The 44,949-nt window shown below is 43.2% G+C and carries 37 protein-coding genes and 1 other annotated feature; of the genes, 4 read left to right on the top strand and 33 right to left on the bottom strand.

The features are described 5' to 3' along the window. Window positions 1-195: 195 nt before the first annotated feature. The 17 genes from EO124_RS08605 to EO124_RS08525 all read right to left on the bottom strand — a co-directional run bounded on the left by EO124_RS08605 (window position 196) and on the right by EO124_RS08525 (window position 20,441). Window positions 196-1,470 carry an O-antigen ligase family protein gene (locus EO124_RS08605; protein ID WP_127059194.1) on the bottom strand — a complete coding sequence of 425 codons (1,275 nt, stop codon included), beginning with the start codon at window positions 1,468-1,470 and terminating at the stop codon, window positions 196-198. Window positions 1,471-1,481: 11 nt separating this feature from the next. Further along, window positions 1,482-2,765 (bottom strand): bifunctional folylpolyglutamate synthase/dihydrofolate synthase, encoded by a 1,284-nt coding sequence (locus EO124_RS08600; protein WP_127059193.1) that lies wholly within the window; start codon window positions 2,763-2,765, stop codon window positions 1,482-1,484. A 9-nt stretch (window positions 2,766-2,774) separates the two neighbouring features. Continuing rightward, entirely contained in the window at window positions 2,775-5,432 is a 2,658-nt protein-coding gene (locus EO124_RS08595; protein ID WP_127059192.1) for a valine--tRNA ligase, read from the bottom strand. 41 nt (window positions 5,433-5,473) lie between these two features. Beyond that, window positions 5,474-5,697, bottom strand: a binding site (T-box leader). Window positions 5,698-5,820: 123 nt separating this feature from the next. Further along, complete coding sequence (gene tatC, locus EO124_RS08590; RefSeq protein WP_127059191.1) at window positions 5,821-6,744, bottom strand: twin-arginine translocase subunit TatC; 924 nt, start codon at window positions 6,742-6,744, stop codon at window positions 5,821-5,823. A gap of 3 nt (window positions 6,745-6,747) precedes the next feature. Beyond that, a complete protein-coding gene (locus EO124_RS08585; protein ID WP_127059190.1) occupies window positions 6,748-7,719 on the bottom strand; it encodes a polyprenyl synthetase family protein in 972 nt (323 codons plus the stop codon). Further along, window positions 7,716-8,411: a ribosome biogenesis GTP-binding protein YihA/YsxC gene (yihA, locus tag EO124_RS08580; protein ID WP_127059189.1), complete on the bottom strand. Its 696-nt coding sequence runs from the start codon at window positions 8,409-8,411 to the stop codon at window positions 7,716-7,718. Before yihA ends, EO124_RS08585 begins: the two co-directional genes overlap by 4 nt. Next, window positions 8,408-10,720 (bottom strand): endopeptidase La, encoded by a 2,313-nt coding sequence (gene lon, locus EO124_RS08575; RefSeq protein ID WP_021841713.1) that lies wholly within the window; start codon window positions 10,718-10,720, stop codon window positions 8,408-8,410. Before lon ends, yihA begins: the two co-directional genes overlap by 4 nt. Before the next feature lie 73 nt (window positions 10,721-10,793). Then, window positions 10,794-12,044, bottom strand: coding sequence for an ATP-dependent Clp protease ATP-binding subunit ClpX (gene clpX, locus EO124_RS08570; protein WP_021841714.1), 1,251 nt, complete (start codon window positions 12,042-12,044; stop codon window positions 10,794-10,796). Between the two features lie 15 nt (window positions 12,045-12,059). Continuing rightward, entirely contained in the window at window positions 12,060-12,653 is a 594-nt protein-coding gene (gene clpP / locus EO124_RS08565; RefSeq protein ID WP_127059188.1) for an ATP-dependent Clp endopeptidase proteolytic subunit ClpP, read from the bottom strand. 44 nt (window positions 12,654-12,697) lie between these two features. Then, window positions 12,698-14,005 (bottom strand): trigger factor, encoded by a 1,308-nt coding sequence (gene tig, locus EO124_RS08560; RefSeq protein ID WP_127059187.1) that lies wholly within the window; start codon window positions 14,003-14,005, stop codon window positions 12,698-12,700. A 121-nt stretch (window positions 14,006-14,126) separates the two neighbouring features. Then, entirely contained in the window at window positions 14,127-14,582 is a 456-nt protein-coding gene (locus EO124_RS08555; RefSeq protein ID WP_021841717.1) for a CBS domain-containing protein, read from the bottom strand. A 214-nt stretch (window positions 14,583-14,796) separates the two neighbouring features. Further along, window positions 14,797-15,726 (bottom strand): hypothetical protein, encoded by a 930-nt coding sequence (locus EO124_RS08550; RefSeq protein WP_127059186.1) that lies wholly within the window; start codon window positions 15,724-15,726, stop codon window positions 14,797-14,799. Between the two features lie 22 nt (window positions 15,727-15,748). Continuing rightward, window positions 15,749-16,225, bottom strand: a complete 477-nt coding sequence (rlmH, locus tag EO124_RS08545; RefSeq protein WP_021841719.1) for a 23S rRNA (pseudouridine(1915)-N(3))-methyltransferase RlmH — start codon at window positions 16,223-16,225, stop codon at window positions 15,749-15,751. Window positions 16,226-16,258: 33 nt separating this feature from the next. Next, a complete protein-coding gene (locus EO124_RS08540; protein ID WP_127059185.1) occupies window positions 16,259-17,380 on the bottom strand; it encodes a S1C family serine protease in 1,122 nt (373 codons plus the stop codon). 26 nt (window positions 17,381-17,406) lie between these two features. Next, window positions 17,407-18,276 carry an MBL fold metallo-hydrolase gene (locus tag EO124_RS08535; protein WP_127059184.1) on the bottom strand — a complete coding sequence of 290 codons (870 nt, stop codon included), beginning with the start codon at window positions 18,274-18,276 and terminating at the stop codon, window positions 17,407-17,409. Window positions 18,277-18,381: 105 nt separating this feature from the next. Beyond that, entirely contained in the window at window positions 18,382-19,215 is an 834-nt protein-coding gene (gene larE / locus EO124_RS08530; RefSeq protein ID WP_127059183.1) for an ATP-dependent sacrificial sulfur transferase LarE, read from the bottom strand. 98 nt (window positions 19,216-19,313) lie between these two features. Beyond that, a complete protein-coding gene (locus EO124_RS08525; protein ID WP_127059196.1) occupies window positions 19,314-20,441 on the bottom strand; it encodes a RuBisCO large subunit C-terminal-like domain-containing protein in 1,128 nt (375 codons plus the stop codon). 245 nt (window positions 20,442-20,686) lie between these two features. Between EO124_RS08525 and EO124_RS08520 the strand changes: the two genes are divergently transcribed. Further along, window positions 20,687-21,853: a pyridoxal phosphate-dependent aminotransferase gene (locus EO124_RS08520; RefSeq protein ID WP_127059182.1), complete on the top strand. Its 1,167-nt coding sequence runs from the start codon at window positions 20,687-20,689 to the stop codon at window positions 21,851-21,853. Window positions 21,854-21,999: 146 nt separating this feature from the next. On the opposite strand, the gene EO124_RS08515 is transcribed toward EO124_RS08520, so the two are convergent. The 8 genes from EO124_RS08515 to EO124_RS08480 all read right to left on the bottom strand — a co-directional run bounded on the left by EO124_RS08515 (window position 22,000) and on the right by EO124_RS08480 (window position 29,081). Then, window positions 22,000-22,419 (bottom strand): flavodoxin, encoded by a 420-nt coding sequence (locus tag EO124_RS08515; protein ID WP_127059181.1) that lies wholly within the window; start codon window positions 22,417-22,419, stop codon window positions 22,000-22,002. A gap of 14 nt (window positions 22,420-22,433) precedes the next feature. After that, entirely contained in the window at window positions 22,434-23,003 is a 570-nt protein-coding gene (locus EO124_RS08510) for a DUF3793 family protein (RefSeq protein WP_127059180.1), read from the bottom strand. Between the two features lie 500 nt (window positions 23,004-23,503). Further along, complete coding sequence (locus EO124_RS08505) at window positions 23,504-23,881, bottom strand: thioesterase family protein (RefSeq protein WP_127059179.1); 378 nt, start codon at window positions 23,879-23,881, stop codon at window positions 23,504-23,506. A gap of 340 nt (window positions 23,882-24,221) precedes the next feature. Continuing rightward, on the bottom strand, window positions 24,222-24,839 hold the full coding sequence (gene ttdB / locus EO124_RS08500; RefSeq protein ID WP_021841728.1) for a L(+)-tartrate dehydratase subunit beta: 618 nt from the start codon (window positions 24,837-24,839) through the stop codon (window positions 24,222-24,224). Beyond that, the gene (gene ttdA / locus EO124_RS08495; protein ID WP_127059178.1) at window positions 24,839-25,738 is read right to left on the bottom strand and encodes a L(+)-tartrate dehydratase subunit alpha; all 900 of its coding nucleotides are present in this window, start codon (window positions 25,736-25,738) and stop codon (window positions 24,839-24,841) included. The genes ttdB and ttdA overlap by 1 nt, the downstream gene beginning before the upstream one ends. A gap of 104 nt (window positions 25,739-25,842) precedes the next feature. Further along, on the bottom strand, window positions 25,843-27,111 hold the full coding sequence (locus EO124_RS08490; protein ID WP_127059177.1) for an SLC13 family permease: 1,269 nt from the start codon (window positions 27,109-27,111) through the stop codon (window positions 25,843-25,845). 294 nt (window positions 27,112-27,405) lie between these two features. After that, window positions 27,406-28,500, bottom strand: coding sequence for an AraC family transcriptional regulator (locus tag EO124_RS08485; protein WP_127059176.1), 1,095 nt, complete (start codon window positions 28,498-28,500; stop codon window positions 27,406-27,408). Window positions 28,501-28,508: 8 nt separating this feature from the next. Next, a complete protein-coding gene (locus EO124_RS08480; RefSeq protein ID WP_127059175.1) occupies window positions 28,509-29,081 on the bottom strand; it encodes a DNA-3-methyladenine glycosylase I in 573 nt (190 codons plus the stop codon). A gap of 211 nt (window positions 29,082-29,292) precedes the next feature. Here EO124_RS08480 and dcuC point away from each other — a divergent pair, with 211 nt between their 5' ends. From dcuC to EO124_RS08465, 3 genes are all read left to right on the top strand, one after another. Continuing rightward, window positions 29,293-30,576 (top strand): C4-dicarboxylate transporter DcuC, encoded by a 1,284-nt coding sequence (dcuC, locus tag EO124_RS08475; protein WP_241230694.1) that lies wholly within the window; start codon window positions 29,293-29,295, stop codon window positions 30,574-30,576. Window positions 30,577-30,700: 124 nt separating this feature from the next. Beyond that, window positions 30,701-31,822 carry a M20/M25/M40 family metallo-hydrolase gene (locus tag EO124_RS08470; RefSeq protein WP_127059174.1) on the top strand — a complete coding sequence of 374 codons (1,122 nt, stop codon included), beginning with the start codon at window positions 30,701-30,703 and terminating at the stop codon, window positions 31,820-31,822. A gap of 302 nt (window positions 31,823-32,124) precedes the next feature. Next, the gene (locus EO124_RS08465; RefSeq protein WP_127059173.1) at window positions 32,125-33,489 is read left to right on the top strand and encodes an MATE family efflux transporter; all 1,365 of its coding nucleotides are present in this window, start codon (window positions 32,125-32,127) and stop codon (window positions 33,487-33,489) included. A 147-nt stretch (window positions 33,490-33,636) separates the two neighbouring features. Here EO124_RS08465 and EO124_RS08460 read toward each other — a convergent pair whose 3' ends face one another. From EO124_RS08460 to EO124_RS08425, 8 genes are all read right to left on the bottom strand, one after another. After that, window positions 33,637-34,950, bottom strand: coding sequence for an amidohydrolase (locus EO124_RS08460; protein WP_127059172.1), 1,314 nt, complete (start codon window positions 34,948-34,950; stop codon window positions 33,637-33,639). 261 nt (window positions 34,951-35,211) lie between these two features. Continuing rightward, window positions 35,212-36,231 (bottom strand): cytochrome d ubiquinol oxidase subunit II, encoded by a 1,020-nt coding sequence (gene cydB / locus EO124_RS08455; RefSeq protein ID WP_127059171.1) that lies wholly within the window; start codon window positions 36,229-36,231, stop codon window positions 35,212-35,214. Further along, entirely contained in the window at window positions 36,222-37,604 is a 1,383-nt protein-coding gene (locus EO124_RS08450; protein ID WP_127059170.1) for a cytochrome ubiquinol oxidase subunit I, read from the bottom strand. Before EO124_RS08450 ends, cydB begins: the two co-directional genes overlap by 10 nt. A 17-nt stretch (window positions 37,605-37,621) precedes the next feature. Then, the gene (locus tag EO124_RS08445; protein WP_127059169.1) at window positions 37,622-38,086 is read right to left on the bottom strand and encodes an RrF2 family transcriptional regulator; all 465 of its coding nucleotides are present in this window, start codon (window positions 38,084-38,086) and stop codon (window positions 37,622-37,624) included. A 207-nt stretch (window positions 38,087-38,293) separates the two neighbouring features. Next, entirely contained in the window at window positions 38,294-39,295 is a 1,002-nt protein-coding gene (locus EO124_RS08440; protein WP_021841740.1) for an inorganic phosphate transporter, read from the bottom strand. Continuing rightward, window positions 39,288-39,917, bottom strand: a complete 630-nt coding sequence (locus EO124_RS08435) for a DUF47 domain-containing protein (protein WP_127059168.1) — start codon at window positions 39,915-39,917, stop codon at window positions 39,288-39,290. Before EO124_RS08435 ends, EO124_RS08440 begins: the two co-directional genes overlap by 8 nt. A gap of 33 nt (window positions 39,918-39,950) precedes the next feature. Then, window positions 39,951-40,448 carry a MogA/MoaB family molybdenum cofactor biosynthesis protein gene (locus EO124_RS08430; RefSeq protein ID WP_021841742.1) on the bottom strand — a complete coding sequence of 166 codons (498 nt, stop codon included), beginning with the start codon at window positions 40,446-40,448 and terminating at the stop codon, window positions 39,951-39,953. 276 nt (window positions 40,449-40,724) lie between these two features. Then, entirely contained in the window at window positions 40,725-44,597 is a 3,873-nt protein-coding gene (locus tag EO124_RS08425) for an ESPR-type extended signal peptide-containing protein (RefSeq protein WP_127059167.1), read from the bottom strand. Window positions 44,598-44,949 lie beyond the last annotated feature (352 nt).

The raw sequence follows: 44,949 nt of genomic DNA, 5'->3' as shown, positions 1-44,949 counted from the left end.
TAATTAATCTCATCATACCTATACTTTTTCAGGTTTATTGTTAACCGAATATCTAAATTTTTCGGTTATCAATAAATTAGATTATCAAATTTTTTAATCATTTACATCAGAATATTTCAATCCAATATATCAATATTTGTCTATTAATTATAGTGACTTTAGTAAGTACAAGTATTACTTTACAAATCGAATATATTAATTTTTTATATCTGTTATCGGTTCATTCTCAAGGGGTTTATTCCCCCGTTTTTTATAAGTATATAAAACGGATGAAGCCCAACCTAAGAGTTGCCAAAAAATTACCGATACCTGATGACTGAACAAATCATGGTCAAACAAGCCGCTAACCGTTATGCCTACTACAACGGCACCGATACCATACTTCACGATGTTACTTATAGTTGCTTTCGGCAAACGTAAAGCATACACAGCATGGCCATATATTGCGACAAAATAGAAGAGTGCGCCGGGAATTCCTATTTCTGCTAACATATTTAGAAACATGTTATGGGCATGATAAATTATCACATCAGGGGCCTGAATATAGTAATTATAATGTGGATATTCAAACCAGAAGGCGTCCCATCCGATTCCCAGAATCGGATAATCCGCAATCATATAGGTTGTACTGTCCCATAAAGCCCAGCGCAACACAGCGGATGTATCGTTGCCGTCGAACAGTGACCAAAGCCTTGACGCCACTTCCCCATGGTAGCAAAAAAGTACAATAGGGATTATTAGTAACGACAAAAGCAAGCGTCGATCGATAGTCAGTCCCCAATACACAACAACGCAGGCAAAGCTAAGCCATATGCCTCGCGAATAGGTTAGGGTCATACAAACCAGGAAAAACAATGCCATCGGCACCATCCAGGCCAATAAGCGCCAGCGCTTTTCTTTAAGCCCTTGAAAAATCCCCGTTCCTACCATGGACAATACAATTAATAAATATTCACCGAATAAATTCGGGTTTTGCAATGTAGCAAACATGCGCCGCTTCAAGAGCGGAAAATGCGCCGCATCCACCCACTGTTTTAATAATTCCATAGACGTCGTCATATATTGATAGACACCAACCAAACAAACAATGAATGCCGACCACATGAAAATACGCAAGAAAACACGCCATTGCTCGGGCTCACGCAAATAGCGATAGGTGAGGAAATAAATACCGCCGTACATGCCTACATTATAAAGCCAGCTGGCCGTTGTCCACATCGGCCGAGCTGATCCGAGAGCCGACAATAAACTCCACCCCATAAAGCCCAACACGCACCACTGAAGCCACGATGCAGGTTTTGACAACGGTCTGTAACGCAAGGTATCCCAAACGCTGAGTAAAAGGGCAATAATGACCAGTGCATCACCAAGCCACGGATGTAAGGGCATAACCAACACCACGGCATACAGGAGTCGTGTAATATAATGTTGCAACGGACGGCCCCCGTCAATAAATACTGCACCTGTCATTACTTCATCCTTTACTGAGCTTTTAACCACTCTTCTGCTTCACCTAAAATATACAAGGAACCGGCTACTACAATGATATCGCCGGCCTGGGTAGCAGCCATGGCTTTTTGCATGCCTTCACTGACAGTTTGAGCCGTCTGAGCTACTCCCGGCACAAATTCAGCCAATTCTTCCGGTGTGGATGTGCGCGGCGTCGGAGCCGGCACCGTAATTACAGTATCGTAAGGGTTTACCAAATCCTCTACAACTGTTTTAACTTCTTTATCTTTTAAGACGGACAACACTACCGTTTTCTGTCTGTCTTTAAATACTTCTTCATACGTTAAGCGGAATGCTTCGGCGCCGCCCGCATTATGGGCGCCGTCAAAAATAAAGGTACGGTCGAGTTTTTTGATGATTTCAAAACGGCCGGCCCAGTGAGCCCGAGCCAAACCTTCGCGCAACGTTTCCTCGCTGATTACTTCATCGCGTTCCATTAAAACACGAACGGCACGGAAGGCACAGGCCATATTAACAGCTTGATGAACCCCTACCATTTTGGTAAACAGCATGTCTTTATGACCACTCTTATCTTCCAAGGTAATCATCTGACCATCTTCAGTGACAGTACGACTGCTGATCGAAAAGTCTTCATTAAACACATACGCTTTAGAATTCAACTCTTTGGCTTTATCCTTGATAACAGCCAATGCTTCCCCTTGCGCCGCCGTTACTACCGGAATGCCCGGTTTAATAATGCCCGCTTTATGAGTAGCAATTTCACGGAGGGTGTTACCGCAATACGCCTGATGGTCCATAGATACATTGGTAATTACGGATACTTCAGGGAAAATCACATTCGTTGAATCCAATAAACCGCCGAGGCCTACTTCGATGACTGCATAGTTAACCTGCTGTTCCATGAAGAACAGGAAGGCAGCTGCCGTCAATACTTCAAATTGAGTCGGTGATTCCGATCCTTTCGCTTCAATTTTAGCTACAGCGTCTTTTACTTTTGCAATCAATTCACCAAACGCTTCTTCGGTAATATTGCGACCATTTACCGCAATGCGTTCCGTATAACTGATTAAATGGGGTGAGGTGAAACGGCCGGAACGATGTCCGCTGGTGGTGAGTACCGAATCGATATACACCGTAACGGAGCCTTTACCGTTGGTCCCCGTCACATGGACGGTTTTATAAGACCGTTCAGGATGCCCCAATTCGTCCAATAACGCATGAATGCGTTCCAAACCGGGTTTGATGCCAAAGGATGCACAACTGTCTAAATAGGCCACTGCCTCTGCGTACGTCATGATTACCTCCTATAAGGTTTTAAGAAACTCTTCACGTTCAATAACAGCTTGTTGTTTTTGCTGATATTCAGCCAATTTGGCTTGTTCTTTTGCAACTACATCTGCCGGAGCCTTGGCCACGAAGCCCGGATTACCTAATTTACCTTCTAAACGAGCAATTTCTTTCTTAAGTGTTTCTTTTTCTTTCGTCAAACGTTCCCGTTCTTTGGTTACGTCGATTAAGTCTTTGAGTAAGAGATATACTTCAAGACCGTTAACTACCGTTACGGTAGCATTTTCAGGTTTCGCATCATCGGCACCCAAAATAGTTACCGATTCAGCCCAGCCCAAAGTCTTAAAGTAATCCTGATGTTCGCTTACCATAGTGCGTAGCGATTCATCAGTGACAGCTAAAATAACGGCACTGCGTTTACCCATCGGTACATTCATTTCGGCGCGCATATTACGAATCCCTTTAATGGCATCCATCATGATGTTCATTTGCGCAGCAGCGGTGCTCTGATCACCGAACGGTAAAGCCGTTGGCCATGGAGCCACTACAATGCTTTCCCCTTCATGAGGGAGATGCTGCCAGATATGTTCTGTAACAAATGGCATAAACGGATGCAATAATTCGAGCATATGACGCAAAATAGTTACCAATAAGTATTGAACTACCGCACGGTCACGACCGCCTTCTTTATTATAAAGACGCGGCTTAGCCAATTCGATAAACCAATCGCAATAGCTGTTCCAAATAAAATCATAAACACCGGCAGCTGCTTCACCTAACTCAAATTTATCGAGATTATTGGTGATGGTGGCCACAGCATTATTGTAGGTATCAATAATCCAGCGATCTGCCAACGTAAAGTCTTCTTCACTAGGAACAAACTCAGGATCGTAATTATCTAAGTTCATTATAACAAATTTTGCGGCATTCCAAATCTTATTTGCAAAATTTCGATTAGCTTCTACGCGTTCCATGTAAAAACGCATATCATTACCCGGTGTATTGCCGGTTACCAATGTAAAGCGAAGTGCATCGGCACCGTATTCGTTGATAACATCAAGCGGATTGATACCGTTGCCTAAAGATTTACTCATTTTACGGCCTTGGCTGTCGCGTACGAGACCATGAATGAATACATGTTTGAATGGAATTTCTTTTTCAAATTCGAGACCCATGAAAATCATGCGGGCAACCCAGAAGAAAATAATGTCATAACCGGTTACCATTACACTGGTCGGATACCAATGAGCCAATTCCTTAGTCTGTTCCGGCCAGCCCATAGTCGCAAACGGCCATAAAGCGGAGCTGAACCAAGTATCGAGTACGTCTTCTTCCTGATGAACATGACCGCCACATTTAGGACATTCCGTAACATCGTCCTTAGATACAATCACTTCATCACAATCATCACAGTACCAGGCTGGAATGCGATGGCCCCACCATAACTGACGGGAAATACACCAGTCACGGATGTTTTCCAACCAATTGGTGTACGTTTTGGTAAAACGTTCCGGTACGAATTCGATATCTTTATCTTTAACAACTTTCAAAGCCGGTTCGGCAAGGGGTGCCATTTTTACAAACCACTGTTTCGATACGAGCGGTTCTACGATGGTATTACAACGGGAGCAATGACCTACACTGTGTTCATGGTCTTCTATTTTGGCAAGGAGACCCTGTTCTTTAAGTTCGGCTACTACTTGTTTACGAGCGGCTTCACGGGTCATACCTTCAAAATGGCCGGCTTCGCTGTTCATAGTCGCATCAAGATTCATAACTACGATAGATTCGAGGTTATGACGTTGACCCATTTCAAAGTCGTTAGGGTCATGAGCCGGCGTAATTTTTACACAGCCCGTACCAAAGCTTGGATCTACATAATCATCGGCAATAACCGGAATTTCACGATTTACGAATGGTAATAACAATGTTTTACCGATAATATCTTTATAACGATCATCTTCAGGGTTAACAGCTACGGCCACGTCACCGAACATAGTTTCCGGACGGGTTGTAGCAACCGTTACGAAGCGACCTTCTTCACCGACTACCGGATATTTGATGAACCATAAATGGCCTGCTTCATCACTGTGCTCAACTTCAATATCACTGAGAACGGTATGACAGCTTGGGCACCAGTTGGCAATGCGTTCACCGCGATAAATAAGACCTTTTTCATATAAGCTTACGAATACTTCGCGAACAGCTTTGTAGTAGCCTTCGTCCAAAGTAAAGCGTTCACGGCTCCAGTCACAGGAAGCGCCTAAGCTGCGAATCTGTTTAACAATGGTGCTACCATATTCTTCTTTCCATTGCCAAACACGTTTAACGAACTCTTCACGACCAAGATCATAACGTGTCTTGCCTTCTGTTTTCTTAAGGTTCTGTTCTACTTTTACCTGCGTAGCAATACCGGCATGGTCGGTACCCGGCATCCAAAGCACATTGTAACCTTGCATACGTTTGAAACGAATCAAAATATCCTGCAATGTATTGTCGAGCGCATGACCCATATGAAGTTGCCCCGTTACATTAGGCGGTGGCAATACGATACTGAACGGCTTTTTACTTTCATCTACTTCTTCGTGGAAGTATCCCTGTTTTTCCCAAAATTCATACCAATTCTGCTCAATTTCCCCCGGATTATAGGTTGTTAAATTCTTGAACTCACTCATCTCAAGTTCCTCCTCTATGATATAAAAAAAGCCCTCTCGTCCATTAGGACGAAAGGGCTTAACTTCCGCGGTACCACCTAGATTATTGCCGTTGCAATCACTCATTACCTCTAACGGGGTTAACCGGACAAAACTACACACAATTCAAAGATTGCTTCATCAAGTCAGCTCAAAGGCTACCCTCTTCCTTTCACGTACGTTGCTCGCACCTTACCAACGCTCTCTGCCACGCTATGAGAAGATTTTTCCTTATCTCAGCTTTGTTATACAAATATCAATTAATACGGCTGTAATCATACGGTAATCAGGCCCTACCTGATATACGAGAATTTAAACAACTGTATCTCTACTCATAATATCTAAAAATGTCCAACCTGTCAATTTTTACTTACCGTTTCATCACCTTGGCTACCATCCAGAGACTTAGTTCATAAAGAATAATCATCGGCATGGCAATCATAGTCTGCGAAAACATATCCGGTGTCGGCGATATAAATCCCCCGATAACAAAGGACAGGAAGATAAAGATTTTTCGTTTGGAGCGCAAAAAATCCGACGTAATCAGATTCAGTTTGGCCAAAATAATCATAACAATGGGCAATTCGAATATGAATCCGAAAGGTAGCACAAAAGCTATGACAAAATCTAAGTATTGCCCGATAGAAAATAGAGGCTGCAATTCATCGGTGGCAAAACCAATGAAAAATTTAATGGCCACCGGTAATACCAAAGCATAAGAAAACACGATGCCAATAGCAAACAGCATAATCGCAAACGGTAAGAACCAATTGGTTAATTTTTTCTCTTGTTGTGTTAGTGCCGGAATAACAAAGACCCATATTTCATAGAGCCACACCGGTGATGCTGCAATAACGCCGGCCACAAAAGCTACTTTCATATAGGTAAAAAAAGCTTCCGTCGGGCGCATATAGTACAGCTTACCGGCCGGCGCCACAATCATGGCCAATATATCATCTACATAATAATAGGCGACACAAAAGCCCACCAAAATAGCGAGGACCGAAATAATTATCCGCTTACGCAGTTCACCCAGGTGACCTACTAAGGACATGGCTTTATTTTCAGCCATAATCTGTTCTTCCAGCGGTGTATACTGCGACTCAGTCGCAGCGAGATCAACAGTCGCTACATCACCGGATACAGCCTTCAACTCCTCAGCCGACGCTTCGTCATTTACTTCACCGCGGCGAATTCGTTCGGCTGCCTTTAGGCGTTCTTTTTGCGCCAAAACACTATTCAAGGAAGGCTTTCGTTTCGGGTCATTAAAATCACGTACCTGAAACGATTCCATATATTACACCTTTCTATCAGCCAATGAATCCAATACTTCATAAAGGACAGCTTTACCGGCAAAATCAGGCAAAGCCTCTAATGCTTCGTGGGCATCACGACGATAATCAGCTTCCAATGCTTCTGCATTGGCCACCCCGCCTTGAGCCGCCACATAAGCAATCAGTTCATCCGGCGCCTGACCGTCGGCAATAGCTTGCACGGCTTTAGTGACTTCCGCTTTATTGGCCTCGTTAATGACAGATAATAACGGATAGGTAATGAGACCTTCACGTAAGTCTTTGCCCACCGGTTTGCCCGTTGTTTCAGCAGTAGCAGCATAGTCCATGATATCATCAGTAATCTGGAATGCCATGCCCAAGCCATGCCCGTATTGTTTTAATAAACGAATTTCGGATTCCGACCATTTACCGAGAATACCGCCCAATTCCAAACAAGCTTCTATAAAATCAGCCGTTTTCTTTTGGGTCTTCGTCAAATAACGTTCAATGCCCTGATCAAGACGATATACATCTTCCATCTGCATGAATTCCCCTTCCACCAAGGCGGAAATAATAAACGAGAAAACATGTAAACACGCTACCGAACCAATTTGTGCCACCACATCAAACGCTTTGGCAAATAAGTAGTCACCGCTTAAAATGGCTACCTTATTGCCCTTACTGCAATGAATGGCTTTGGCTCCACGGCGCACTGCTGCCTGATCGAGCACATCATCATGAATCAATGTGGCTAAATGCAGCATTTCTACAGCTGCGGCAATACGGACACGATCCGCTTCCGATGCTTCACCGGCACCGGCTATAAGCAGACATAACCGAGCCCTTAAGCGTTTACCGCCGGCCGCCGAAATGGGGCGAATTAAGCGGTTAAAATCTTCAGAACCGGTTTGCAAGGACTCCGCCAAATAGGCTTCCACTTTTACGAGGTCTGCTTTTACTTGTTCAATTAATGCCAGTTCTTTTTCCAAACTCATTCGTCGACCCCCACAATCACTTGATTAATACGCTTCAACAACAATTCACGGCCTGTATGCTTAAGCGAGCTGTACGGAATAGCCGGTGCTTCACAAGGGAAATTCTCCTTAATAAAGCGCATGTTTTGTTGTCGTTCCTTACTGTTTAATTTATCAACCTTCGTCACCACAATTTGTAACGGTACCCCGGCCTCACGAAGCCAATTGAAAGCTTCTTGATCGATTGGTAATTCCGGATGACGACCGTCTACCAACAAACAGAGCAACATCAGTCGTTCTGATTGTAAAATATAATCGGCAATAAAGGAAGACCATATATTTCGATTACTCTTATCAGTTTTTGCGTACCCATAACCCGGCAAATCCACCAAGAACCACTCATAACGGCGTTCTTCGGTTTCACTGATATCCTCTTTAGACGTAATTGTGAAAAAGTTTATCGTCTTCGTTTTGCCGGGCTGGCCGCTCACCAAGGCAAGGCCTCGGTGATTGCACAGCGAGTTAATCAAAGAAGATTTGCCCACATTGGAGCGGCCCAAGAAGGCCACTTCCACCGTATCTCCTTCCGGATATTGGTCGGGGCGTACGGCAGAAGCCACATATTTGGACGCAATAATACGAGGCCCTTGCGGCTCTTTACGGGTATATACAGGTTTTGGTTGTCTTGGTGTGTTTTTCTTCTGCTTCATCATTTTACAAATGCTCTTGCTAACACTTCATCCATTGTTTTTACCGGCGTAATTTTAAGGCCTTCAATAACAGATGTCGGCATCTCTTCAAGGTCCTTAATATTGCCTTGCGGAATCAATACTTCTTTAATACCGTAGCGTAAAGCTGCCAATAATTTTTCTTTCAAACCGCCAATCGGCAAGACGCGACCGCGCAAAGTAATTTCGCCGGTCATAGCTAAATCGGAACGAACTTTACGGTTTGTTAAAGCCGATACAATAGCCAATGTCATGGTAATACCGGCCGACGGACCGTCTTTAGGGGTGGCCCCTTCCGGTAAATGTACATGTAAATCCATTGTTTTATGGAAGTCTGCCGGAATATCTAACTCCTTCGCATTATGGCGGATGTAGGATAAAGCGGCTTGACCGGATTCCTGCATGACTTTACCGAGGCTGCCGGTTAAGGACAACTTACCGCTACCGGGCATAGTGGTCGCTTCACAAGGAAGTACTACACCGCCCACGGAAGTCCAAGCAAGGCCGCAAACGAGGCCGACTTGCGCGTTCTTCTCCCGTTCCTGTTCCAAATAGATTGGCGCTCCCAAATAGTTGGACAAGTTTTTAACGGTTACACGCGGTGTTGCTTCCGAACCATTGATAATTTCAAAAGCCAATTTACGGAAAATCTTGGCAATCGTTTTTTCCAAAGTACGCACACCGGCTTCGCGAGTATATTCGGAAATTACTTTGCGAAGTACCGCATCGGATAATTTCACATTATGACCGCTTAAACCGTTTTTCTTAATTTGTTTCGGCACTAAATAACGTTTAGCGATTTCCAATTTTTCATCTTCCATGTAACTGGATAATTCAATCACTTCCATGCGGTCCATCAAAGGAGCCGGAATATTGCCCGGTACATTAGCCGTGGTAATCCAGAATACATCGGAGAAGTCAAATGGGATTTCAATAAAATGATCGCTGAACGTCTTGTTCTGCTCAGGATCGAGCACTTCCAATAATGCGGACGAAGGATCACCTTTATAATCGGAAGCCAATTTATCAATTTCATCCAACAAGAATACCGGGTTACGGGTTCCCGCATTCTTAAGGCCCTGAATCATACGGCCCGGCAAAGCACCGATATAGGTACGACGATGACCGCGGATTTCTGCTTCATCACGAACGCCACCTAAGGAAGCGCGGATAAATTTACGATTCATGGCTTTAGCAATAGACGTAGCCAAGGATGTTTTACCAACCCCCGGAGGTCCTACCAAGCAAAGAATAGAGCCGCTCAAGGAATCGGATAATTTACGAACCGCCAAGAATTCCAAGATACGTTCCTTAACCTTTTTAAGGCCATAGTGATCATGGTCTAAAATCTTAGCCGCTTCGCCGATATCAAGACGATCTTCGCTTACTTTATCCCAAGGTAGGGACAATACCCAATCGAGGTAATTGCGCAAAATATTTGCTTCCGGCATCATGGACGGCATACGGCTGTAACGACTGATTTCTTTTTCAATACGTTCACGCACTTCGTCGGACACATTAATTTTCTTAAGCTGTTCACGCAATTCTTCCGCTTCTTCATCAGGGTCGGATTTATCGCCCAATTCATTGTGAATTACACGGATTTTTTCACGCAAGAAGTATTCTTTCTGCGCTTTTTCCATCTGCTGACGCACTTGGTTATTAATGGAGTTTTCCAAATCAGAAATTTGAAGTTCCATATTTAAAGCGCCTACAACCATATTTAAACGACGTAACACATTGAGTTCGCTCAAAAAGCTTTGACGCGTAACGAGTTCCGTCTGTAAGAATTGTACAATTTGGTCAGCCGTTTCGGAGGCGTCGGTGCGCTCCATAACACGGCGAATTTCATCTTCCGTAACAAGTTTGGTTTCTTCAGCCCATTTCAAGAAATTGGACTGAGCCAGACGACGATAGGCTTCAATTTCTACATGATCGTCATACTGGGAAACCAAAGTTTCCATAGTGGCGCGATAATATACGCCACTTTCATCTATATCAACCACTTTAGCGCGGGCAATACCTTCAACTAAAATGCGAACCAAGCCCCCCGGCAAGCGTAGCATTTGTTTGATTTTGACGATGGTCCCTACTTCGGCAATATCCTTTTGTGTCGGGTTCTCCACTTCGTCATCTAATTGAGCGGATACGGCGAGCAAACGCTCATTAGCCATGGCTTCTTCAACGGCCCGAATGGATTTGTCACGACCGATGTCCAGTCGAACTTCTACTTTTGGGAACACTACCATACCGCGTAACGGTACTAAAGGCAGCGAAAAATTCGTCTCACTCATATAGGCTCCTTTTCAAGTTTATATTTACAAAAAGAAACTCATTCCAAAGGAAATGAGTTTCTTAGACTTACAATTAATTCATGCCCTTTACGGCAGACTCATTCTTGAGTATAGGTTCAGCTGTGCCTTTCACAGCATCACGGGTAATGATACAGTCGGTAACACCCTTTTGCGAAGGAATATCATACATGACTTGCTTCATTACTTTCTCAATGATGGATCGTAATCCACGAGCTCCCGTATTACGCTTCATTGCTTCAGCCGCAATTTCCTCTAAAGCATCTTTCTCAAACGTTAAGGATACATCTTCCAAAGAGAGCATCTTTTCGTATTGTTTCGTTAATGCATTGCGAGGCTCTGTTAAAATGCGAATTAAACCTTCCTTATCTAAAGGATCGAGCGTTACCATTACAGGCAAACGTCCGATAAATTCAGGAATCAGACCAAATTTCTGCAAATCTTCCGGAACAACTTCCTTCAAAATAGCAGATACGTCTTTTTCTTCCTGTTTTTGAATATCGGCACCAAATCCTAATGTCTTCTTAGCCGTGCGTTTAGAAATAACCTTTTCGAGGCCATCAAATGCACCGCCGCAAATGAACAAGATATTCGTGGTGTCAATTTGGATTAATTCTTGGTGCGGATGTTTACGCCCACCTTGCGGTGGCACCGACGCAACCGTACCTTCCAATATTTTTAGCAATGCCTGCTGCACACCTTCACCGGATACATCGCGGGTGATGGACGGATTTTCAGATTTACGAGCAATCTTGTCAATCTCATCGATATACACAATGCCGCGCTCTGCTTTGGCCACATCATAATCAGCAGCCTGAATGAGTTTGAGCAAAATGTTCTCCACATCTTCACCTACATAACCGGCTTCGGTTAAGCTGGTAGCGTCAGCAATGGCGAACGGAACTTCCAGCATTTTTGCCAAAGTCTGTGCCAATAACGTCTTACCGCTACCGGTTGGTCCGATAAATAACACATTGGCTTTCTGTAATTCTACATCATCCACCGTATTATTTACCTGCAACCGTTTATAGTGATTATAAACTGCAACGGCCAAGGAGACTTTAGCAGCCTCCTGACCAATTACATATTCATCTAAATAAGCCTTAATTTCATGAGGCGTAGGTACATGCTTTAATGAAAACCCTGCTTCATCACTATGACCGAGTTCCTCATCAATAATATTCTGACAAACTTCTACGCATTCGTCACAAATATATACATTAGGACCTGCCACTAATTTACGAACTTCGTCGCCGGTGCGCCCGCAGAAGCTACAACGCAACGTTTCTTTTTCGTCTTTTTTCAAGCTGAGTCCTCCTAATTACTTGTCTGTTGCTACAGGACGAGTCAATACCTCATCAATTAAACCGTATTTCACAGCATCTTCGGCACTCATGAAGTTGTCGCGATCCGTATCACGGGCGATAACATCAATCGGCTGCCCACTGTGAGATGCCAATAAGCCATTCAATTCTTCACGCATGCGCAAAATTTCACGAGCATGAATTTCAATTTCAGAAGCCTGACCTTGTACGCCGCCAAGCGGTTGGTGAATCATAACGCGGGCATGTGGCAAAGCATAACGCTTACCTTTAGCACCGGCGGTTAATAATACAGCACCCATGCTGGCTGCGGAACCTACACAAATGGTAGATACATCCGGCTTAATATATTGCATTGTATCATAAATCGCCATGCCGGCAGTTACAACACCGCCGGGGCTGTTAATGTACAAATGAATGTCTTTATCAGGGTCTTCCGCTTCCAAGAACAGTAATTGTGCAATAACAAGGTTAGCCACATCATCATTGATAGGACCGCCCAAGAAGACAATTCTGTCTTTTAACAAACGAGAATAAATATCATAGGAACGTTCGCCACGTCCGCTTTGTTCTACAACGATTGGTACATACATAAAATTTTTACCTCATGGGTCCATGTACCTATATAGCCCGTGGATTATTTATCCTGGGATTCTGCGCCTTTAGCCTGTTCGATGATTAAACGAGCGGCTTTTTTACGAGCTACAGAATTTCTCAACATAGCTACACGGCCTTCTTTAACAATAATATTCATAACTTCTTTAGGATCTGCCCCGAATTGTTGAGCCATCATGTAGATTTCCATGTTCATATCTTCAGGTTTTACTTCTACATTTTCAGCTTTAGCAATTGCTTCCAATACTAAATCGGCGCGAACGTTTTCAGCTGCATTAGCTTTGTATTCTTCGCGAAGGCTTTCCATAGTTTTGTTGGAGAATTTCAAATAGTCTTCCAATTTCAAGCCACGGCCTTCCAAATTCATAGCCATTTCTTGAATCATCTGTTCAACGCGATCGTCTACCATGATTTCAGGAATATCTACGGATGCATTTTTAACTGCTTGTTCAATAATAGCAGCATTGTAAGCATCGATAGCACGATGTGCAGCGTCTTCTTCCATGTTTTTGCGAAGATCAGCTTTTAATTCTTCCATAGTTTCATAAGAGCTGGCTTCTTTAGCGAATTCGTCGTTCAATTCAGGCAATTCTTTGCGTTTAATGTCGTGAACATGAACTTTGAATACAGCTTCTTTGTTAGCCAATTCTTTTACAAAATAATCTTCAGGGAAGGTTACTTTAACTTCTACATCATCGCCGGCTGCATGACCAATCAATTGATCTTCAAAACCCGGGATGAAGCTGCCGGAACCGATTTGAAGCGGGTAGGATTTACCTTCGCCACCGTCAAAAGGTTTACCGTCGATAGAACCGGCAAAATCGATAACAGCAAAGTCATCTTTCTGTAATTTAGCATCTGCATCAGCTACTACCATTTTAGCTTGCTGGTTGCGGATATTATCTAACTGTTCCTGAATCTGTTCATCAGTTACCGTAGCATCCTGTTTTTCAGCTTCAAGGCCTTTGTATTCGCCAAGAGTAACTTCTGGGCGTTTAGTAAGAGTGGCTTTGAATACTAAATCTTTACCTTCTTCAAACGTTACGCGTTCGATTTCAGGTTCACTTACAGGAATGATTTCATTAGCAGTCAAAGCTTCTTGGTAAGCGCGACCGGCAATTACGTCAAAAGCTTCTTCCAAAATAGCTTCTTTGCCGAAGTTCATTTCTAAAATACGGCGAGGTGCTTTACCTTTACGGAAGCCCGGAATATTTACCTGGCCGGCAATGCGTTTTACAGCTTGCTGAATACCTTTGGTTACGTCTTTAGCAGGTACTTCGATTGTTAAGGTTACCTTATGTTGATCAACAGGGGTTACAGTTGCATTCATGAAAATATGTCCTCCTTGAGGGCTAAATGCCCAAAATTTCTGTTTTATAATATTGCATTCCTTATCTTATCATAAAATTTGAATGTATGCAATTTTATGTGATAAAAGTAGCGATTTTATTTTAATTTTCTTTCGCAATCAATTCCATTACATCGCGGCGACTGAACACGCCCACTACCGTGTTAGTTTCATCAACTACCGGCACGGTCTTCAAATGTTTTTCCAGCATAGTGGCCACTACACCTTCCACTTCATCTTTTGGCGAGCACGTAATAACTTCGGTAGTCATTAATTCTTCTACATGAGCGGCCAAGAGTTTCTTGAACTGAGCGTTATATTCGCCAATGCCACTGTAATAGATGCTGGCACCCAAAACATTGACATAGTGCGGTGCATGAGGGCGAATCTTTTTATAAAGTAAATCCCCTTCTGTGATGATGCCGATTAATTTATTATCTTCATCCACTACGGTCAAAGCGGCTACCTGATATTTAACAAGCAACTTTGCTGCTTCATTGATTGACAACTCTTTACTGATTGTTGCGGGATATTTGTTCATAGCTTCAGCGATTAACATAGGATTACCTCCCTCACTACAAAATTTACTATTAGTGCTGAATGTAAAAGCATCGAATTCTAAGTCTGATTGTAAAAACTTTAAATCATTTAATTTCAAACCCTTTAATTCTGCACTAATCGCAATTACAACTTATATATATATCTTTGACAATATAGTCGTAAAATCCTGCTATATAATTTATTTTTATCTTTATTTAGTGCAAAACAAGTGTTTATTTTAGTACAAAATAAGCAATCACTGCCAACACAATGACGGCAAATACAATGACAACCTGCCACCCCCGGCGATTGCCGCCTTCACCGCCTTCATCAACGCCGATTAAATTGCCGTCCTCATCATAACGATTGCGGTACTGTCCTTCCAAGTCGTCATAGTCTCTTACATCTTCCACCTGTTTCTTATAGCGTCGCGCCGCAACCTGCCTGGCACGCTCCTGCACATCAAGTTCCATCTGACTTACTTGAAGTGTGGTAAGATCCTTTTTCAAAGATTCCAAAAGGCCGCTGATGAATACGAGGCGCCCTTCCAAAATTTTGTTTACATCAAACGATCGTTGGAGCCATGACTGGTAAGCTACCTTCAATACCTTATGATTCGCATCTCCCGCTGTACCTTCGGTTTTGATGAGACTCGCCGTTTTGCTTTCACTCGCCAAGGCGTCCAAAAATGTCTGTGCATAGCGACTGAACTCAACCAATAACTTCGTCAAATCGCCGCTTTGCATGCCCAACTCTTCTTTGCGATGCATAATGTATTGTGGTGTAAAATTGCCTTTTTCCAACTTTTGAATGGACATAGCCGCATCAGCGTAGGCCCCTAAAGTTGAATTCACTATGCGGGTCGTATTCGCAACCTCTTCCAACGTTTTTTGCAAAAAATCATTCCGTTCTTTCAGTTCCGCCGCAACTGCTATCTGCATATCAAGGGCGGCTACAGCTTCGGCCAATACAGCGGCCTGTTGCTGTAATAAGGCCAGATTATTGTGAATGATCGTCTGCGCCGTCTTAGCGGCATCAATATAGGTTCTATAAAATCCGTCACTGCCCTCGTTCTGTTGCACCTGCCAGAGCGTTTCCAGACTCGGCATGCCACTGAAATTGGCATTTGCTTCATTATTCGTTGTATCTACTTTATCTGTCACTCTATTACCTCCATCTGCTCCCTTACCAATGATAAGGTTCATGACGATTAATTTTACAAGCGCGGTAAATCTGTTCTACCAATAAGAGCCGCACCATTTGATGGGTAAAGGTCATGGGGCTGAAAGATAATCTTAAATCGGCTCGCGACCTAAGCCCTTCCGACACCCCAAAGGCACCACCGATGATAAAAGTCATCTCACTGATACCTTGCACTTCCAAGTCGGCAATCTTTTCCGCCAAGGCCTCCGACGACATGGTCTTGCCCTTCACGTCCAGTAAAACGACAAAGCTCTTCGGGTTTATTTGTTTGAGCAATCGTTCCCCTTCCTCCGCCACAATAGCCTGACGTTTGCTATCATCGGCACTGGGCAATTTACTTTCATTCAATTCCGTAATTGTCACACCGCCATATACCGTAAGGCGTTTCACAAATTCGGCTACCCCGTCGCGCAGATAAGCGGTTTTAAGCTTGCCTACGGCTAATACGGTAAATTTCATAAATCAGATTACACCTGCCTCCCCGTAATTTTACTAATTCGTTGAATCCGGCAACGTGCCAAGAGTAATGGATACCGTGTGTTCAGCACCATTGCTGAGCACCGTAAGATTCAACGATTCGCCCGGTTTATGATTATCTAAAATTTGTTTCAACTGCATTAAGTTGGTAATAGATTTCTCACCTACCGCTGTGATAATATCACCTTCACTGATATCGCTGTTAGCGGCCGGTCCGTCGCTATAAATACGCGCTACCAATAAACCGTCTGTCTTAAGCTGTAAGCCGTATTTTGCCGCATTTTGTTTATCCAAAAGACCTAATCCCAAATACGCACGAACTACTTTACCTTTTTCAATAAGTTCTTTAACAATCGGTTTTACTTCATTGATAGGAATGGAGAACCCCATGCCTTCAATACCGGTCTGCGAAATTTTAGCACTGTTAATACCGATAACGTCGCCATCCGCATTAACGAGCGCACCGCCGGAATTCCCCGGATTAATAGCCGCATCCGTTTGAATAAGCGGGAATCGTTGCGATTCCATATTGATTGTACGATGCAAAGCACTGATAACACCGGCCGTAACAGTTCCTTGGAATTCTAAGCCTAACGGATTACCGATGGCGATAGCCGGTTCACCAACATGCAATTGATCAGAATCGCCCAAAGTAGCTACTGGCATATTTTCGGTCGGATCAATTTTAACAACCGCTAAGTCAGTCAACGGATCGACACCCACAATGGTACCAGTTTGTGAAGAACCATCACTTAAGGACACCGTAACCTTGCGATTATTCGCCTGCGCCACTACGTGATAATTAGTAACGATGTAGCCCGCTTTATCGATGATAACCCCGGAGCCCACACCTTCACCAACCAATACTTGTTGGTCAAAAATATTACGATCATACACTTTCGTGGTAATACCTACCACAGCCGGTCCTGCTTTCTTAACCGCCGACACAATCGCCGTATTGCGATTATCGGAAAGGGGTACCGATTTCTTAGTACCATCGGCAGTGACGGCCGTAGTTTCCTGGGTGATACTCTTAGTGTTACCAAAAAAATTACCCGTCAAATAACCCCCTACAGTGCCCGCAATAATGAGCACTACAGCTAACAGAATAAATAAGCCTCTTCTTTTGTTATCCATAATAAACCTCCTGACTTAAGAATCAGCTACGCACGGATCGTTACCATTTCTTTCGGCTGACCGTGAAAAATTGTTATATCCTGCTTCATTATAAGCCCTTCCGCCGTTAACGCAGTGGTCACCGTATCGGTTACTACAGCTTGTTCATTATTCTTTTCGGAGCGATGAGCCATAACTACTTGCAAATGTTCGGGCCGCTTCATCATGAGTAATGCTTGCGCCGCGTGTTCATTACTTAAATGGCCGTAAGGGCCGGCTACACGTTTTTTCAAATCAAACGGATACGGGCCGTACTTGAGCATTTGCGGATCGTAATTTGCTTCTAAAACCAACAAATCACTTTCATCCATATTTTTTAACATCGTGTCATCCACCAGCCCCGTATCGGTCATAAAGGTCAATTTATGCTTACCGTTATAACAACTGAGCCCCATAGGATCTGCCGCATCATGACTGGTACGGAACGTTTCTATTTGTAAATCACCGATGGTGAAATTATTCTTCGTCAAAACGCAAAAAGCCTTGGTATCAAAATTCTTACGATTTACGAGTTCACGCATCGTACCTGCTCTGGTATAGACAGGCACATTGCACTGTTTAAGTAATTGCGGCAATCCCGCCATATGGTCGGTATGCTCATGAGTAATGCAGATAGCACTTAATTTATCGAGGCCTAAACCTACCGCTTTAAGGCCGTTGGTAATACGCCGGGCACTGATGCCGGCATCTACCAAAATTGTGGTATTTTTGTAGGTTATAAGCGTTGCATTACCTTGACTGCCACTGGCCAGCACATGTACGGCAAACGGAGCTTCCGAAGACTCTAAAGTTTCGTAAGCCGCCGCTATAGCACGGGCTCTATCCGTCATTACATTTGTCACTTCTTTGTCTTCCAAAATAACTCCTTCTTACTTCTTACTTCTTACTTCTTACTTTTTCTTATTTTATATCTTAATTTCGTTACTTTATTTCGTTACGTTCACTTTGTTGCTTTGCCGGTATTACTGTTTCACTTCACGATTCAAATTGCCGCTCTTGAAGCTTTGTAAATCGACACTCACATAGGTGAAACCAAATTCTTCAAACGCTTTACGAATCGCTTCACGTCGTTCATCATCGGCAAAAATCTGAAAATCTTCACGACTTACTTCAATGCGTGCCATACCTTCATGGTATCGCACTCGCAAAGGACCGTCAATGAATTGATGTAAATACTTTTCGCCTTTTTCAATCATCGTTAATGCTTCGCCGGTAATCTCATGATTGTAAGGAATACGCGTAGCCAAGCATGGCGAACTTGGTTTGTCCCATACTTCTAAGCCCCAAGCCTTCGCTACGGCGCGAATATCATCCTTAGTAAAGCCGTTTTCCAACAAAGGACTGCGAACGGTGCCAAGCTCTTCCAAAGCGCGCATACCGGGCCGATAGTCTTTTTTATCATCCAAATTACCACCGTCAAGAACGCCGTTAATACCTTGTTCTTTAGCCCAGTCGATTAACTTCTGAAAACGATTCTTTTTGCAATAATAACAACGATCCGGATCGTTGCGCGTAAAATCAGGCATCTCCAATTCGTTAATTTCCACCACCGTATGCTTGATACCTATAGCTTTGGCAAAGCGTTTGGCATCTTCAATTTCTTCCTCCGGTAAGGTTGGCGAACTCACCGTAAACGCCTCGGCCTTATCACCAAGAACCTTATGTGCTACAGCAGCTAAAAAAGTGCTGTCTACGCCTCCGGAAAAGGCCACTACAGCGCTCCCCATACGCTGTAAAGTAGCTTCCAAGGCAGACAGTTTAGTCTGCAATTCAGTATTCAACTCACTTGAACTCATTTTTGTCTCTCTTTCTCTTTGTATAAAACAGTTGATGCACATCATAAAGAAACTGTTCTCACTCAGTTCAAACTAAGATTCTGCCACCGTCTGTAAATTTAACTGTGCTGAGCTAATAACTCAACAAAAGCCTTCATATTGGCCGCCAAATCGGGGCCGCGCCGGAACATATCGCCACCGACTAAGAACATCGTATCCGGACCGTAAATATCCAGTAACTCCGGCAAACGTTTTTCCGTAACACCACCGCCCGGTGAAGGACACGTAGCTTTCAAACCTGCAATCGGATTCGTACAGTAGGCGGAAATACGTTGACATTGCTGCGCCGTAAAGGTAAAACGACCTCCATAGGACACAAAAATCGACATATCGGAACCAAATAAACGCGGCAATAAGCCCATCCATAGATAATCGGCAATACCGGAAATCCCCGGTAATACAAACCCGCCCATCATGGCCGGATGTGTAATAATCGGCAAGCCTAATTCATCATCAGTAGCCAAACGATTAAGCCAACCGTAACCAACTAAAGCCGGTGCCACCATTAACGCCGTAGCGCCCATTGATTTAGCATAATGAGCTCGCTCCAACACCGCTTCACCGTCAGCCGATACATTGGCGGCATACAGCGTATGACGCCCGGTTTGCGCATTTGTTTCAGCTACAGCGGCCGCACAACGCTTAATTCGCTCTTCAAAAGTACAAAACTGTTGATTTGTGATACCGTGATCATCTTTAATCACATCGGCTCCACCCTGCACATAGGCTTTGCACATGTCCGCCAATTTGGCCGGTGACGTTCCCATCGGCTTAATCACCGCTTGTATCATAGCACGCTTTGGTGTTTTCACCAATTCACGGATGCCCTCTAAACCAAATCGTGGACCTTTAAAGTGCTCAATCAGCGATGGCGCAAGCTCAATGTCCACTACCCAAATATGGGGTTGCAAGGACGAATTACCGAACATCACATTCAAAAATTGGGTAGCTTCAAAAGCACTGCATTCCACACCATAGGAAATGCGCGCCAAATAATATTTACCGTCACCGGTAGGTTCCAACGATTCAAGGCGCCCCACTATATCGCGTTTAATATCTTCATTCGTTACAAAATCATAAGGAAATTCAATGGTTTGTTCCACTTGTACACCCCAAGCAACGGCTTTCGCCTCTTCATAGCTTGGCGCTTCTATCTGATAGGTCACCACAAACCGCTCATTACACAAGGTCTCCATTTTTGCCTCCTTTTTACATACATCTCTAAAGTATTATTTTACTATAAATCGACCATTTATTGTAGATAATAATTCAATAAATTTCTATATACAGCCCTTCAATATGGCTAATCCTTCAACAAATTACTACTTGTTATAAATATTTTATGATAAACTATAAAAAGAGAAAAGAGAGACTCAATGTGACACAGAAGATTTGTCGATCATGTTGAGCTGTAATTAAGGAGGAACATACTATGAATTGGAACAATTACATCTCAAAAACAGCACAAGAATTGCCTGCTTCAGGCATTCGTAAAATTTGGGAGATGGCCTTATCCATGGATAATGTGCTGTCATTAGGCGTTGGCGAACCGGACTATGCACCACCGCAGAAAGTACTGGACGCCTCTATCAAAAGCCTTGAAAATAAAGAAACAAGTTATACCAGTAACGCCGGCTTATTACCGCTTCGCACGGCCATTCGCAAATGGTACGGCAAGCGCTATGGCGTTGACTATACAGAAAACGAAATGATGCTCACCGTCGGCGCCAGCGAAGCCATTGATTTAGCTATGCGTGTATTACTCGACGAAGGGGACGAAGTCCTCATTCCGGACCCATCCTATGTGGCCTATGCGGCGGAAGTCAAACTAAATAAAGGCATAGCTGTCATGGTGCCGACTCATTTGGAAGAAGGCTTTAAAATTACACCGGCTGCCATTGAAAAAGCGGTTACCCCTAAAACTAAGGTGTTACTCATGGGGTATCCAAGTAACCCGACCGGCGCCATTTTAACACGGGAAGAACTGGAAGGCATTGCGGAGGTTGTGAAAAAACATGACCTCATCGTTGTAAGTGATGAGATTTATTCCGAGTTGACCTATGGCCGCACGCATACGAGCATTGCCGCTTTACCGGGCATGAAAGAACGCACGCTTATTTTAAACGGTTTTTCCAAAGCCTATGCCATGACCGGTTTACGTATCGGTTTTCTCTTGGCTCCTACAGAAATTATTGAGCAGGCTATCAAAATTCACCAGTACAGTATCGTGGCACCGGCTACCCCGATTCAACATGCCGCTATTGTGGCGCTCAACGAATGCGACGACAGCGTAGTTGCTATGCGTGAAGAATACGAAGCACGGCGCAATTTAATTGTTGCAGGCTTCCAAAAGATGGGGCTTCCCATCGCGGTACCGGAAGGTGCCTTCTATGTATTCCCTGATATTTCAAGTTGCGGCTTAAACGACTTTGATTTCGCCGTTCAGTTGTTACAACAGGAGCATGTAGCCGTAGTACCGGGCTCCGCTTTCGGCGAATGCGGTAAAGGCCGCATCCGTTGTTCCTACGCATCATCTCGTGAAACCATTCAGGAAGCGCTAAATCGAATCGAACGATTCATTAACGGTTTGAAAAAGTAAAAAATAAAGCAATAATGCGGTTTGAAGCAACTTATCTTCAAACCGCATTATTAATTTAGAGGCTGTAATCTTACAATTACAGCCTCTAATATATTTACACAACAAAACTTTGCTATGTACTATTTTAAGTTATTGCTATTCTAATTTTATGCTTCAGCCAATGCTTTACCGCGTGCTTCGCAATCTGCTAACGCAGCATCATCAGGAGCACCGAAAACAGGTAAGTTATCAGCTACGATTTCAGCGCCGGTTGCTTTTACGCGTTCAGCCCAATCTTCGAGCCAAGTACCGCCCCAACCATAGGAGCCGAAAAGAATTACTTTTTTGCCGGATAATTTAGGTTCCAAAGCTGTGTAGAATGGTTCGAATTCCATTTCTTCCAATTGTTCAGCACCCATATCTGCACAACCTAAAGCTAATTTATCAAAAGCAGCTGCTTCATCAGCGGAAATTTCAGACACGGATTTAACGACTACTTCTTGACCTGCACCGGCAATACCTTTACCGATTGCTTCTGCCATTGCTTGTGTGTTACCTGTACCAGACCAATAAATTACACCAATCATGTGATTACCTCCTACTAGCATGCCGTTACGGCTACCAAAGACTCTAATTGTTTACCATTTAAAAGCTGGGTATGACAGTAATTTCTGCATGCCCGAAAACAGTGAAACGAATGCATGGCGGACATAGGATTGCCATAGACTTTCCATTCGCCGCAAAGCTTATAGCCCGCGCCTTTCATACGAATAAAAGAGCGTACATCGTGGAGTGGATAGCCCAAGAACAGACCGATTTCATGAGGAAAGTCCATCCGTTCTTCCAAACGACCTTCTAAGCGCTCAAACCACGTTTCCAAAGATTCCGTCGGCAAATAGCCGTAGAGTTTTAAAAACGCAGCATGTTCGGGACGACGTAAATATTCCTCTAACATTCGTTTGCGGAACACCAACAATAATCTTCGCCGATCGCAATGACACAGTTCGTAAAAGAACAAGCCGCGATCATTAAATTTCTCATTATACGCCGACAAAGCCGTTGTCAAATGCAAATCCATATCTCGTGGAATGGCCACAAGATTCGCCACCTTGATTCCCCGTATTGCCGGCGCACAATGATAACCGATAATAGAATCTATTTCGCTTACCATAGTTCACCCTGCCTCTCAATGTTTTCAGGAGAACACTTGCTCTCAAGGCTGTCATACTAGTAAATCCGGATTTATGAATAGTAGCTTTTACCAAGCTACTATGACTTGGTTTTAAAATAATTAAGCTAACTATCTTCTTAATTCATCATACAATCAAAGCGCTGTTCTGTCAATATAATTGACAGTTATTTTCAATTATGAATTTTAAGCAAAGAACCTATAGCTTTCACTTAAACGATAGTTATCGATGTGCAATATAAACCTATAACCTTTGTAAAACAAAGAGGATGGGGTATCTTTATTGTATACCTCATCCTCTTTTAAAACGGTAGCCTCAGCTACATTATAGCTCCATTCGGACATTTTTATTGATAAAATAATTCAATATTACAGGAATTATGTTTTGCTTTCAACACTAGCGCCATTATATTTTCGGCACGGCGCCAGTATGTTTCGAGCACTATCGTCATTATGTTTTCGGCACGGCCCCAGTAAACTTCCTATTTTAATTTACTCATGAACTTTTCGTTGTTGATGACAAATCGTTCGTGCGTTCCCTTACCGATACAAGTATCGCCTTCATAGGCCGCCACTTCATAGCTGATTTTACGGCCATTCACAGCGGTCACCTTCGCTTCCGCACGAATCTGTGCACCCATAGCTGATGCTTTATCATGGGAAATACTAAGCGAAATACCAACCGTACCGTCACCGTCCGGTAACTGTCCTTTTAAAGCCGCTACAGCCGCCTCTTCCATAAGGGCACACATTGCAGGCGTAGCAAATACTTCAAGAGCACCGCTTTTCATCGTTTTGGCAATATTATGTTCATTAACAACTACTGTTGCCTCACCTTTTAATCCCACTTCTATACTCATATAATATCCTCCTGTGCTTATACCTAATCACCATTAATACGTTTAATGTAATCCCCTACCGGCCAAATACTGCAGCTAATTCCAGCCATTCAACTATGGCAGTCTCAGCCGGCGATTTGACTATTACATTATCTTCTAAAAACAGTATACTACATTTCAAATGTGCCTGCTGAAAATTATTATTAAAATGCAAAAGGCCGCCCCTTTCGGAACGACCTTAGCAGCGAGTATAAAATTGTAACCTCATATGGCGCTACCTTATGCATCGCAATTAGCAGTAAACGATGTATACCGTTCGCACCATGACCGGGTTAATAAATAATTAAGTGTAAACCAATACTTATTTAATGAAGCTTACGTGTTTGTTAATTTCAGCAAGCACTTTTTCTTTCGTTTCGTTGTATTCCACTTTTTTCTGTTCGAACCAGTTATTACCATAGGTGTCGATGGATACGATCAAAGGACCGAATTCTTTAACACGGCAAGTCCACAATGTTTCCGGCATGCCTAATTCTTTCCAATTAGCTTGTTCGATTTCTTCTACTTCTGTTGCAGCCAATACAGCATTACCGGCTGGGAATACTAAATGCAAGGCTTTGAATTCCTGACACGCTTTCTGAGTGCCCGGGCCCATACCGCCTTTACCGACGATGAGACGCACACCGGTATGTTTTACGAAGTCGTATTCGAATTTTTCCATACGCATACTGGTTGTAGGACCTACGGAAATCATTTCGTATTTACCGTTAGCTTCGTCGATAGTTTTTACAATCGGACCGGCATGCAAAATAGCACCGTTGCGAACGTCAACCGGTAGTTCACGACCGTATTCAATCAAACGGCGATGAGCAACGTCACGGCAAGTTGTAATGTGACCTGTTAAATATACGATATCACCGGCTTTAATGCCTTCTAAATCTTCTGCGGAAATCGGTGTTGTTAAGATTTTCTTTTCCATTAGTATTTCACCCCACTATGCGATAAAACTGTACATTGACCATCTTTAGTAAATACTAAGTGACCGCGACGGTGATTCCAGCACCCCACGTTAACAGCCACACTCAATACGGACGGATGACGGGTACCGTTTTCGATGTTAACACCCATAACGGATTTGTCGCCGCCCATACCTTGCGGTCCTAAATGAAGGGCATTGATACCGTCTTCCAACAATTGTTCCATATACGCTGCGTTTTTGTTAGGATTATGAGAACCTACCGGACGCATAATCGCTTTTTTGGAATATAAAGCAGCCGTATCGATGGAGGTTGCAATACCTACGCCAACCAATAACGGAGGACATGCGTTTAAGCCGTAAGACGTCATCAAATCGAGTACGAATTTGGCAACCCCTTCATAACCTTCGCCCGGCATTAAAGTTTTACCGCTGCCCGGCAAGGAACAGCCGCCGCCGGCCATGTAAGGGTAAATTTCTACATCGTCACGATCAGGAATGATATCCCAAAGAATGTATGGAGCCGTTAAGCCGATGTTTTTCTTCGTATTGAATTCGTCAAATGTTTCTACACAGTTATGACGCAATGGAGTTTCCTGCGTAGCCTGATAAGTGGCATCGCGCAAAATAGTTTCCAATTCGCCGATTAATGGGAAGTTGGCACCGCATTTTACCCAGTACTGCAATACGCCTGTATCTTGACAGGATGGACGGCTCAATTCTTTAGCCAATTCCATATTTTTGTGCATAGTGTCATAAATCGTTTTAGCTAACGGATTCTTTTCGTCCGCTGCCAATTCCTTTAATTTAGCATCAACATCATCCGGCAATACTTTAGAGAAATAGCCTACAAAATCCGCAAGAATTTGAGTCATTCTTTGACTCATTTTTTCCTTATCCATACATATCCTCCTTTAACTTATGGGATGTACCGATCCCAAATTACAATCTGTACATATAGAAAAACCTAGAAAATTTTTTATCAGAAATGTTTTGCCTCTTAAAATCAAGGGTAAAACGGGAAGAAAATCGGTAATAAAATAAGTGAAGTGATCATTGCTAAGATTAGGTAAGGACCACCTACTTTTACATAGTCCATAAAACTATAGCCTGCTACGTTATATACCATCGTATTCGGCGGACAACCGATTGGTGTAGCAAAGGCTACAGAACCGCCGATAACAGTCGCCATAAGCACCGCTTTTGGGTCGGCCCCAACCTGCTGAGCCAAGGCCAAGCTGATTGGCACCAATAAAGCAGTCGTCGCTGTATTGGACATGAACTGAGTCAAAATAGCAGCGATACAGAATACAACAGCCAATAACATAAACGGCGACGGATTATCACCGAGGCTCTGAATAATCGTATCGGCAATCATCGCACCGGCACCGGTTTTCACAAGAGCCTGAGCTAAGGCCAAAGAACCTACAAAGAGTAAAATCGTTTTCATATCAATAGCGTTAACGGCTACTTTTTCAGAAATCGTGCGAGTTGCTACGAGGAATAAGGCCCCAATCCAGGCAATGACATGAAGCTTGATGCCCAATTGTGATTCAAAAATCATCCCCAGTACAGTCGCAACCAAAGTACCGGCAGCAAATACTTTGCGCCACATGGCCACTTTACTGTAATCGGCGTCGGTCGTATATTCGGTAGCCGGTGTATGGGTCGGCTCTTCCGGTAATAATTTATGACCGATTAAAGCGAAGTACGCAATACCTACGAGCAATACCGGCAAACCTACCAAGGCATAGTCGAAGAAAGCGAAGGCCAAATTCTGCTGTGCCAAACCGGATTGAGCAATCATATTGCCCGGTGAACCGATGAGACTCACATTACCGCCGGCAGATGCGGCAATAGCTAAAGGCATTAACAGTTTCGTGGCTTTAATGCCGGTGCGCTGCACAAGACCCATAGCAAGCGGAATCAATACGGCGGTTGTCCCCGTATTGGATAAGAACGTCGACATAAGACCGGTAATACACATTACGGCGATAATTAGCTGACGTTCCGTTTTGGCAAAACGATTAATTAAACCGCCCACCGCATGAGCCACACCGGTATCGAAAAAGGCGGCCCCTACAATGAACATAGCCATAAAGAGTAATACATTGGAATCCACAAAGCCTAAGAATGCTTCTTTCGGTGTGAGCACACCGGTCAAAGTCAAGCAAACAGCCACCGTCATAGCGGTTATGGACAAGGGGATTTTCTCCCAAACGAACATGATAATGGCAAAAACTAAAAGAACTAGGGTTACAATAACACCATCCATCTTTGTCTCCTCTCGTACACTAATTGTATTGGTGATACTGTGAATGCATTCGATACTTTCATTATACGCATATACCATAAATCAGCTATCCAAATTACGCTATGAAAATAATTATCATTTGACTGTTTTTGCAATGTTTTTTAAATGCAGTCAGTGAATTTAATATAAAAAAACGACCGGTCTTTTTTCTCCAAAAGCCGGTCAGATACGCTAATATTTATTTTTTTATTGTCAATTTCTCAATTCAAATATATAAAATAACACCCACTTCTATTTTTTATAGATAGCCTTATTTTATTTGTCCAGAATATCATCCAGAGCTGCCAAGGCAAGGCGTAATTGTTCACGAGCGACCACCAACTCAGCATCAGTTCTACTTGACTCACGCCTAGGATTCGCCCCCTTATCAGCTGCGGTTGCCTCATTTTCAGTCGTATCTTTTCTATAAGCCTCTAACCGCTCATTAATTCCCGCATCATCGACAGCAATATATTCCTTCCAATTATCCATCATCGTATGCCGCTCTACCTTGCCGGCTACCTGACGATATTCCGTCGGCGTCGTGTGAAAATGCTTACGAAACGCCGTATTAAACGCCTTCACATCGGAAAAACCGCATTCATTGGCAATGTCTACGATTTGTTGCTTCGTATTAACTAACTGCACCGCCGCTTCACGAAGGCGCATACGCAATACATAGGCCTTAAACGAAATGCCCAACTGCCGTTTAAAAAATTGCGAAGCATAACTTTCGGTATAGCCGCCAATATCGGCTATCTCGCCCAAAGTTAACGGTTCTTTATAGTGTTGATCAATGTAGGTAATCATCTTTTCAAAAGTAGCGGCCTGTTGCAAGGCCACCGGATTACCCTGAGGCATATAAGAAACAGGTTTTAACAAATCGATTAAACAATGGAGAATACCTAAAAATTCCGTTTCTATCGCAATATCCGGTTCATCTACCACATTAATGGTCTTAACCTCACCAGCTTTATGTTTGGCCAACTGCCGCATCAATTCACTAAGTTGTGACCGCAGCTTGTCATACCCGGAATCGTATCGCGTTGTTTCATCGGTGGCCAAAAAGAAACTGGATTGCCTAAATACCTTGTCATATTGTGCCAGCATTTGCGGATGTAAATGTAACACCATGGCTATCGTATCCGGCTCCAAAGCCAACGTAGCATGCCCACACTGCGGCGGCAAGATAATAAAATCATCGGGACCCAAATTGGTGTACTCATTGTCATGACATACCTCGACCGCGCCCTGCAGTACTAAGAGCACTTCAATCTCCGGATGCCAATTATAATGATACGTGCCAATCCGATAAATATATTGGCTGAAGGCTATATGTCCATGTTGGTATAAAAAGTTATAAAATTGCATGGTTCCTCCTACTTAGTTAAACGTTCATAACAAGGGCAACTCACAATATGGTCGTTTATTATGCCGATAGCCTGTAAAAAAGAATATACAATCGTAGGTCCGACAAAGGTAAAACCGCGTTTCTTCAAGTCCTTACTGATGTGTTCCGCCAACGGTGTCATAGCCGGCACATCTGCTTCTGTTTGCCAGTGACCGACTAAACTTTCACCGTTCGTAAACGCCCAGATATACGCATCAAAGGAGCCGAACTCGGCCTGAATTTTCTTAAATGCCAAGGCATTTTTACGAAGTGAAACAATCTTAAGTCGATTACGAATAATATTCGGATTCTCCAATAGTTGAGCCTCTTTGTCCGGCGTATAGGACGCCACTTTATTTATATCGAAACCATCAAATGCTTCACGCATGGCCTCGCGTCGTTTTAGTACCAGCGTCCAACTGAGTCCGGCCTGCATAGTTTCCAATACTAAAAACTCAAACAAAACGCGATCCTCATGGGTTGGCACGCCCCACTCGGTATCATGATATACTTGCTCTTCCGAACTACGTTTAGCCCACGCACATTCTCTGACGGTTGTCATACGTCTACCTCCACCGTAAAACAGCATATTTTATACATAATTGCAAATGCTCAAATCATATAAGCAATTGAAAACACTCACAATATATGCAAAATTAACATAATTAAAATTATATTTTATCATTTAAATGTGGCATTTTTTTCTAATTTAGCCTATAGTAGTATTATACCATGTTATATAGTAGGGGGTATTTCTTACGGAGGTGTTACCTATGATGCAACTGACAGGTGGTATTATCGTAATCATCGCATTTGCCGCCATCATTAGAAAGTATGAAACCCGCACCGTTCTACTCGTAGCCGGCGCACTTATGTGTTTCATCGGCGGCGTAATGGGCCAATTCATGGATTCCTTTGTCAAAACCATGATTCACGGTTCCTTAGTCCCAACTATTTGTACCGTAATGGGCTTTGCTTTCGTTATGAAGCATACGGAATGTGACCAACATTTAGTGCATGCATTATCAGGCCTTATTTCTAAAAGCCATGCCATTATCATTCCGCTTGCCATGCTCGTAACCTGGTGGCTCAACATCGCCGTTACCAGTGCGGCCGGTGCCGCTGCGGCTATCGGCAGTATCTTGATTCCCGCTTTAATTGCGGCCGGCGTACATCCGGCCATGGCCGGTGCCGCTATTTTAGCCGGCACTTGGGGCAGTGCCATCAGCCCCGGCAACACACATGTGGCCTTCATTTCCAAGATGGCCAATGTAGACGTTATGTTTGTTGTCCTTGAAACTGCCTTACCGGCTATCATCGCATCCTTAGTAGTAGCCGTATCACTTACCTTAGTAGCGGCATTTCGCAAAGAAGGCCCAAGCAAGGCTCGCCAGGAAGCGTTAGCAGAACAAGGTACCGCTTCTATCGTAGGTAAATTCAAAGTTAACGGTCTTAAAGCTATGGCACCGATCGTGCCACTCGTTATTTTAGTTGTAACCAACTTAAACATTGCTGCACTTAAAGATATGGGTATTGCTAAAGTAAGCGTACCGGCCGCTATGATTATCGGCTGTGTAGTAGCTCTCATTATTGCCCGCGCCAATCCGCAAGAAGTAACGAAAGACTTCTTCAAGGGCATGGGCGATGCCTACGGCAGCATCATCGGTCTTATCATCGCCGCTGCGGTTTTCACCAAAGGCATGCAAGCCATGGGCCTTACCGATGCGTTATTAACGTATATGAAGGATTCTCAATCCATCGCTAAAATTGCCGGAAGCTTCGGTCCGTTCATTATCGCTATCTTAAGCGGTTCCGGCGACGCGGCAGCGCTTGCCTTCAACGGGGCCATCACACCGCATGCAGCCAGCTTCGGCATGAACATGGTCGACCTTGGCTCCTTGGCACAAATTTCAGGGGCTATCGGTCGTTCTACTTCACCGGTAGCGGGTGCAGCCATTATTTGTGCGTCCCTCGCCAATGTAGGTCCTATGGAACTTGCCAAACGTAATATCGTGCCAATGTTGATTGGCGTTATTACATTCCTTATTTTATTCTAAGTTGAAATTTGCATCCCCTATTCATTACTATATTAACCGGTACTATTAATTATTTATAACTGCAAACTCTCACATTATACAGTTTCTTTATTTTATTCTCTCACATTATGTTTAGGAGGTTCTCATGATCCAAGAAAAGCGTATCCTTGATGAATTCTTAGAATTGATTCAAATTCCTTGCTCCACCCTTAAAGAACGTGAAATCGCCGACTTACTGACCAAGCGTTTAGAAGCTTTCGGTTTTACCGTTGAAGAAGATAATGCCGGTGAAAAATTGGGTGGCAATGCCGGTAACTTAGTGGCAACGCTTAAAGGAACTGTTCCTTCCGCCCCTATGATTATGCTCACCGCTCACATGGACTGCGTAGAACCTTGCGCCAATATTAAACCACAAATTAAAGACGGTCTCATTACTTCGGACGGCACTACAATCCTCGGTGGTGACGACAAAGCCGGTGTAGTGGCTATCTTGGAAGCCTTGCGTGTTGTTAAAGAAGACAATCTCCCTCATGGCGATATGCAGGTTGTCTTTACTATTGCGGAAGAAGGCGGCGTAAACGGCTCTAAGAATATGGATTCGTCCTTACTTAAAGCTAAATTAGGCTATACTTTTGATACCTCCGGTGCACCGGGTCGTATCGTACATAAAGCACCGGGCCAGAACAAAGTACGTGCTACAATCACCGGTAAAGCGGCTCATGCCGGTAATGCGCCGGAAAAAGGCATTAACGCCATCGTAGCGGCCGGTCATATTTTAACAAAATTACCGCAAGGCCGTATCGATGAAGAAACGACTTGCAACATCGGTACCATCAGTGGTGGCCGTGCTACCAACATCGTAGCGGAAGAAGCGGTTATCTTTATGGAAACCCGTAGCCGTAATAAAGCAAAATTAGCTAAATTAACCGACGAAGTAGTAGCTATTTTCGAACAGGGCGCTAAAGACACCAATACGTCCATTAAAGTAGAAGTATTGCCGGCTTACGATCCGTTCGATGTGCCGGTAGATTCCGAAACAATTCGCCTTGCTTCCAAAGCTGCCGAAGAATTGGGCTTCACCGTTAATGTAGTTGAATCCGGCGGTGGCAGTGATGCCAGCTTCTTCAATGCCTATGGTGTACCGACAGCCGTACTCGGCGTGGGCATGACTAATGTACATACCAAGGAAGAATGCATTAAAGAAGAAGATTTATATAATTCCGCCCGCTTAGCGTTGCAAATTATTCAAGAAGCAGCTAAACAATAATACATCATCGTCAATTATGACAACTTAAAAGCCTCACCTGTCACAGGGTGAGGCTTTTATACATCCTCGATACTAACTGTCAGCACTTTGCCGGACATGCCTATAAGATGTTTGTCCCCCTGTTGTGACTCTAGACTTTTTATCTGTTCTATGTTAGAGTTAAATGTATAGTTCAATTATAATTTAAATTTAGCAGTTATTATCTTACCCGATGTCACCGGATGCGGGTAAGCGGCATCAATGCATCTATCGTAGGTCTTTGAAGATAGATACTTTGGTGCTTTTTTTTGAGGTATCATAGCATGGAACAATTACTTTACACAACTTTATTCAGTAAAATAAAACACTTCGTCGCCTTGACTATCCCCATTATTCTGACGCAATTTGCCATCACCGGCGGCTCCTTCATATCGGTTGTCTTAACCGGCCAATATAGCACGGTCGATTTAGCGGGTATGTCGGTAGGCTTTAATCTCTGGACAGCCTGTTATTACGGCATATTGGGTATTCATTTAGGGATTTCCCCGATTATTGCCCAACTGTTGGGGGCTAATCGCAAAGAAACTATTCCTACCATTATCTATCATGGTTTAATTTTAAGTGTCTGCTTCTTCTTACTTTTGATTATCTTGGGCGCCACTGTCCTGGATCCGCTGCTTCTAAGTTTAAATCTCGAGCCCGCTGCCTACGAAATCTGTTGGCAATACTTAAAAATCATCGCCTGGGGCCTTCTACCGCTCATTTTAACCTGTGTATTGCGTAATACTGTCGATTGTCACGGCTATACACGCTATACTATGTACATTATCATGTGTGGTTTAGTTATTCACATCTTTCTCGATTACGCCCTGATTCTCGGCTATTTCGGGTTTCCCGCCCTTGGTGCCCTCGGGGCCGGTATCGCCACTATCGTTGCGTACTGGTTTAACTTCTTAGCCTTTGTTGCCGTATTACTGGTTGGCAAAACATTCAAAGGCTATCGCTTATTCCGTGAACGCTTCCGGTTTGACTTCTTCTATATTCGTGAGCAATTGCGTTTGGGTATTCCTATCGGCCTCGCTATTTTTGCGGAAAGCAGTATTTTCAGTCTCGCCGGTATCGCCGCCACAGCTTATGGTACGAAAATTATAGCCGCCCATCAGGCAGCTATCAGCTTTACGTCCCTATTCTACGGCGTGCCGCTCAGTATCGGTATTGCCGCCACCATTACGGTAGGTTATGCCGTAGGCGCCAAAGATTTTCATATGGCCAAAACCTATTCCTACATTGCGCGCGGTATGGCTGTCGTCTTGGCACTCAGCATTTGTCTGTACACCTTTACCAACTTACCGACGATTGCCGGTTATTACACGAATGATCCAAACATGGTTGATTTAATCGGCAGTTTCCTCAGTTATGCCGTATTCTTCACGGTTATCGATGCATTAGGAACGCCGATTCAAGGTATTTTGCGTGGTTATAAAGATGTGCGCATCATCTCCATTATCGCGCTCACCAGCTTCTGTGGCACCAGTATTCCCATTGCGGCCTTCTTTACCTTTGTACTCAACTACGGCCCGTACGCAATTTGGATCGGTCTTTTAGGCAGTACCGCTATTGCTGCTACCCTCTTCACTTGGCGTGTTTGGTATATTCAACACAAAAAATTTAAAGTAGCAACAGCTTAAAAATTAAATATAGGCTGTAATTGTACAAAAGAGCCCCAAGCAATCGGTTAAACCGATTGCCTGTGGCTCTTCTTTTATATGCGAATGAATCACCAACCGGCTTTCTATCGCCTTAAATTGATTTTGAAAAACGGCTTAATGTAATTCTTATTTTTTACCTTGTAAATAAGATTCGATTAAAGCGCCCGTAAAAGCGATACCGTTAATCATATCCTTCTCATCAATATTGAACTTAGGATTATGATGCGGTGCCGCAATATCGGAACCTAAAATCATATAAGTACCGCGTCCGCCGTGGCCGATTACCCGTTCCAAGAAGTAAGCGCAGTCTTCACTGCCGCCCCCTTCATTGGCTAACGGTACATCTTTAAAGATACCCAAATCTTTGGCAATTATCTGTACTTCTTTAGCCAAATCTTCCGAGTTAATGCAGGCCGGCGCACTGCCCATTTCTTTGATGTCCACTTCATTTTCATACATAGCGGTCGCACCTTTTAACACTTCATAGGCTCGTTTGCAGATATAATCATTAACTTCACCGGTAGCACCGCGCGTTTCTATCTGTAAATAGGCTCGGTCCGGAATAACATTACGGCCTGTGCCTGATTCCAATACACCTACGTTAATACAGGAATTCCCTTTGGAATGACGAGAAATAGCTTGTAAGTTTAAAGCTGCCGTACAAGCTGCCAACAAGGAGTTTTTGCCAAGTTCCGGGGACCCGCCGGCATGCGACGAATAGCCTTTAAAGGTTACGTCTAATTTAGTCGTAGCCAAGAAGCCGTTGTTTAAACAAGCAAGGCAACCGGCAATATTCTTATTAATCCCGATATGCATACCGAAGAAAATATCTACATCATCAACAACACCGGCATCAACCATGGATTTCGCACCACGAACCCCTTCTTCAGCAGGCTGTAAAATCAATTTAAAGGTACCGTGGAGCCCCTCTTTATGAGTCGCTATATATTCGGCCAGGCCTAAAGCCATTGTTAAATGAGCATCATGACCACAAGCATGCATGGCTTTTTCATGCTTCGATACAAACCCTTCTTTAACCGGTAAATGATCGTCAGCCGTAGATTCCATAACATCATTGGAGTCGATGTCGGCACGAAAAGCTACCGTAGGCCCTTCGTCATCAAAATGCAAGGTCGCTACCATGCCGGTAAAACCATATCCCATGGCTTCTACCCACTTTGGATTAGCCCCTTCTTGAAGCGCTCTGTCCATAGCCGCTTTCATAACGGCTTCGTCCGGAACCCCCATACGTGATTCGGCTTTAACAACCTCTTTACCGACTTTTAAATCATAACCTAATTCGGTCAAACGATCGGCAGCCATAGCGGCCGTCCGATATTCCAACCAACCCGGTTCCGGATGTTGATGCAAATCACGACGCATAGCTATAAATTTTTCACGATTATCGTTGGCAAATGCAACACTCTTATATGTACTCATGTGAACCACGCCTCCCTAATGTCTTAATTACGAGTATTTTTCAACTGCTACCTTTATCTTACCATACTCCAGGGACATCTGTAATCTCATAATATAATTTAAACGGTCTTTTGGTATATCGAATACGAATAGATATGTAAAGAGCTACGTCAGCCTATCAAAGGAAAAGCACCTCAATATAAAAAGAAAAGCGTACCTTGCGGCACGCTTTTCAAAATCTCATTATAATCCAATCGAAGGCTCTAATGAGTCAGTATTTAATTAATAGTGTAAATCGTCAGGGCTTACACGATGACGAAATGTCCAGTAAGTCCAACCTTGGTAGATTAATACGATTGGTACGAAGATAAGAGCAACAATCGTCATTAACGTTAACGTATATTCGGAAGAAGATGCGTTTTTAATTGTTAAGCTCCAAGCCGGATTTAAGCTGGAAACCATGATACGTGGGAACAATCCTGCGAAGTAAGCAGCTGTTACCGAAATAATGCTCAAGCAGCTGAATGTGAAGCCAACGCCCGGACGACGTACGCGGGTGAAGCCCCAGGAAATCAAGAAGAATACGATGCAAAGAGCAAACGCAACTGTTGCAATCATGCTGTTGAATAAATCGGTGTAGTAGTAAGTAGCACCTACTAATACAAGAGCGCCTACAGCAGTAATCACGCCTTCTACCAAAGCGGTAGCACGTGCACGTTCAGCGATAGGACCGGTTGTTTTAATAGCCGTGTATAAAGCACCATGATAAACGAATACCAAGATGAATGCCAAACCGCAAAGGATTGTGTAAGGGCTAAGCAAATCGAAGAAGCCGCCTACGAAGTTCATCTGAGCATCGATTGGAGTACCTTGAATCAAGTTACCAACGGTAACGCCCCAAAGAAGAGCCGGAATTAAAGAACCGAAGAAAATGCAATAATCGAAAGTTTTACGCCATGCAATGGATTTATCTTTACTACGGAATTCGAATGCTACGCCGCGCGCAATTAATGCAGCCAACATCAAGAACAAAGCCAAGTAAAAACCACTGAATAAAGTAGCGTAAACATGTGGGAAGGATGCAAATGTTGCACCGCCGGCCGTAATCATCCATACCTGGTTGCCGTCCCATACAGGACCAACCGTATTGATCATTTGACGACGTTCCACATCAGTTTTACCTAAGAATGGAAGCAAAATGCCTACACCATAGTCAAAGCCTTCAAGTGTGAAGAACCCGGCGAATAATACGCAAACGAGGATGAACCACACTACGTCTAAGTTCTGTAAAATTACTTCCATAATGCTGCCTCCTCTCCTTCGATATCATGAGACGGATTGCCTTCAGGACCTTTTTTAATGTGTTTAACAGCTAAGTAAAGAGCTGCAATCGCTGCCAAGATATAAACAGCGGAGAAACCAATAATAGTAGTCCAAACTTCAGCAGCCGTTACAGTGCTGGATACACCGTCAGCTGTTTTCTGTAAGCCGTAAACGATCCATGGTTGACGACCCATTTCAGCAACATACCAGCCGGTTGCATTAGCAATGTAAGGGAATGGTAACATCCAGAATACGAGTTGTAACATACCGCGGGATTGTTCCAATTTGCCGGCACGGTTCATTGCGAAGGCAATGATAGCTACCAACAATACTAAAGAGCCGGAGAAAATCATGGCACGGAATGTCCAGTACATGGAAGTTACATGTGGGATATAGTCCCCAGGACCATATTTCTGTACATCAGCATTCTGAAGGTCTTTCATACCTTTCATTTCGCCGTTGAAGTCATCAGTAGCGATGAAGCTGAGTAAACCTGGAATTTCGATAGCACTGTTAGTTACCTGATTTTTTTCATCAATCGAAGCAACTAAACTGAAAGATGCACCTTTAGTTGTGTCCCAAAGACCTTCAACGGATGCAATTTTCATAGGTTGTACTTTAGTTACATACTGGCCATGTAAGTGACCGGCACCGGCAACTAAAACACCGCCGATAATGGTGAAAACTAAGCCCCATTTAATAGAGCGTTTGTAGAAATCTACCGCATTATTGCGGAGAATGTGCCAAGCACTGATAGATGCGATGATAACGCCTGCAGTCATGAGACCGGCAAAGAAAATATGGCTGAATTGACCCGGTACATAACCGTTGCTCAAAATAACGCCGAAGTCCTGCATTTCTGCACGGCCATTACGAATCACATAACCAACCGGATGCTGCATAAAAGAGCTGGCCACCAAAATCCAGAAAGCGGATAAGTTGGTACCGATAGCTACCAATACGGCTACAACCGCATGAGCTTTAGCGGACAATTTGTCCCAGCCGAAAATCCAAGCACCCATAAAAGTGGATTCAAGGAAGAAAGCCGTTAAAGCTTCCAAAGCAAGTGGTGCGCCGAAGATATCACCCATGAAACGGGAATATTCAGCCCAGTTCATACCGAAGTGGAACTCCTGTACGATACCGGTTACAACACCCATGGCAAAATTGATTAAAAATAATTTCCCCCAGAACTTTGCCATTTTTTTGTAAACTTCATTGTTTGTCGATACATAGGTAATTTCCAAACATGCAACGACTACTGTCATCCCCAGAGTTACCGGAACGAACAGCCAGTGATAGATCGATGTCAAGGCAAATTGCCATCGAGCTAACAGTAATGCTTCCATCATACGTAAAACCTCCTCACTTATAAATCGCGCGCTTGCGCCTTCGATGGACAAACTCTCTGTAAATGTATTTCTCGTTCACGTTTCGCCAAGGTTTCAAAATCCACAGCTTGTAGTTCCTTAACTAAATGGCCTTGAATTTGACAAAATTGCTCTTGTACCGAACAATTACCGTGACAACCACGGGAACAAGTTTCACTATCATACAAACACCGCTGCAAATAGGTTGCCCCTTCTACAGCTTCTATAACATCTAATAAAGTGATTTCTTTAGGTTTACGTGCTAAGGCAAAACCGCCATCCACACCGCGGAACGATTGCATAATATTGCCTGATATTAAATTTCTCATAATTTTGAGAAGGAATCGATCCGGAATTTTCTGCGCTTTGGCGAGCTCACCGCCGGTAATTTTAGTCCCATTCGGCAGGAGCGACATATGCAAAACCATCCGGAATGCATAATCTGTTGCTTGGTTAAGTTTCATTGTGACCCCCTAAATCCTAATTCGAATCATTATCCCAATAATTCGCTTTCCCTTTTGTAAGATTGAACAATACAATCTTAGTATACATTGAGTTCACAAAAAAATGCTCAAATCTCGAGCATTTTTTCTATTACTTACATTATAGACAATACAGTGTGTAATTGCAATAACATATCTATTCAATTTTACAAGATATTCAGCGAATTTTTATAAAATTTCGCGAATCATATCGATTGCTAAATAGGCTATGCCTGACATAATGGCACTTAACGGAATGGTCACAAACCAAGCTAATACCATGGAGCGCGCTACACCCCAGTTTACGGCCTTAACACGTTTGGCCGTCCCTACCCCCATAATCGATCCGCTCACAACGTGCGTGGTCGATACCGGTAAGTGTAAGAAAGTAGCGGTAAAAATCGTAATAGCGGAGTTCAAATCGGCGGCAAAGCCGTTGATGCTTTCCAATTTAAAAATCTTAGTACCCATGGTACTGATAATACGCCAACCGCCGGCTGCCGTACCTAAGGCCATAGCGGACGCACAGGCTACTTTTACCCAAGTCGGTACATCCAAAGTATCGATATAACCGCCGCTAAGTAAGGTTAAGGTAATAATCCCCATCGCCTTCTGAGCATCATTGGAACCATGGGAAAACGCCATTAAGGTCGCGGATAAAAGCTGCATATTGCGGAATCTGTCATTCAAAGCAATCGGCGAGAAACTACCGAACAGGAACAACAAGATGTGCATGATAATATAGCCTAAAATCATGGCAATAATCGGCGATAGTACGAGTGATAGGAAAATTTTACCGATGCCGTTAAAGTTAAGGGCTTCATGACCGACAGCCACCATAACCGCGCCGATAACACCGCCGATAAGGGCGTGTGACGAAGAACTCGGAATTCCGTACCACCATGTAACCAAGTTCCAAATGATAGCGCCCAAGAGGGCCGCACTGATAACTTCCGCATTAATTAAATTAGCGGACATAACTAAATCACCGCCGATGGTCTTAGCGACACCGGTACTTACGAGAGCCCCCACGAAATTGAGGACCGCCGTCATCATAACCGCTTTTTTAGGTGAAATGGCTCGCGTCGATACGGATGTAGCAATGGCGTTGGCCGTATCATGGAACCCGTTAATATAGTCAAAAGCCAATGCTAAGAGTACCACCAGCCATACAAACCAATGATCAAGCATACTTCAATACAACCCGGCGGAATGTACCGACCAAATCCTTGCAACCGTCAATGACTTCTTCCATGGAGCTGAGGATTTCCTTCCATTTGATGATTTCAATCGGATCTTTACAATCGCGGAATAAAATGGCCATTTCTTCATGATATACGGCGTCAGCTTCTTCTTCCAAACGAAGTACTTCAAGCACGCGGCCTTCTACACGAACATGATTCTTCTTAAGACTATTCATATAAGAAATGGATTTTGTAATATGTTTTAAGCATTTCTGCACAATTTCAATTAAACGGATAGCACCTTTGGTAGGTTGGCCTACATTATACATACACATTTTATCCATAATGTCTTTCATGCTATCCAAGGTAATATCCAACTGTTCAATGAGTTGTTGAATATCTTCACGATCCATTGGAGTAATAAAAGTGGAACGCAACTGTTCAATCGTTTGGTTCACCAATTGATCGGCTTCTTTTTCTTTCTGATCGATTACGCGGAGTGCTTCTTCTTTAGGTAATTCATTTTTAAATGCCTGCTCCATAACAACGGATGCGTCATGGCATAGTGAAACATGATTATTTAAAATGTTGAAAAATTTTTCTTCCTTGCCTTTTAAATGAAAAGCCATAATATCCTCCATAACTTATGATTGTGGTACTTGCTATTTATTGATTTCAAAAACTAAGTGACGAATTTCAGGCAATACTAATTTGGTCATGCCGAGTGTAACGGCGCCAACCGATCCGGGCAATGAAATAAGCAATACATCGGAACTTACACCGGCCGTTGCTCGCGACGCAATGGCTCTCGTGCCGATATCTTCGGTGAAGCTTAAATATCTGAATAATTCACCAAATCCCGGAATTATTTTAGTGCACAGTGACTCCACTGCTTCAATCGATACATCACGCTTGGCTATGCCTGTACCGCCTGTTAAAATAACAGCATCCAGACTTTCGATTGCAATCCAACGTTGCAATACTTCGGAAATTCTTGTAAAATCATCAGGTACAATCGTCCTGACTTTTACAATATGGCCTCCTTCCTCGATTAGTTGAACAACCGTGTCGCCGCCCTTATCGGTTTCCGGTGTACGGGTATCCGATACGGTCAAAACGCCGAGTACCAAAGGTCGTTCTGAGACTTCTTGTAAGGACATGTTCGACTCCTCCACACAAATACATTTTACACTATCTTGATAATTTACAAAGCCTTTACTCTTAGTATAACACGAATTGGCAATCGTGGTTAACAACATTACACTTTTCATTTGTAAAGTTTATGTAAAAATTGAGTTTTTGTAATTCTCAGATGAACTATTGTCAATGAAAATGCAAAACAGCCTACATCCGAGGTGTACACCACCCCAGATGCAGGCTATTTTTTACCTATTTACCGGTTGTTCGGCAAAATTATAAAATTTTTCACGATTTGATTATTTTTTTACACGAACACGTTCTACCGTCGGATTGCCATCTTTATCTGTATGAACTGCGTCTACCGTGAAGCGTTCCAGTTCAGGCGCAAATTCGGTTAAGATTTTATCCGATAAAGTTGCTCCGTTAAGCATGGCGTTATAAAGCATAGATGCAAATTCATAACGTGTCATCGGACGATTACCATCGTATGTACCATCAGGATAGCCCTTAATCATGCCATTACCGGCGAGTACGGAAACGTATTCATAGGCCCAATGATTCTGTGGTACATCCGGGAAGAGTTGCAATTTGGATGTGTCAATCTTACGACCTGCATTAGAGTCGAGCATCGCCGATTTCAAGGCTTCCAATTCTCGGCGCAAATCTTTAATTTCTTTCGCCATGGCTACCTTAGAGGTCGACACATTGTTACCTTGACCGACTTTAAGGGAAATCCCTGCATTTACCATGCTGTTACCGTTACCTATCGTGCCGCCTACGCTAAACATAGTGTCTTCGTTAGGACGATAGAAAGCACCCAAGGCTACAGAGTTTTCACCACGGTAGTGACCGTAACCGGCGGTAACGTCCCATTTATCATCCGGATCAAAGTCTAAAGGATGAAGGGCTGCCAACGCGGCGGCACCGGCACCTACTTTATCGATACGGTTGTCTAATTCGTTCACTTTGCCGCCGAGATTAACGATAGCGTTGCTGTTGTTAATAACTTGTTCATTCACGCCTTGAAGTTGTTCTTCAGTAGCGGCACGACCTACGGTGGCAAAATCTTCGGCTTGAAGCGTAGTATTCGTTAAACCTGTAACTTCACCGTCAGCACCATTTAAGGCAATAACCCCGACTTCACCCATACCGGTGGTGCCGTTGAGGGATACAGCTTTGCCTTCTTCAGTGCCTAAGTTGAAGGTACCGGCTTCACCGTTAATGACAGCTTTTGTATTACCTTCCCCGATAGTAATCTTATTGTTAAGGCCAAATTTTAGTTTTGCATTGTCTTTGCGTACAAATACGTTCTGGTTGCCTTCCGCATTTATATAGCCGCCAAAGTCTATGGTAGTATCTTTATCTACTTTTGATAGGTTTTCTTCATTGGCGGATATGTTCCAACCCGTATACGCTTTGTTATTAATGTCCGTAATGGCTGCATTTAATTGTTCTTCAGTTGCGGCACGACCTACGGTTGCAAAGTCTTTACCATCAAGTTTTAGATTCGTTAAGCCTTTAACTTCCCCGGCAGCACCATCGACATTAACTTTACCGACAGTTGCATTTCCTGTTTTGCCATCAAGGGATATTTTAGTATCTCCACTACCTACTTGTACACTAGCATTATCGCCGTCAATGGTTACCTTATTGTCACCGGTCCCTACATTAATACTTGTGTTGAGGTCAAAGGTTAAGTTTGTTTTGTCTTGAGTCACTACGATGTTCTTATGACCCTCTACTTCTTTACCGGAGAAGTCTACTTTATCATTGCTAGCTACGGCAACACCTTCAGTACCATTAGCCGATACCTTCCAGCCTTTATAGGATTTTTGTTCAATATCAGACATAGCGGCACTTAATTGTTCTTCCGTTGCGGCACGACCAACTTTGGCAAAATCAGCAACGTCAAGTGTTTTATTTGTTAATCCCGTAATATAACCCTTCGTGCCGTCGATTTTAATAGGATTATTGCCTTCTTTGATTTCCCCGATTGTTACGATATCATTGAGTTTAAGGTTGTAATCGGTGACATTAGTTTCTTTATTTTCTGTTGGTGTCAAAACGAAGTTATTGTCTGCACTTACACTGGCTCCTTTAGCATTAACAGTATATTGTTTCTTGCCGTCCTTATCAAGACCTTCATCAACGGATGCAATATTTGTGCCAGGTGCTACACGGCCACCAGCTGCTGCAATTTGGGCAGTTAAGTCATTGGTTAAGTGGTAGATTTGTTGGCCGTTGATGGCGTCGTAGGAATTAGAAGAAATGCGACCTTTGGCAACATTGATAATACGACGTCTATCGGTTCCGGCGCCTACCGAGAGAATACCATAAGAACCATCACTACCAGAAATATTCCACTGTTGATTATAGAAATCTCCAAGTTCCTTTTTAAACGCGGTTAATTTTGAATATGTAAACATATCATCAACTTTTACTTTACTACCATAGCCTAAAGCCGCACTATAACTGGTATTTGCTTCAATAGCTGCTTGGTAGCCAATTGCCGTCCCACCGAAATGACTAACACTTGCCTCAGAGCCCACTACTGTAGCCCATTTCGCATTGTTTGATACCGCCGCTTTATAACCACCAATGAAAGAATTATCTGAGTTAGTGCCAATCGTCGACTCTGCACCTATAATACTTGCATATTTACTCTGAGTCGTAGATTTATAACCAAATAAAGATGAACGATCAGCGCGTTCGGCAATCTCTGCTTCACTACCCACAGCCACACTATAACCGGTATTAACTTTAGTATGATACCCCAATGCTATTGAGTTACTAGGATTTCCCCCTTTTGTACTAACAGCAGCGCCGGTACCAAAGGCAAAGTTATTTGAGCCAGTAGCACTTGCACTCGAACCAATGGCAATCGAGCTCATAGAATTCGATTTAGCACCTACACCAATAGCCAGACCACTTTGTGCACCATCTTTAACAGTAGCGCCATTACCAACAGCTATACCATTTTCAGCACTTCCCCCGACCTTAGATTGATAACCCAAAGCAACTGCATAGCGACTTATCTTTTCATCCGTACCAATTCTTGCCTCATGACCGAGAGCAATACTGGATCGCCCATTAACTTTTGCGGAATAGCCAATAGCTGACCCAAACCATGTGCCATCATAAACTTTTGAAAAAGAACCTATAGCTGCACTATGCGGAGCATCATTCCCAATACTGGCAGAAATCCCACCGATTGCAATAGAGTGGTCAGATTCCTTCCCTACTTTAATATTAGTCCCCATAGCAACCGTCCAGTCGGTCTCATCGTCGACTCTGGTGCCGTCTGTGCCTATGGCAATGGAATTCTCTGCTTTATCGCCAATGGAGACACTTGTACCGATGACAATTCCTCGACCACTGGAATTTATGGTATTGCCCATCTTGGCATCGGCACCAATGACGATACTGTAAGGAGATTCATTAGTTGCATCCTTACCAATTACTACTGAGCCATTACTACCCGGCCAATAATTTGGTGTTTCTGTCGGGAATGGTCCATTTTTGGCTCCATGCCCAATTACAACGGAATCATCTGTATTTTTGCCGAATTCCATACCATTACCAATCGCAATAGAGCCATTAATATCTTGGGAAACCTTATTGTTACTCCCTATAAAAATACTTTTACTAATCTGCTTCGCAGATGTATTATTATTACCAAAAATAATCGTATCTTTATAATCTCTATAGAATCCATTTGGTGTGGTAAAAATCTGATTATTATTGCCAATAATCCATGAATACTTTAATACTGAAATAGCATTACCATCTCCAATAACGTAATCATAACCACTGGATGATCCCAAAGTGTTTTTATCGCCGGTAACATCATTATTACTAGTGTTAACCGTATTACCATCGCCTACAACAGTATTTGTCTTAGCATACTGCCCCATGGTATTTTCCGTATCAATATGAGCGGTAAAGTTACCATTTGCATCAGTTGCTGTTATCCAGCTACTGTTAGTCGCTGCATCTACACTTATTCCACTTATACCAGCAGTTAGTGCCAAAGCGGCTAGTAACACACCTACCTTACGAACTGCCCCTACCGAACTACTGGAATTCTTTGTACATTTCCGTGCCAATTCAGATACTACAACATACTGATTACTTACTTTACTCCATATAACCTTGTAAAGCCTATTCATAATCGTTCCCCTTTATCCCTCACAACGAAATAAATAAGTGGTCTTACTGTACTGCTATATCATCCTCCTATTATTGTGTAACTCTATATCTAGCATTAAACATTAATGCTGAATACCATAAGTAATTAAATATAATATTATTCCCGTTTCAATTTGAATTCCTTTATATTTCATCTTAATTTTATAATAGCATCAAAATTTAAGTGATTCAATGACACTATTCAGTTCGTGAAATTTTAATGTCAAAAATTATAATATCCAACTTATTATAAAATTAATTAAGTAGGAATAGTCTTGATTTATACAGTTTTATTTATTTTATACGATGTGATGCAATAGTGATACATTTATC

It is taken from the genome of Veillonella ratti, from assembly GCF_003992115.1.
GTDB lineage: Bacteria > Bacillota > Negativicutes > Veillonellales > Veillonellaceae > Veillonella_A > Veillonella_A ratti.
The sequence above is the reverse complement of the archived record's forward strand: the minus strand, read 5'-3'. Positions and strand labels throughout refer to the sequence as shown.

Excerpts from the sequence above, each read along its gene's own strand:
- EO124_RS08605 (WP_127059194.1), bottom strand. The coding sequence starts at position 1,470 with ATGACAGGTGCAGTATTTATTGACGGGGGCCGTCCGTTGCAACATTAT.
- EO124_RS08600 (WP_127059193.1), bottom strand. The coding sequence starts at position 2,765 with ATGACGTACGCAGAGGCAGTGGCCTATTTAGACAGTTGTGCATCCTTT.
- EO124_RS08595 (WP_127059192.1), bottom strand. The coding sequence starts at position 5,432 with ATGAGTGAGTTCAAGAATTTAACAACCTATAATCCGGGGGAAATTGAG.
- tatC (WP_127059191.1), bottom strand. The coding sequence starts at position 6,744 with ATGGAATCGTTTCAGGTACGTGATTTTAATGACCCGAAACGAAAGCCT.
- EO124_RS08585 (WP_127059190.1), bottom strand. The coding sequence starts at position 7,719 with ATGAGTTTGGAAAAAGAACTGGCATTAATTGAACAAGTAAAAGCAGAC.
- yihA (WP_127059189.1), bottom strand. The coding sequence starts at position 8,411 with ATGATGAAGCAGAAGAAAAACACACCAAGACAACCAAAACCTGTATAT.
- lon (WP_021841713.1), bottom strand. The coding sequence starts at position 10,720 with ATGAGTGAGACGAATTTTTCGCTGCCTTTAGTACCGTTACGCGGTATG.
- clpP (WP_127059188.1), bottom strand. The coding sequence starts at position 12,653 with ATGTATGTACCAATCGTTGTAGAACAAAGCGGACGTGGCGAACGTTCC.
- tig (WP_127059187.1), bottom strand. The coding sequence starts at position 14,005 with ATGAATGCAACTGTAACCCCTGTTGATCAACATAAGGTAACCTTAACA.
- EO124_RS08555 (WP_021841717.1), bottom strand. The coding sequence starts at position 14,582 with ATGTTAATCGCTGAAGCTATGAACAAATATCCCGCAACAATCAGTAAA.
- rlmH (WP_021841719.1), bottom strand. The coding sequence starts at position 16,225 with ATGAAATTTACCGTATTAGCCGTAGGCAAGCTTAAAACCGCTTATCTG.
- EO124_RS08540 (WP_127059185.1), bottom strand. The coding sequence starts at position 17,380 with ATGGATAACAAAAGAAGAGGCTTATTTATTCTGTTAGCTGTAGTGCTC.
- larE (WP_127059183.1), bottom strand. The coding sequence starts at position 19,215 with ATGAGTTCAAGTGAGTTGAATACTGAATTGCAGACTAAACTGTCTGCC.
- EO124_RS08520 (WP_127059182.1), top strand. The coding sequence starts at position 20,687 with ATGAATTGGAACAATTACATCTCAAAAACAGCACAAGAATTGCCTGCT.
- EO124_RS08515 (WP_127059181.1), bottom strand. The coding sequence starts at position 22,419 with ATGATTGGTGTAATTTATTGGTCTGGTACAGGTAACACACAAGCAATG.
- EO124_RS08510 (WP_127059180.1), bottom strand. The coding sequence starts at position 23,003 with ATGGTAAGCGAAATAGATTCTATTATCGGTTATCATTGTGCGCCGGCA.
- EO124_RS08505 (WP_127059179.1), bottom strand. The coding sequence starts at position 23,881 with ATGAGTATAGAAGTGGGATTAAAAGGTGAGGCAACAGTAGTTGTTAAT.
- ttdB (WP_021841728.1), bottom strand. The coding sequence starts at position 24,839 with ATGGAAAAGAAAATCTTAACAACACCGATTTCCGCAGAAGATTTAGAA.
- ttdA (WP_127059178.1), bottom strand. The coding sequence starts at position 25,738 with ATGGATAAGGAAAAAATGAGTCAAAGAATGACTCAAATTCTTGCGGAT.
- EO124_RS08490 (WP_127059177.1), bottom strand. The coding sequence starts at position 27,111 with ATGGATGGTGTTATTGTAACCCTAGTTCTTTTAGTTTTTGCCATTATC.
- EO124_RS08485 (WP_127059176.1), bottom strand. The coding sequence starts at position 28,500 with ATGCAATTTTATAACTTTTTATACCAACATGGACATATAGCCTTCAGC.
- EO124_RS08480 (WP_127059175.1), bottom strand. The coding sequence starts at position 29,081 with ATGACAACCGTCAGAGAATGTGCGTGGGCTAAACGTAGTTCGGAAGAG.
- dcuC (WP_241230694.1), top strand. The coding sequence starts at position 29,293 with ATGATGCAACTGACAGGTGGTATTATCGTAATCATCGCATTTGCCGCC.
- EO124_RS08470 (WP_127059174.1), top strand. The coding sequence starts at position 30,701 with ATGATCCAAGAAAAGCGTATCCTTGATGAATTCTTAGAATTGATTCAA.
- EO124_RS08465 (WP_127059173.1), top strand. The coding sequence starts at position 32,125 with ATGGAACAATTACTTTACACAACTTTATTCAGTAAAATAAAACACTTC.
- EO124_RS08460 (WP_127059172.1), bottom strand. The coding sequence starts at position 34,950 with ATGAGTACATATAAGAGTGTTGCATTTGCCAACGATAATCGTGAAAAA.
- cydB (WP_127059171.1), bottom strand. The coding sequence starts at position 36,231 with ATGGAAGTAATTTTACAGAACTTAGACGTAGTGTGGTTCATCCTCGTT.
- EO124_RS08450 (WP_127059170.1), bottom strand. The coding sequence starts at position 37,604 with ATGATGGAAGCATTACTGTTAGCTCGATGGCAATTTGCCTTGACATCG.
- EO124_RS08445 (WP_127059169.1), bottom strand. The coding sequence starts at position 38,086 with ATGAAACTTAACCAAGCAACAGATTATGCATTCCGGATGGTTTTGCAT.
- EO124_RS08440 (WP_021841740.1), bottom strand. The coding sequence starts at position 39,295 with ATGCTTGATCATTGGTTTGTATGGCTGGTGGTACTCTTAGCATTGGCT.
- EO124_RS08435 (WP_127059168.1), bottom strand. The coding sequence starts at position 39,917 with ATGGCTTTTCATTTAAAAGGCAAGGAAGAAAAATTTTTCAACATTTTA.
- EO124_RS08430 (WP_021841742.1), bottom strand. The coding sequence starts at position 40,448 with ATGTCCTTACAAGAAGTCTCAGAACGACCTTTGGTACTCGGCGTTTTG.
- EO124_RS08425 (WP_127059167.1), bottom strand. The coding sequence starts at position 44,597 with ATGAATAGGCTTTACAAGGTTATATGGAGTAAAGTAAGTAATCAGTAT.